The organism is Paracoccus endophyticus (genome assembly GCF_003286075.1).
In the GTDB taxonomy this organism is placed as follows: domain Bacteria; phylum Pseudomonadota; class Alphaproteobacteria; order Rhodobacterales; family Rhodobacteraceae; genus Paracoccus; species Paracoccus endophyticus.
The window spans coordinates 1-56,225 of the sequence record NZ_QLUV01000001.1; the positions used below are offsets into that span (position 1 = coordinate 1).

The window sequence follows — 56,225 nt, forward strand, 5'->3', positions numbered from 1 at the left end:
GCGCACCATAGGCCCGCGCGCCGGGCCGCGCAATCTGGTATGCCAGATTTGACTTACGCCCCCCGAGGCGCCATGTCAGGCGGACGCGCCGCCCCACCCCCTTGCACGCAGGAGTTCGCGATGACCTTCGCCCCCCACGGCAGACACCTGATCGACGGCCAGTGGATCGCGGGCGACCGCCGCTTCGCCTCGCAGCCCGCGCACGGGCGATCCCGACCCGGGGGTTTGCCGACACGGGCCTGTCGTGATCCTGTCACGAGACGGCCCTAGACGGGCCCAGACGGGCGGGGCGGGGCTTGGGCAGGGGCGAAAGGCGCGTGCAGATGGACGGGACAACACGGGCAGCCAGGCTGGCGCAAGAGCTTGCCGCCGTGCGCGGACGGGTCGCGGACACCGGCGCGCGGATCTTTCAAGGCTGGCAGCCGCTGCTGGCGGACCCCCGGTTCGCGGACTCGGCGCGCAACCTGGCAGCCTATCTGGCGCTGCGCCAGATCGACATCGCGGCCCTGCAACCGCAGCTGAGCGCGATGGGCCTGTCGTCGCTGGGCCGGGCCGAGGCGCATGTCATGGCCTCGCTGGACGCGACGCTGGCGGCGCTGCTGGCGATCTCGACCGGGACGGCGCAGCGGTTCCCGGACCCGCAGCTGTTCCGCGAGGGCGCGGCGCTGATCGCCCAGCGGCGCGACGCGCTGTTCGGTCCCGGCCAGGACGACAGCGCCACCCGCATCATGGTCACGCTGCCGTCCGAGGCCGCCGACGATCCGCAGGTCATCGCCGGGATCGTGGCGGCGGGCGCCGACTGCCTGCGGATCAACAGCGCCCATGACAGCCAGACGGTGTGGCAGCGGATGCTGGACCACGCGGCCGCGGCGGCCCGCGCCGCCGGCCGCGCCATCCCGGTCGAGATCGACCTGGGCGGCCCCAAGCAGCGCATCGCCGCCGTCTCGCCCGGCAAGGCCAAGCGGCTGGCCGTGGGCGACCAGTTCACCCTGACGCTGGCGCCCGGCGCGGGCAAGACCCCCCGCCTGGTGCTGGACGAGCCGCCGCTTTACGATGCGCTGACCGAAGGCGGCGAAATCTGGCTGGACGACGGCAAGCTGCGCGCCGTCGTCACCGCACGGGCCAGGGACCACGCCGTCTGCCAGGTGACATCGGCCCCCGCCAAGGGCTGGAAGCCCAAGCCCGAAAAGGGCATCAGCCTGATCGGGGTGGACCTGGACCTGCCCGGCCTGACCGCCGACGACCTGCAGGCGCTGCCCTTTGTCGTGGGCCATGCCGACCTGATCGCCTATTCCTTCGTCCAGACCGTCGAGGACGTGACCGCGCTTCTGGACCGGATCGAGGCGCTGTCGCCCGACCGCACCCCGCCGCTGGTCCTGAAGATCGAGACGGCGCGCGCCCTGCGCAACCTGCCCGACCTGATCGTGACCGCGGGCGGGCGGGCGCCCGTCGCGGTGATGATCGCGCGCGGCGACCTGGCCGTCGAGATCGGCTTTGAACGGCTGAGCGAGATCCAGGAAGAGATCCTGTGGATCTGCGAGGCCGCCCATGTGCCGGTGATCTGGGCCACGCAGGTGCTGGAGGGGCTGGTCAAGGAAGGCCACGCCACCCGCGCCGAGACCACCGACGCCGCGATGTCGCAGCGCGCCGAATGCGTCATGCTGAACAAGGGCCCGCATGTGACCGACGGCGTGGTGTTCCTGCGCGACATCCTGGGCCGCATGGGCCGTCACACCGCCAAGAAGGCCGAGCGCATGGGGCCGCTGAAACTGTGGTCCGCTGGGTAGCAGCGCCTGACAGGCGGGCGGGATCGGCGCCCGCATGACGGACCGCGGGGGATCAGCGCCGGTCCGACGGTCCGCCGGGCGCAAGCCGCCGCTCCAGCCAGACGAATCCCGCGTGGATCAGCAGCGCCAGCGTGCCCACGACCACGCCGCCCTGCACCACGAAGGCGGTGTTGGAGGACAGCAGGCCGGCGATGATGACCTCGCCCAGCGTGCGCGCCGCGACGGTCGAGCCGATCGTCGCGGTGGACAGCGCGATCACCGCCGACAGCCGCACGCCGGCCAGGATCACCGGCAGCGCCAGCGGCAGTTCCACCTGCACCAGCCGTTGCGCGGGCGTCATGCCCATGCCGCGCGCGGCCTCGGTCACGGCGGGCGGCAGGCCGGTCAGCCCCGCCAGCGTGTTCTCGAAGATGGGCAGCAGCCCGTAAAGGAACAGCGCCAGCAGCGTCGGCCCCGAGCCGAAGCCCATCAGCGGCACCGCCAGCGCCAGCACCGCGACCGGCGGGAACGTCTGCCCGACCGAGGTGACGGTGCGCGCCAAGGGCAGGACGTCGCGCCAGCCCGGCCGCGTGACAAGGATGCCCAGGCCCACCGCCACGACGGTCGAGGCCGCGACCGCCGCCGCGACCAGCGCCAGATGCCACAGCGTCAGCCCCAGCAGGCTGGTCTGGGTATAGATCGGCGGCGCGCCGTTCGCCGCCAGCGGCCGCAGCAGCGGCGCGAACCGTTCCGGCGCCAGCAGGAACGCCGCCAGGACCGCCGCCGCCAGCCCCAGCGCCGCGCGGCCGATCATGGGTCCGCCCCCGCGCCGCCCGGCCGCGCCGCCCGGCGCAGCGCCTCCAGCGTCACGACGCCCCCGCCCTGCACCGGCAGCGCGCCCCTGCCCGACCACAGGCACAGCGCCAGCGCGTCGCGCAGGCTGGCGTCGGGCGCGACCGGGGGGCCGTCGGCCGTGCCGGGCGTGGCCAGATCGGCCACGCGGGACAGCGACAGCAGGTGGAACGGCCGCTGGTCGGTCCCGATCAGCCGCGCGACGAAGGGCGTCGCGGGATCGGTCAGGATCGCGCGCGGGGGCGCGTATTGCAGCAGCAGGCCCTGGTCCATGACGCCGATGCGGTCGCCGAGCGCCATCGCCTCGTCGATGTCGTGGGTCACGATCACCAGCGTCGTGCCCAGCTCGCGCTGGATGCGGCGCAGGTCGGCCTGGGCGCTGGCGCGGATCACCGGGTCCAGCGCGCCGAACGGCTCGTCCATCAGCAGCAGGTCGGGGCGGGCGGCCAGCGCGCGCGAGACGCCGACGCGCTGCTGCTGGCCGCCCGACAGCTGGTGCGGCAGGCGGTCGCGGAACTCGACCGGGGGCAGCTGGAACAGGTCCAGCAGCTCGTCCACCCGCGCCCGGATGCGGGCCGCGTCCCAGCCCAGCAGGCGCGGGACGGTGGCGATGTTCTGGGCGACCGTGCGGTGCGGAAACAGCCCGTGGCCCTGGATGGCATAGCCGATGCGGCGGCGCAGCAGATGCGCGGGCACCGTCGCGGTGTCGGTGCCGTCGATCAGCACCCGCCCGGCCGTCGGCTGGACCAGCCGGTTGATCATCCGCAACAGCGTGGTCTTGCCCGACCCCGACGTGCCGACCAGCGCCGCGATCTGCCCGCGCCCGACGGTCAGGCTGACATCGCGGACCACGGTGCGATCGCCATAGCGGCGGGTCAGGTGTTCGATCTCGATCATGTGCCGCGCCCCCGCCGTCCATCCAGTTGCGCGACCAGCAGGTCCAGCGCGATCCCCGACACCAGGGCCAGCGCAATGGTCGGCAGCGTCCCCAGCAGCACAAGGTCCATCGCGGTCTGGTTCAGCCCCTGGAACACGAAGCTGCCGAACCCGCCGCCGCCGATCAGCCCGGCGATCACCGCCAGCCCGATGTTCTGGACCAGCACGATCCGCACCGCCGCCAGCACCACCGGCAGCGTCAGGGGGATCATCACCTGCGCCAGCACCTGCGCGCGGGTCATGCCCAGCCCCACGGCTGCGTCGCGCGCGCCGTGGGGCACGGCCGACAGGCCCACGACCATGTTCGACACCACCGGCAGCAGCGAATACAGAAACAGCGCGACCAGCGCGGGAAACGCGCCGATGCCCGCGACGCCCGCCGCCGCGGCGCCGGGCACGGTGGCCGCGACCCAGCCGAACAGCGGGATCATGATGCCGAACAGCGCCAGCGACGGGATCGTCTGGACGATGTTCAGCCCGCCCAGCACGCCCGCCCGCAGCCGCGGCACCTGATGGATGGCGATGCCCAGCGGCAGGCCGACCGCCAGCGCCGCCCCCAGCGATCCGAACGCCAGCAGCAGGTGGCGCCCCGCCTCGCGCGCAAAGACATCGCGGCGGGCCTGATATTCGCGCATGACCGACACGTCGTCCAGCAGCCCCGACCCAAGGACCAGCGCCACCACCGCGACCGCGCCCGCCAGCAGCGCCCAGCGCTGCCGGAAGGCCAGGCCGATCCGCGCCAGCGCGTCGGCCACCGCCAGCGCGAACGCCAGCCCCAGCAGCCAGAACCCGGCCGAGGGCGACACGCGCGCGATGCGGTCGCCCGGCGGGGTCAACGCGCCCGCGGACGCGCCCAATGCCGCGACCGTGACCAGAACGCCGCCCAGGGCCAGCGCCAGCCGCAGGCGCGCGGGGGTGCGCGCGGGCACGCCCACCAGCAGCGCCGCGGCCAGCGCCGCCGCCGCGATCCAGCCCCACCCGCCCAGCGCGCCGGGCAGGGACGCGCCCTCGCCCGCGACGATGCGGTTGGCGCGGAACTGCACCAGCGGCAGCGCCAGACCCGCAAGGCCGATGGCCGCGAACAGCACGCCGGGCCGGCTGAGCGTCACCCGCGCACGCGCCGGGGCGGCGGCCGCCATCATCCCGCCGGCCACGGGCCGCGCGTCACTTCAGGATGCCCTGCTGGGTCAGATAGTCGCGCGCCACCGCGGCCGCAGGCTCTCCGCCGACCTGGATGCGGGCATTCAGCCCCTGCAGCGTCGCAAGGTCGAACCCGGCGAAGATCGGATCGAGCACCTCGGCGATCTGCGGGTATTCGGCCAGCACCGGCGCGCGCACCACGGGCGCGGGCTGATAGAACGGCTGCACCGCCTTGTCGTCGGCCATCACCACCAGCCCCGCAGGCTCGATCCCGCCGTCGGTGCCATAGACCATCGCGGCGTTCACGCCCGATGTCTGCTGCGCGGCCGCCGCGATGGTGGCCGCGGTGTCGCCGCCCGACAGCTGTACCAGCTGCGCGGGGTCCAGCTGGAACCCATAGGTCGCCTGGAACGCCGGCAAGGCGGCGGGCGAGGTCACGAACTCGGCCGAGGCCGCCAGCTTGACCTGCCCGCCCCCCGCGACCCAGGCGCCGAAGTCGGACATCGTGGCCAGCGTGTTCTGGTCGGCCACGTCCTTGCGCACGGCGATGGCCCAGGTGTTGTTGGCGGGCGCGGGCGTCAGCCAGACGAGGTCCTGCGCGCGGTCCAGCTCGGCCGCGGTGGCATAGGCCTTGGCCGCATCCTTCCAGACCGGGTTGTCGGCCTGGTTGTGAAAGAACGCGGCGTTGCCGGTGTATTCGGGATAGACGTCGATCTGCCCCGAGGTGATGGCGTCGCGCACGATCGGCGTGCCGCCCAGTTGCAGCCGGTTCTCGACCGGCAGGCCGGCGTTTTCCAGCGCCAGCAGGATGACGTTGCCCAGCAGGCCGCCCTCGGTGTCGATCTTGGACGACACGACGATGTCCCTGGCCGCGGCCTGCGATGCCAGCCCGACCAGCAGGGCCGTCGCGATTGCGGTGATTCTTTTCATCTTCACTCTCCTGCTACCTTGTCCACAGCCGGGCCTGTTCCGGCGGCCCGCGCAACTGAAAACGACGCCGCCACCCAACGCGGCGACAGGCGGCAAGGGTGCGGCGGGGCTGGACATTTTCCGCGCGCGACCGGGGGGCGGCGTCATTTTGCAACTGGCGCGCGATGCGCGCTTTTGCCGCAGCGGTTTCTGGTCTAGCCTTTTCCAGGCCGAGCGAGGGAGCCAGGCCATGACGACGATCACGATCAACGGCACGCAACGGACGCTGGACATCGACCCCGACACGCCGCTGCTGTGGGTCCTTCGGGACGAGCTGCGCCTGACCGGCACCAAGTTCGGCTGTGGCGTGGCGCAATGCGGCGCCTGCACGGTGATGCTGAACGGCACCCCGCGACGGTCCTGCGTCACCCCCGTCGGCATGATCGAGGGCGCCGACGTCACCACGATCGAGGGCATGGCGGGGCGCGAGTTCGACGCCATCCAGGCCGCGTGGCGGGCGCTGGACGTGCCGCAGTGCGGCTGGTGCCAGTCGGGCCAGGTGATGAGCGCGACGATGCTGCTGCAACAGCTGCCCGCGCCGTCCGACCAGCAGATCGACGAGGCGATGGCCGGCAACGCCTGCCGCTGCGCCACCTATCACCGCATCCGGGCCGCGATCCACGACGCCGCCCGGACGCTGGAGGGCTGAGCCATGGGTCTTGCCACATCCCGCCGCGGGTTCCTGCGCGCCGCCTCCGGCCTGCTGGTCGCCGTGGCCCTGCCGCTGAAGACGCGCGCGCAGGACGCCGCGGCCGAGGCCGCGGTTCCCGCCGCCCCCGCCGTTCCGCCCGGCGCCTTCATCCACGTCGCGCCCGACGACACCGTGACGGTGATCGTCAAGCACATCGAATTCGGGCAAGGACCCCTGACCGGCCTTGCCACGCTGGTGGCCGAGGAGATGGACGCCGACTGGTCGCAGATGCGCGGCGCGCTGGCGCACGCCGATGACGCGCTTTATGCCAACCTGGCCTTCGGGATGCAGGGCACGGGCGGATCGACCGCGCTGGGCAACAGCTTCCTGCAGATGCGCGGGGCCGGCGCCGCCGTGCGGCAGATGCTGGTCGAGACCGCGGCCGAGGCCTGGGGCGTCCCGCCGGCCGAGATCGCGGTCGCCAGGGGGCGGATCAGCCATCCGTCGGGGCGGGACTCGGGCTTCGGCGCGTTTGCCCAGGCCGCAGCGCAGCGCCCCGTGCCCGCCGAGACCCCGCTGAAGCCGCCCGAGCACTGGGTGCTGATCGGCACCGACCTGCCCAAGCTGGACACCGCCGAAAAGTCCGACGGCCGCGCGCAGTTCACGCTGGACCTGTACCCCGAGGGCGTGCAGGTCGTCGTGATCGAACGCCCGCGCAGCTTTGGCGCGACGGTGAAATCCTGGGACGACGCGGACGCCCGGCAGGTCGCCGGCGTCCGGGCGATCCGCCAGTTGCCCCAAGGCATCGCCGTCTATGCCGACAGCACCTTTGCCGCGCTGAAGGCCCGCGCCGCGCTGAAGGTCGAATGGGACCTGTCGGCCGCCGAAACCCGCACCAGCCAGGCCCTGATGGCCGAGATGACCGCCGCCGCGCGCGAGGCCGGCCGCACGGTCGAGGAATCGGGCGACCTGTCCGGCCTTGACGCCCCCGGCGTCACGCTGTTGCAGGCCGAATACAGCTTTCCCTATCTGGCCCATGCCCCGATGGAGACGCTGGACGGCGTCATCACCCTGTCGGACGGCCGGGCCGAGGCGTGGTACGGCTGCCAGTTTCCGGGCCTTGACCGTCCGGCCATCGCCAGGACCCTCGGCCTGCCGGTCGAGGCGGTGACGGTCCACGTGATGCTGGCCGGCGGCTCGTTCGGGCGGCGCGCGCAGGGCAGCGCGCATTTCGCCATCGAACTGGCCGAGGTCGCAAAGGCCGGGGGCAACGGCAGCTACAAGCTGATGTGGACGCGCGAGGACGACATCCGCGGCGGCTATTACCGCCCGATGACCGTTCACCGCCTGCGCGGGGCCATCACCCCGGACGGCCGCATCGCCGCGTGGGAAAACGTGATCGCCAACCAGTCCATCGTGGCCGGCACGGCGATGGAGATGATGATGCAGGACGGGCTGGACCCGACCGCCTACGAAGGGTCGATCAACCTGCCCTGGACCTTTGGCGGCCACCGCGTCGCGTGGCGGCGGGTGGACGGCAAGGTGCCGGTGCTGTGGTGGCGGTCGGTGGGGTCCACGCACACCACCATGGCGACCGAGACGTTCCTGGACGAACTGCTCGAGGCGGTCGGCAAGGACCCCGTGCAGGGCCGTCTGGACCTGCTGCGCCCCGACGCCACGCGCGAACGCGCGGTGATCGAGGCCGTGCGCGACCTTGCCGGCTGGCAGGGCAGCAAGCAGGGCGACAGGGGCTACGGCGTCGCGTTTGCGAAAAGCTTCGGCACCTATGTCGCCCAGATCGTCGAGGTCGAGAGCCGCGACGGCCAGCCTCATGTCACCCGCGCGTGGTGCGCGGTGGACTGCGGCATCCCCGTCAATCCCAACATCATCCGCGCCCAGATGGAGGGCGGGATCGGCTTCGGCCTGGGCGCGATCCTGCACAGCACCATCACCCTGGGCGAGAACGGCGCCGTGCAGGAGGGCAACTTCGACGATTATCCCACATTGAGGATCAGCGAGATGCCGCAGGTCGAGGTCACGATCATCAGGTCGGACGAGGCCCCGACCGGCGTGGGCGAGCCGGGGGTGCCGCCGATCGGCCCGGCGGTCGCCAACGCCTGGCGCGCGCTGACGGGACAGCGGACGCGCGCCCTGCCGATGATCCAGGCCGGGGGGGTTGTGTGATGCGGGCGCTGGCGCTTGTCGTCGTGGCCGCGCTGGTCCAGCCCGCGATGATCCAGCCCGCGGCGGCGCAGGACTTGCGGACGCCCGACCAGATCACGGGCGCGGACGACGCGGCCCGGTCCGCGGCGCTGTTCGTCGAGATGGGCAAGGTGCTGACCCATCCCCGCTGCCTGAACTGCCACCCCGTCACCGGCGGGCCGACGCAGGGCGACGACATGCGCGCCCACAACCCGCCGGTGGTGCGCGGAGAGGCGGATTTCGGCCCCGCGGGCATGACCTGCAACACCTGCCACGGCACCCGCAACGTCAGCTTCGCCACCCAGCCCGCCTCGATTCCCGGCCACGAGGCCTGGGCGCTGGCCCCGGTGTCGATGGGCTGGCAGGGCCGGTCGCTGGCCGAGATCTGCGCCCAGATCAAGGACCCCGCCCGCAACGGCGGCAAGGACCTGGAGGCGATCCACGCCCACAACGCCGAGGACGGGCTGGTGGGCTGGGGCTGGGACCCCGGACAGGGCCGCCCGCCCGCCCCCGGCTCGCAGGAGGTTTTCGGCCAGCTGACCCGCGCCTGGATCGACACCGGCGCGGCCTGTCCGGGCTGACCCGCGCCAGCGCGGGCCACGCGCGGCGCGGGCGACTGCGCCTTGGCCGGGCGTGACCGGCGCGGGCGTGACCGGCGGGGCGGCGGCGCTTTTTCGGCGGCGGGCACCGCCCCGCTGCCCGCCCCCGTTGCGGCCGGGGCGCATATCTCGTCTTGACAGGCCCCCCTCTTCCATCCCATCCGACGCACAGCTTTGGTTCCGGCGGCACGCCGTCGGATTAAAAGGGAACTGCGGTGCGCCCCCTTGGGGCAAATCCGTGGCTGCCCCCGCAACTGTAAGCGGCGAGCGACGGTCGAAGATGTCACTGGGGGCGACCCCGGGAAGGCCGACCCAAGCCCCGACCCGCGAGCCAGGAGACCTGCCGAAGCGATCACCCATTTCCGGCGCGGGGCGTGCCAGGAAAGCGGTCCTCCGCAGTGGTGACGGTCACCGGCCTGCGGGGGCGTGCGCCCGAGCCGCAGGTTACATCTGCAATCGCAGACGTCGTCTGCGCTGGAAGGCTCTGGAATGACCCCGTCCCCCCTCTCGCGTCTCGCGCTCTGCGCGGCACTCGCCCCCCTGGCCGTGCAGGCCCAGACCGCCGGGCCCGCGTCCCCCATCATGCTCGACACGGTCGTGATCTCGGGCGGGCTGTCGCCGGTCGCGGCCGACGCCTATGGCCGCGCGTTCACCGTGCTGACCGCCGACGACATCGAGCGGCGCGGCCTCCGCACCGTCCAGGACGCGCTGCGCACCGTTCCCGGCGTCTCGGTCAGCTCGACCGGGTCCAGCATCACCCAGGTCCGCATCCGGGGGGCCGAGGCCAATCACACGCTGGTCCTGATCGACGGCGTGCAGGCCGCGGGGGGCGCGGACGAATACGTCATGTCCAGCCTGGAAACCGCCAACATCGAGCGGATCGAGGTCCTGCGCGGCCCGCAGTCGGTCTTTTTCGGATCGAACGCCTCGGCGGGGGTCATCAACATCGTCACCCGCCGCGGCCGCAGCGGCACCCATTACGGCGGCGCGGTCGAGGTCGGCAACGGCACGGCGGCGTCGGGCTGGTTCACGCAGCGCGGCCCGCGCGGGGGCCTCGCGTTCACGGCCTCGGCGCGCGACGACAAGGGCTTCGACCAGTCGGGCGACGGCGGCGAAAAGGACGGCTCGGATCGCCAGACGATCGGCCTGACGGGGGACTGGAAGCCCGCGGACGACGTGACGCTGGGCTTTACCCTGCGCCGCGCGGGCGAGGATTACGACTATGACGCGGTCAACTTCGGCGCGACCGATGCGGGCAGCTATCTGATCGACGACCCGACCCTGTATGGCGAACGGACCGAGGTTTCGGGCGCCGCCTGGGCGGAATACGCGATGCTGGACGGCCGCCTGACCCATCGGCTTGAGGTTCAGGGCACCGTCCTGAAGCTGAGCGACAACGGCGGCGACGAAACCCGCGGCGAAACGCGCGCGCTGAAATACCGGCTCAGCTATGGGCTGGACGGCCAGCCGGTCGAGTCCGCCGCGCATCTGCTGAACGTCATGGTCGAGCGGATCGACGACGAGAACAACGCCGGACCCGATTTCGACCGCAGGAACACCTCGGTCGCGCTGGAATACCGCGGTTTCCTGGACAATGGCCTTGATATCCAGGCCGGGCTGCGCCGCGACGACAACGAGGTCTTTCAGGACTTCACCAGCTGGAACCTCGGGCTGTCCTGGCGCATCCCTGACACCGCGCTGCGGCTGCACGCCTCGGCCGGGCGCGGGCTGGTCAACCCGGCGTTCTACGAGCTTTACGCCGACGACACCTTCACCGTCGGCAACCCCGACCTGCGCCCCGAACGCAACACCGGCTTCGACATCGGTATCGAGGCGGGGCTGCTGGACGGCCGCGGCCTGATCGACGTCACCTATTTCAACGAGACGATGGACGACGAGATCACCTATGTCTTCGGGGGCGCCCCCGACGGCGTGCGCGCGTCCTATGTCAACGAGGCCGGCGAAAGCCCGCGCGAGGGGATCGAGGTCGCGGCCCGCCTGGAGGCCACGGACGCCTTGGACCTGGGGCTGGCCTATACCTACCTGTCCGCCAAGGGCCCCGACGGCAGCGTCGAGATCCGCCGCCCGCGCCACGAGCTGGGCCTGACGGCCAGCCTGGCCGTCGCCGGTGGCCGGGGCCGGATCACCGCCGATCTGCGGCACGTCGCGGGCAACTACGACACCCAGTTCTGGGGCGCCTTCGCGACCGAGGAACTGCCGGACTTTACCGTCGTGAACCTGTCGGGCGGCTATGACGTGACCGACAGCCTGCGCCTGACCTCGCGGGTCGTGAACCTGTTCGACGAGGAGTATTCGGACGTCTGGGGCTATGCCTCGGCCGGGCGGACCGTCCATGTGGGGCTTGAGACCGCGTGGTGACGCGGCGGGTCGCGGCCGCGTGCCTGACGGCATGCCTGGCGGCAGGGCTGTCGCCGGGCGCGTCGGCGGCCGGGGCCGCGCCTGCTGGGCCCGCGCCCGCGGGGGCCGATGCGCCGCGTCGCGTGGTCTCGATCAACCTGTGCACCGACCAGCTGGCCATGATGCTGGCCGCGCCCGGCCAGCTCGTCTCGGTCAGCTGGCTGGCGCGCGATCCCGTCAGCTCGGCCCTGGCCGATCGGGCGGCGGACTATCCCGTCAACCACGCGCTGGCCGAGGAAATCTATCTGCTGCGGCCCGACCTGGTGCTGGCCGGGCGGTACGGCTCGGCCACCACGGTCGCGATGCTGGAGCGTCTGGGCATCCCCGTCGTCCTGTTCGACACCGAGCGCGACTTTGACGACCTGCGCGGCAACATCGGCCGGATGGGGGACGCGCTGGGCCGCGCGCCCCAGGCGGACGCCATGATTGCGCAGTTCGACCGCGACCTTGCCGCGCTGGGGGATGCCCCCGGCGCGCGGCCGTCGGCGGCGATGTATCATGCGAACGGCTATACGGCGGGCGACGCCAGCCTGTCGGGGCAGATCCTGGCGGCTGCGGGCTGGCGCAACATCGCGGCCGAGGCGGGCCTGCCCGCGGGCGGCACGCTGGCGCTGGAACAGCTGGTGCTGGCCAACCCCGACCTGATCGTGCAGGGCCAGCGTTTCGCCGGCGCCTCGCGGGCCGAGGAGGTGCTGGGCCACCCGGTGCTGTCCGGCCTTGCGCGCGAGGGGCGCGGCACGGTGCGGTCCAGCCCCGACTGGGTCTGCGGCACGCCCCGGGTCCTGCGCGCCGTGGCCGCGCTGCGGCAGCTGCGCCTGCGCGCGGACGCGGCGCCCATCCCGGCAGACGCGGCCCCCGCACCGGGCGGTGCGCCGCAGGGCGGCCACGGGGCCCTGCCATGACCGGCGGTCGGCGGCACGGGCTGTTGCTGGGCGGGCTGGCGGCGCTGGTGGGCGCGCTGTTCACGGCGTCGCTGCTGACCGGCCCGGCGCCGATCGGCGCGCGCGAGGAGCTGGCCGCGCTGCTGCGCCCGCAGGGCGACCTGCTGGCCATCGTCATGCACGAACTGCGGCTGCCGCGCGCCATCCTCGGCGCGCTGGTGGGCGCCAGCCTGGGCCTTGCCGGGGCCGCGCTGCAGGGGTTCCTGCGCAACCCGCTGGCCGAGCCGGGGCTGGTCGGCACCTCGGCCTCGGCCGCGCTGGGGGCGGTGCTGGCGATCCAGACGGGGCTTGCCGCCACGATGCCGCTGGCCACGCTGGTGGCGGCGCTGGCCGGGGCGCTGGTCTCGGTGCTGCTGATCCTGATGCTGGCGGGGCTGAACCAGGGCTCGCTGCCGCTGATCCTGGCGGGCATCGCGCTGTCCGCGCTGGCGGGGGCCGCGACCTCGCTGGTGCTGAACCTGTCGCCCAACCCCTTTGCGGCCAACGAGATCATCTTCTGGATGATGGGCTCGCTCGCCGATCGATCCATGCTGCACGTGGCGACGACGCTGCCGTTCTTTCTGGCGGGGGCGGCGCTGCTGCTGTGGACCGGCCGGGGCCTCAGGGCGCTGACGCTGGGCGAGGATGCGGCCGCGTCGATGGGCATCCCCCTGGGCCGCCTGCGCCTGGCGGTGGTCGCGGGCACGGCGGCGCTGGTCGGCTCGGCCACGGCAGTCGCGGGCGCGATCGGCTTTGTCGGGCTGGTCGTGCCGCATCTGCTGCGCCGCGCGGTCGGGGCGGACCCGGCGCGGCTGATGCCCGCCTCGGCGCTGGGGGGCGCGGCGGTGGTGCTGGCGGCCGATGTCGCCGTGCGCCTGATCGCGCCCGACCGCGATCTCAAGCTGGGGGTGCTGACGGCGCTGGTGGGCGCGCCGTTCTTCCTGCACCTGATCTATCGCACGCGGAGAGAGGGGCTGTGAGCCTGCTGTCGCTGAAGGACTTGGGCGTGGACCGCGGGGGCCGCACGGTGCTGGACGGCATCGACCTGGACCTGCGCGCGGGCGAATTCGTGGGGCTGCTTGGCCCCAACGGCGCGGGAAAGACCACGCTGCTACGGGCGGCGCTGGGGCTGCTGCCCCATCGCGGGCGGTCGTCGCTGGCCCTGCTGGCGCCGCAGGACCGCGCCCGCCGCGCGGCCTTCATGCCGCAGGGCCGCGAAATTGCCTGGCCGGTCAGTGTCGAGGATCTGGTGGCACTGGGCCGCATGCCGCACGACGGCGCCCGCCGCGACCGAGGCGCGGTGGACCGCGCGATCGAGGCGCTGGACCTTGGCCCCCTGCGCCACCGCCCCGCGACGGCGCTGTCGGGGGGCGAGCAGGCGCGCGTCCTGATCGCCCGCGCGCTGGCGCAGGACACCCCGCTGCTGGTCGCGGACGAGCCGGTCGCGGGCCTGGACCCGGCGGCGCAGATCCGGGTGATGCGCGCCTTTGCCGGCATCGCCGCGCAGGGGGGGGCGGTTCTGGCCGCCCTGCACGACCTGGGGCTTGCGGCGCGCCATTGCTCTCGGCTGGTGATGCTGCACGACGGCCGCGTCGCCGCCGACGGCCCGCCCGGCGAGGTGCTGACGCCCGACAACCTGGCGCGGGTGTTCGGCATCACCGCGCATTTCGCGACCGGCCGGAACGGGCCGATCTTCCAGACGCTGGACACCCTGCCCGACGCACGCCGCGAGCGGGCCGGCTGAGGGGAGAGGGTCCGACCGCCGTGGGCGGACAGCGGCGGGGCCATTGCGGACCCGTTCGGTCGGCGTCGGCCCCCACGCCCGGAACCCGGCTGGGACCGGGGGTCGCGGCGTCTGGCCCGTGCCACGTCGGCTGCCATCCCGGGGCGACGCCCGCTCGGGCCGCGCGTCAGGCCCCCCCGATCAGGATGCCCGCGGCAAGGACCAGCGCGCCGCCCAGCACCACCTGGAAGGTGGCGCGCAGGAACGGCGTTTCCATGTAGCGGTTCTGGATCCAGGCGATCGCCCACAACTCGACGAACACGACCAGCAGCGCGATGACGGTCGCCGTCCAGAAGCTGGGGATCAGATACGGCAACGCGTGCCCCAGACCCCCCAGCGTCGTCATGACCCCGGACGCAAGGCCCCGCTTCCACGGCGCGCCCCGGCCCGACAGCTTGCCGTCGTCGTGCGCGGCCTCGGTGAACCCCATCGAGATGCCCGCGCCGACCGATGCCGACACCCCCACGAGGAACGTGGTCCAGGTGTCCTGCGTGGCGAAGGCGGTGGCAAAGATCGGCGCCAGCGTGGACACCGACCCGTCCATCAGCCCCGCAAGGCCCGGTTGCACCCAGGTCAGGACGAACTGGCGGTGCGCCGCGCGGTCCTCGGCGCTGCGCTCGTCGTGGTCCAGGTGCTGCTCGGCCAGCAGGCCGGCCTTGCGCTCGTGCTTGCCTTCGGCGGCGGCCAGATCGCCCAGCAGCTTGCGGATCTCGACGTCGGTGGCCCGGCCCGCGGCCCGGACGTAAAAGGCCTGCGCCTCGCGCTCCATGTCGCCGGCCTCTTGCCGGATGCGGTCCAGGCTCAGTTGCTCGACCAGCCAGACCGGGCGGCGCGCGTAGAAGTCGCGCACATGCTCGCGCCGGATCGGGATCACCACGTCGCCGAAGCGGCGGTGATAATGGTCCAGCAGCGCCCGGCGATGCTGGTTTTCCTCGGCCGCCATGCCGTCGAACACCGCCGCCGACGCGGGATAGCGGTCGCGCAGCCGGGCGGCATAGGTCGCATAGATCTGGCCGTCCTCCTCCTCGGAGGAGATGGCGAGCGCAAGGATTTCCTGCTGCGTCAGGTCGTCAAAGCGGCGTTTGCCGGAAAAGCCGGGCCAGGACAGGCGGGCAAGCATGGCGTTCCTCGGGTCTAGCGGTTGCTGGCGCCGGTATAGCAGGGCCGCGCCGGCTGGCCACGGGGCATTCGGCCGCCCCCCGGCCCTGCCCGCCCCGCAAGGCAGGCCCGCGCCGATCAACTTTCGCGCCCTGCCCGGCGGTGCGATTGCCTTGCGGGCGCAAACACGCAATCCTTGCCCGGTTGCGGGACCATCGGCCGGAACGCCGCGTGCAGGGCGGCGTGCGGTCCGCGCACCGATGGACCGAGCGGGGGGACGCGCCGATGTGCCGGATGTTCGCCATGCAAGACATGCGGCGTTATCAGCCGCTGACCCGGCGGCTGCGCCTGAACGGGCAGTCCACCAGCATCCGGCTTGAGCGCGCCTTCTGGCAGATCCTGGACGAGATCGCGCGGGAAGAGGGGATGACCACGCCCGCCTTTCTGTCGCGCCTGCACAACGAGGTGCTGATGCGCAACGGCGAGGCCGAGAACTTCACCTCGCTGCTGCGCTGCGCCTGCCTGACCCGGACCGAGATGGGCGCCGAGGCGGCACTGGCCGCGCGCCCCCCCGACCTGCGCCGAATGTCGGTGTAGTAACCCCGTACTACCGCCGCCCCGTCCGGCCCGGACAGACTGAACCGGAACGGACGGAAAGGGGCATCATGGCCAAGGCCGCGCACAGCATGATTCGGGTCCTGGACGAGGATCGCGCCGTCGCCTTCTATCGCGACGCGCTGGGGCTGGACCGGATCGACATCAACCGCTTCGACGGATTCTCGCTGATCTACCTGTCGAACGCCGAAACCGGGTTCGAGGTCGAGCTGACGGTCAACGACGACCGCAGCGAACCCTATGCCCACGGCGACGGCTATGGCCACCTGGCCGTCGTGGTGGACGATCTTGACGCCGCCCACCGGCGGATGACCGACCTGGGCTATGGCCCGCGCGACATCAAGGATTTCCGGAAGGACGGCCGCCCCTTCGCCCGGTTCTTCTTTGTCGCCGACCCCGACGGCTATCAGATCGAGGTCATCCAGAAGGGCGGCCGCTTCAGTTAGGCGGGGGGACGGACGGCAACCCTTCGGGAGGAGGGCAGCAGGTGAGGACAGTCGACACACGGGGGCTGACGCGGCGCACGCTGCTGGCGCGCAGCGTCGCCCATGGCGCGACCATGGTCGTGGGGACGGGCTTCGTCGCGCAGAACGGCGGCGCCTGGGCGATGGAGGTCAAGGCGCTGAAGCCCGAGACGATAGCGACGCTGATCCAGATGGCGCGCGACATCCATCCCCACGACTGCCTCGCGGACGCGCCCGGTCGGCGCGTCAGTCCAGCCTGGACGGAACCATTCGATGTCCGATCACCTCGCGCGCGGCACGTTCCCCTCGACCACCTTCACCGGGGCCCCGGCGGTCGGCGACCGCCACAGCCTCAGCATCGGGCCCGACGGACGTGGCGGGCAGCCTGGCGGGGGGCGTGCGCGAGCCGGTGCTGAGCCGGGCGTTCGCCTGGCGGAGAAGCATCGACCCCAAGGTGGGCCGCCGGATCGAGGAGAAGGCCCGCGCCGGAGCGGCCCGCCGCCTGCCGAGGGCATGGCGAGGGCTGACGCAAACCCAAGGGCGGGGCGCGCGACGACACCGCGACCCGCCCACGGTGCCGCCTGACCCGGCTGCGGGGACCGCACGGGGCAGGCGGCCGCCGCGCCCCCCCCGTGTGCCGCCGCGGGGCTGCGGCTTGCCCCGTCGCGCGGCGGGCGCTAGTCGGTCGCGCAGCCGGGCCATCACGGCCGGGCGCAGGCAAGGACAGCGGCATGACCAACGGCATCGCCATCGTGATCGCGGCCCTGGTCGCGGGCGTCTTCGTGCTGGATGCGGCCGTGCTGCACCTGGACCTGCCCCTTCTGCTGGGCAGGCAGTTCGCGGAGCTGGTCGAGTGGGTCAGCTTCTGGCGCTAGGCCGCCGGGCGACCCGGCCCGCCGTCCGCAAGGGGCCGCGCCCCTGGCGGTGTCTCCCTCGCCCCCGGCTGATTGCATTCCGCCGCCGTTTTGGGCAAGGAGCGTCCGGGCAAACCAGCGGTTGGAGGTTTTCATGGCTGTTAAGGTAGCGATCAACGGGTTCGGTCGCATCGGGCGCAACGTCCTGCGGGCGATCGTCGAATCCGGGCGCACCGACATCGAGGTGGTGGCGATCAACGACCTGGGGCCGGTCGAAACCAACGCGCATCTGCTGCGCTATGACAGCGTGCACGGCCGCTTTCCGGCCACGGTGACGACGACCGCCGACAGCATCGACGTGGGCCGCGGCCCGATGCGCGTCACCGCCGAGCGCGACCCGGCCAAGCTGCCGTGGGGCGACGTGGACATCGCGCTGGAATGCACCGGCATCTTCACCGACGGCGCCAAGGCCGCGATTCATCTTCAGAACGGGTCCAAGCGCGTGCTGGTGTCGGCGCCGGTGTCCGGCGAATGGAGCACCGACCGGGCGCTGAAGACCATCGTCTATGGCGTCAACCACGACACGCTTGAATCGGGCGATCACGTCGTCTCGAACGCGTCCTGCACGACGAACTGCCTGTCGCCGGTGGCCAAGGTGCTGAACGACAGCATCGGCATCGCCAAGGGGTTCATGACGACGATCCACAGCTATACCGGCGACCAGCCCACGCTGGACACGATGCACAAGGACCTGTACCGCGCCCGCGCCGCGGCGCTGTCGATGATCCCGACCTCGACCGGGGCGGCCAAGGCCGTGGGCCTGGTGCTGCCGGAGCTGAAGGGCAAGCTGGACGGCGTGGCGATCCGCGTGCCCACGCCGAACGTGTCGGTCGTGGACCTGGTGTTCGAGGCCGGCCGCGACACCTCGGTCGAGGAGGTGAACGCCGCCATCCGCGCCGCCGCCGACGGGCCGCTGAAGGGGGTGCTGGGCTATACGGACGAGCCGCTGGTGTCGTCGGACTTCAACCACGATCCGCGCTCGTCGGTGTTCCACATGGACCAGACCAAGGTCATGGACGGGCGGCTGGTCCGCATCCTGTCCTGGTACGACAACGAGTGGGGCTTCTCGAACCGGATGAGCGACACCGCCGTCGTCATGGGCAAGCTGATCTGAGGCGCGCCACGGGGCCCGGCGCAGCGCCGGGTCCCGATACGCCACGCGGGTCCGGCATCATGCCGGTCCCGCCTGCCCTGGCCTAGCGAAAGCGGCTGAGCCTGCGGGCATTGACCCGCGTGCGCCGGCCATAGGGCTTGAGGGCCGCCGCCAGCACCTCGTCCGCGCGCGAGCCGAGCGCCGCCGACCGGAACGCCGCGCCGAAGGATTCGCGCGCCGCGCCCGTCTTCTCGATCACCATTCGCACGTTCTCGCCGGGGTGCTGGGGCATCACGCCCAACAGACCCGCAAAGCGCACGGTCATCACGTACTGCGCCTCGCATGCCATGCGCATCGCATCGCCCCACAGCTTCATCGAGGCTGCGGGGTTACAGATCATCGTGTTCATTCCGGTTGGTCCTTTCGCAGGAATGCTGCAATGCAGCATGATTTATGCTGCATCTGCACAGTCGCAATTGCAAGCAACGATTTCCGCCCGGGCGGAGGTTCGTTCCGGTCGGCGCTGGCCAACGCGCGGGGGCTGTTATAGATGCATCCGATGACCAGAAACCTGACGATCGGGCGCCCCGACGACTTTCACCTTCACCTGCGCGACCAGCAGATGCTGGCGGCGGTCGCGCCCTGGTCGGCGCGGCTGGGTCGCGCCATCATCATGCCGAACCTGGTGCCGCCGGTCGTCACCGGGGCGCAGGCCGCGGCCTATCGCGACCGAATCGCGGCGGCCCTGCCCGCGGATGCGACGCTGCGGCCACTGATGACGCTGTACCTGACCGAGGCGACCGATCCCGCCGACGTGGTGGCCGCGCACGCCGCGGGCATCATCGCGGCGGTCAAGCTGTATCCGGCCGGGGCCACCACCAACTCGGACAGCGGCGTGCGCGACTTTGACCGCGTGCGCCCGGTCTTCGAGGCGATGGCCCAGGCCCGCATCCCGCTGTGCGTGCATGGCGAGGTGACGGACCCGGCCGTGGACATCTTCGACCGCGAGGCGGTGTTCATCGACCGCGTGCTGGACCCGGTCCGCCGCGCGACGCCCGGGCTGCGCGTCGTGATGGAACACATCACCACGCAGGACGGTGTGGACTATGTCCGCGCCGGGGGCGACATCGGCGGCACCCTGACCGCGCACCATCTGGTCATCAACCGCAACCACATCCTGGCCGGGGGCATCCGGCCGCATTACTACTGCCTGCCCGTCGCCAAGCGCGAACGGCACCGGCTGGCGCTGGTCGAGGCCGCGACCTCGGGCGACGCGCGGTTCTTCGCGGGGACGGACAGCGCGCCCCATCCCGACCATGCCAAGGAAAGCGCCTGCGGCTGCGCGGGCTGCTTCACCGCGCCGAACTGGCTGCCGATCTGCGCCCATGTGTTCGAGCAGGCCGGCAGGCTGGACCGGCTTGAGGCGTTCGTCAGCCTGAACGGCGCGGCGTTCTATGGGCTGGCCCCGAACGCGGACCGCATCCGCCTGTCCCGCCGCGACGAGCCCGCGACCTGGCCCGCCCGCATCCCGGCGGGCGAGGATTCCGTCACCGTCTTCGATCCGGGCTTTCCCCTGTACTGGCACGTCGAGGAGGCCGCATGACCCTGAGCTTTCCCCCCCGCGACGAGATCGCCCGCCTGTCGGCCCGGATGCTGCTGGAAATCCAGGCGGTGCATTTCTCGGCCGAGCCGTTCACCTATGCCTCGGGCCTCAAGGGGCCGACCTACATCGACTGCCGCAAGCTGATCTCGTATCCGCGCATCCGCGGCACGCTGATGGACTTTCTGGCCGCGACCGTCTGCCGCGATGCAGGCTTCGAGGCGTTCGACAACATCGCAGGCGGCGAGACCGCGGGCATCCCCTTTGCCGCGATGGTGGCCGAGCGGCTGGCCCTGCCGATGACCTATGTGCGCAAGAAGCCCAAGGGCTACGGCCGCAACGCCCGCATCGAAGGGCTGATGACCGAGGGGCAGCGCGTCCTGCTGGTCGAGGACCTGACCACGGACGGCGGGTCCAAGCTGTCCTTCGTCGATGCCATCCGCGAAACCGGGGCGCGTTGCGCGCACACGGCGGTGATCTTTTCCTACGGCATCTTTCCCGGGACGACGCAACGCCTGGCCGAGCATGGTGTAACGCTGCATCACCTGTGCACCTGGTGGGACGTGCTGGCCGAGGCCCGCGCCCAAGGGGCGTTCGACCCGGCAACCCTTTCCGAAGTCGAGGCTTTCCTGAACGATCCGCGGGGCTGGCAGGCGGCCCATCCCTGACTTGGCCACAGCCTTATCCACAGGATTATCCTTTATCCACAGGCTTTCCACCGAGGCGTCCCATGCTGTTCAGGGGCGGCATCGTGGACCCCTGCCCCCTGTCGTGAGATAGTCTGCGCACCCCGAGTCGAGGACATGAGATGAACGAGCTTCGCGCGATCGAGCCCCGTCGCCCGGCGGGCGCCGAGGAGTCCGATAGTCCCGCCGTTCCCTTTTCCATCGAGGCCGAGCAGCAGTTGCTGGGTGCGCTGCTGACCAACAACGACGTGTTCGATTCCGTCACCCGGCTGGTCCGGGGCGAGCATTTCTACGATCCCGTCCACCGCCGGATCTTCGACCTGTGCGCCGAACGCATCACGCGCAACGCCCTCGCCAGCCCGGTCACGATCAAGGCGTTCATGGAACATGACGCCGGCCTCAAGGAACTGGGCGGCCCCGCCTATCTGGCGCGGCTGGCGGGGGCGGCGGTGTCGTCCTATGCCGCGCGCGACTATGCCCGGATGATCCGCGAGTTCGCCCTGCGGCGCGAGCTGATCACGCTGGGCCACGACATCGCGTCGCGCGCCGCGACCGTGGCCATCGACGACGACGCCGAGGAGCAGATCAAGACCGCCGAGCAGACGCTGTACAAGCTGGGCGAGCAGGGCGTGGCGGAGCGCGGCTTCCAGTCGTTCCTTCAGGCCGTCACCGGCGCGGTGCAGGCGGCCAACGCGGCCTATGCGCGCGACGGCGGGCTGTCGGGCATCTCGACGGGGCTGGTGGACCTGGACGCCAAGGTGGGGGGCCTGAACAAGTCTGACCTGCTGATCCTGGCCGGGCGCCCGTCGATGGGCAAGACCTCGCTGGCCACCAACATCGCCTTCAACGTCGCCAAGGCGCACCGCATGGGCGACCTGCCCGACGGCACCCGCGGCACGGTCGATGGCGGCGTCGTCGGCTTCTTCTCGCTCGAGATGTCGGCCGAACAATTGGCCGCGCGCATCCTGTCCGAGGCGTCCGAGGTTCCCAGCGAGCTGATCCGCCGCGGCGACATGAGCGAGGAGGAATTCCGCCGCTTCGTCCAGGCCGCCAACGACCTGCAGAACTGCCCGCTGTATATCGACGACACCCCGGCGCTGCCGATCAACCAGCTGGCCGCCCGCGCCCGCAAGCTGAAGCGGACGATGGGGCTGGACCTGCTGATCGTGGATTATCTGCAACTGCTGCGCGCGGCGTCGGCCAAGGACAGCCGCGTCAACGAGGTGTCCGAGATCACCCAGGGCCTCAAGGCAGTGGCCAAGGAACTGAACATTCCCGTCATCGCCCTGTCGCAGCTGTCGCGCCAGGTCGAGAACCGCGAGGACAAGCGCCCGCAGCTGTCCGACCTGCGCGAGTCCGGGTCCATCGAGCAGGACGCCGACATCGTGATGTTCGTCTATCGCGAGGAATACTACGAAGAGCGCAAGAAGCCGGGCGACCACGAGCTCGACAAGATGGCCGAGTGGCAGCAGAAGATGGAGCAGGCCCACGGCAAGGCCGAGGTCATCATCGGCAAGCAGCGCCACGGCCCCATCGGCACGGTGGAACTCAGCTTTGAGGGACGCTTCACCCGCTTTGGCAACCTGGTGCGCCATCACGTGCAGCAATGGGGCTGACCCTGCCCGCCCTGCCGGTTTGGGTCGTCACCATCGGCCTGCTGGCCTTGTCCAACCTGTTCATGACGCTGGCGTGGTACGGCCACTTGCGATTCAAGACGGCCCCGCTGGTGCTGGTCATTGCGATAAGCTGGCTGATCGCGCTGCCGGAATACATCCTTCAGGTGCCGGCCAACCGCATCGGCCACCGCCAGTTCAGCGCCGCCCAGCTGAAGACCATCCAGGAGGTCATCAGCCTGACGGTCTTTGCCGGCTTCTCGTGGCTGTACCTGGGCGAGCGGCTGGGCTGGCAGCATGGCGTGGGATTCACGCTGATCTGTGCGGGGGCATGGTTTGTCTTTCATGACTGGGGCTAGGACGGCGCCGCACATCCTGACGCTGGTGGCGCTGGGGGGTCTGGGCGCGCTGTCGATGAACGTGTTCCTGCCCTCGCTTCCGGGCATGGCGCGCGATTTCGGGGTGGATTACGGCGTCATGCAGCTGTCGGTCTCGGCCTATCTGGCCGGGGCGGCGGTGGTGCAGCTGATCGCCGGCCCGATCAGCGACCGCTATGGCCGCCGCCCCGTGATGCTGTGGGCGCTGGCGATCTTTCTGGTGTCCAGCGTGGGCACATGGGCGGCGCCGACCGCCGGCTGGTTCCTGGTCTTCCGCATGATCCAGGCGGCGGTCGCCACCGGCATGGTGCTGTCGCGGGCGGTGGTGCGCGACCTGGTCGCAGGCGACGCCGCGGCCAGCCGCATCGGCTATGTCACCATGGGCATGTCGGTGATCCCGATGCTGGCCCCGGTGCTGGGCGGCCTTCTGGACGAGGCGCTGGGCTGGCGCGCCAACTTCTCGATGCTGGCGATCGCAGGCGCGGCGGTCACCGCGCTGGTCTGGCTCGACATGGGGGAAACCCGGCGCGGCCCCGGGCTGTCGATGGCCGCCCAGATGCGCAACTATCCGGCGCTGGCCCGTTCGGCGCGGTTCTGGGGCTATGCGACGGCGGCGACGCTCGCCTCGGGGGCGTTCTTCGCCTATCTGGGGGGCGCCCCCTTCGTGGGCGAGACGGTCTTTCACCTGCGCCCGGCCGAGGTCGGATACTGGTTTGCCGCGCCGTCGATCGGCTATCTGCTGGGCAACTTCATCTCGGGCCGCTGGTCGATCAAGATCGGCATGGACCGGATGATCCTGTGGGGCGGCCTGCTGACCGGGGCCGCGCTGGCCATGGCGCTGGCTGCCGATCTGGCCGGGCTGCACCACCCGCTGATGTTCTTCGGCGCGGTTGGCGTGACGGGCCTGGGCAACGGCATGGTCCTGCCCAACGCCAACGCGGGCATGATGAGCGTGCGCCCGGACCTGGCCGGCACCGCCAGCGGCCTGGGGGGCGCCATGGCGGTTGCGGGGGGCGCGGGGCTGGCGGCGCTGGCCGGGGCGCTGCTGGTGCCGGGCGCCGGGGCCGCGCCGCTGTTGGTCATCATGCTGCTGTCGGCGCTGGGGTCGCTGGTGGGCATCCTGGCGCTGATGCAGGCGCGTTAACCGGATCTTTGCCCCTCTGCCCCAGGGTGGGGTGCATGAGCCATCGATTCGTCCCGCCCCGGCCTGTCGCCTGCACCGTTTGCAGGCTTGCTATCAGGGCTTTGCAAACGCTATCCCCGGCGCTGGCAAAGCAAGGGACCCGCGATGGCCACCCAGAAGATCTATGCCGGCGCCGCGCTGCGCGAAACACGCAGCCGCCACGGCCTGACCCAGCGGCTGTTCGCCGACCGGCTGGGCGTGTCGCTGCCCTATCTCAGCCAGATGGAGAACAACCACCGGCCCGTCTCGGCCGGGGTGCTGCTGCGGCTGGCGTCGGAATTCGCGGTGGACGTGGGGGCGATGGCGGCGGGCGACGCCGACCGAATGGTGCTGGACATGGCCGAGGCCCTGGCCGACCCGCTGTTCGACGCGCCAACGCCGCTGGCCGACCTGCGGCTGGCCGCGTCCAACACGCCGTCGCTGGCGCGCGCCTTTCTGGACCTGTACCGCGCCCACCGCGAAGGGCAGGACCGGCTGGCCGCCCTGGACGAGGCGTTGGGCGCCACGGGACAGAACGCGCTGTCCTCCCCGTGGGAGGAGGTGCGCGACTTCTTCCACTACTGCGACAACTACATCGATGCGGTGGACCGCGCGGCGGAACGCTTCGCCTGCCCCGACGGCCGGCGGGCCGACCCGATGGCACGCGCGATGGCGGCGCTGTCGGACCGGGGCATCACCGTCGATCATGCGGAACTGCCGCCGGGGGCGGTGTTTCGCCGCGACGGCAACCGCATTACCCTGAACGCCACGGCCGAGCCTGCAACGCGCGTGTTCCAGCTGCTCAACCTGGTCGCCCGCGAGACGCGGGGCGACCTGCTGGACGCGACGCTGGACCTCGGGCGGTTCCGCAGCCAGACCGCCCGCGACATCGCGCGGGTGGGGCTGGCGAACTCGTTTGCCGGCGCGGCGCTGCTGCCCTATCGCCCGTTCCTGGCCGCGGCGCGGGCCGAACGCCACGACCTGGAACGGCTGGCCCATCTGTTCGGCGCCTCGCTGGAACAGGTGGCGCACCGGCTGTCCACGTTGCAGCGCCCCGGCGACAAGGGTGTGCCGTTCTTTTTCGTGCGCGTGGATCAGGCCGGCACGATCACCAAGCGCCACTCCGCCACCCGGCTGCAATTCGCGCGTTTTGGCGGCGCCTGCCCCCTGTGGAACGTCCATCAGGCGTTCGAGACGCCCGGCCGCTTCCTGCGCCAGCTGGCCCAGACGCCGGACGGGGTGCGCTATCTGTGCCTCTCGCGCGAGGTGGCGAAGGCCCCCGGCCAGTTCCGCGCCCCCATCCGCCGCTTTGCGATCTGCCTGGGGTGCGAGATCACGCATGCGCGCGACATGGTCTATGCCGACGGGCTGGACCTGGGAAATCCGCACTCCTACGAACAGATCGGCGTGTCCTGCCGCATCTGCCCGCGCAGCGACTGCCACCAGCGGTCGGTGCCCCCGATCGACCGCCCCATCGTGGTGCCGCCCGACCGGTCGGGACCGTTGCCCTATGCCATCGGCTGACCGGCAGGACCAATCGACGATTGCCTGCCGGCGAGAAGGGGCGAAGAACAGGCGGGTTTTCGCCTCGGCAGCAAGGTTCCGCCGATCAGGCGGCATCGGGGGAACTGCAGCGTTGCAAGACTGCCACGGTTTCCCCTAACCAGCCCGGAACCCGGCCGGGCCTGACCGGCACCTCATGAATGGATTGACCCCGTGCCGCGCCGCCTAGCGAACCACCTGTATTCCGTTCTCGAACGCGCCCTGCCCGAACAGCAGCTGTCTCTGAAATCCCGCGGGCGGACCCGCCTGGTGCGGCTGGGCTCGGGCACGCAGGCCCTGGCGCTGGGCGGCGGCGCGCTGGTGGTGGGCTGGACGATGCTCGCCAGTTCGATCCTGGCGATCGACGCGGTCAGCGCGGGTTCCTCGCGCGAGCAGGTGCACAAGACGCAGGCGGCGTTCGAGCAGCGGCTGGCCGAACTGTCGGCCGAACGCGACGCCCGCGCCGCCGAGGCGGTGGCGGCCCAGAACCGCTTTTCCACGGCCTTGGCGCAGGTGTCGCAGATGCAGTCGCAACTGCTGACGTCCGAGGAGCGGCGGCGCGAACTGGAATCGGGCATCGGCGCGATCCAGGCCTCGCTGCACGACGCGCTGATCGACCGCGACGCCGCGCAGCGCAAGCTGGCCCTGACCGAGGAAACCGTCGCCACCGAAACCCTGCCCCAGGCCGAACGCGCGCAGGAGTTTTCCGTCGCACTGGACATCCTGTCGGGCGAATTGCAATCGGCCGCCGCCGGGCGCGCCAGCGCCGAGGCCAAGGCCGCCGCGGCCGAACGCACCGCCGTGGCGCTGAGCGCCGAGCGCGACGCCATGGTGGCGCGCAACGAGGAGATCTTCGCCCAGATCGAGGATGCGGTCGAGATGTCGGTCAAGCCGCTGGACGACATGTTCCGCAAGGTGGGCGTGGACAGCGACAAGCTGCTGGCCGCCGTGCGCGAGGGCTATTCCGGCCAGGGCGGCCCGCTGACGCCGATGGGCTATTCCTCGCGCGGCAACGCCGCCATCTCGGAATCCGAGGCGCGGGCGAACGAGATCATGGTGTCGTTGGGCGACGTCAACAAGTACCGCATCGCGGTCAGCAAGCTGCCGCTGGCGATGCCGGTGAAGTCGGCCTTCCGGTACTCGTCGGGCTTCGGCCCGCGCTGGGGCCGCGCGCATCAGGGGATCGACATGGCCGGCCCGGTCGGCACGCCGATCTATTCGACGGGCGACGGGGTCGTGACCTTTGCCGGATGGCAGCGCGGATATGGCAACCTGATCAAGGTCCAGCACGCCCTGGGGACCGAAACCCGCTATGGCCACCTGTCGAAAATCGGGGTCAAGGTCGGGCAAAAGGTGTCGCGCAACAGCCTGATCGGTGCTATGGGCAACACCGGTCGGTCCACCGGCCCGCATCTGCATTACGAAGTGCGGGTCAAGGGTCGCGCCGTCGATCCCATGAGCTTCATCAAGGCCGCACAGAATGTTTTCTAAGACCCGAGTCACCGAACCTGGCCCGCGCAGCCCCAGCCCAGAGACCGATCTGAACCGCCCTGCCATGGATCACCACTTCGACCTGCCCGCCCAGCAGCCGGCGCGCACCCGCTCGGGTCCCTCGGTGCTGTCGTCGGACCTGACCGTCAAGGGCAACATCACGACCCAGGGCGACGTCCAGATCGAGGGCACGGTCGAGGGCGACATCCGCGCCCATCAGCTGACCGTCGGCGAAACCGCCACCATCCGCGGCGAGATCGTGGCCGACGAGATCATCGTGAACGGCCGCGTCGTGGGCCGTGTGCGCGGGCTGAAGGTCCGCCTGTCCGCCACCGCGCGGGTCGAGGGCGACATCGTCCACAAGACCATCGCCATCGAGTCGGGCGCGCATTTCGAAGGCTCGGTCCAGCGCCAGGAAGACCCGCTGGGCAACGGCGTGACCCCCAAGCTGGCCCCGCCCGCCGCCGCACGGATCGACGCCAAGGCCGAGTGAGCCCCCCTGCCCCGGCAGCCCGCGCGGCGTCCTGCGGGGCGCCGTCTTGCTTTACGGCCGGGCCGATGCGGCGCCCCGTGACGGCGCGGCCCCTGCCCAGGCAGCCCCATCACCCTTGCTGTCCGGCACGCTGCGCTTGGCCCGTCACTCCCAGTCGGGGATCAGGCGGCGGTACATGTGCCAGCTGGCATGCCCCAGCACCGGCAGGGCGACGAACAGGCCCAGAAACAGCGGCACGATGCCGGCGAACAGCAGCACCGCCACGACCACGGCCCAGGCCAGCATCACGCCGGGGTTGGCCGCGACCGCGCCGAAGCTTGCGATGATGGCGCTGATGAAATCGACCTCTCGGTCCAGGATCAGCGGCAGGCCCGCCACCGTGATGGCGAACAGGACGGCGGCGAATCCCGCGCCGATGGCGGTGCCGACCGTCAGCATCACCAGCCCGCGGCCCTGAAGCATCAGGTCCGGCGAGGACATGATGTTGGTCAGCGCCTGCAATCCCATGAACAGCGCAAAGATCGTGTGGGCGACGAACACCCAGAACATGAACATCAGCAGGATGACCATCGCCATGGATGGCACCTGCCGGTCCTTCTGCGCGAAGACGACGCCCATCACCGACAGCCAGTCCAGCGCCTCGCCGGCCTCGATCCGGCGGCTGACCTCGTAGAGCCCGACCGCGGCGAAGGGGGCGATCAGCGGAAAGCCCACGACAAAGGGGATCAGCCACCACTCTTGCCCCGCAGCCAGGGCCACCGCCGACAGCACCAGCCCCCCGGCGACGTAAAAGGCCGCGAAGAACAGCCCGAACCCCGGCGCCCGGCGGAAATCGCGCCAGCCGTCGCGCAGCGCGCCGCCGATCGCGTCGAAGCCGATCACCGCGGGTGGCGGAATCTCGTCGGCCTCGCCGCTGGCGCGCCCCTCGGCGGGGTCGGGGTCAGGCATCGGGTCGGGCATCGGCGGGCGTGTCGGGTCGGGCAGCGGGTTCGGACGCGGCACCGGATCGGCGGGGTGGCTCATCGCTGTCTCTCCTGTTGGGGCCGCGCGAGCGTGTGTCCGCCACGCGCCCGCCCGCGCCCCTGGGCCGGCATCTCAGCCAGGGGCGGCGGGCTGGGCATAGCGGTCGCGCAGGGCGGTGTTGACGGGGGGCGTCACGAATTTCGACACGTCGCCGCCAAGGCGCGCGATTTCCTTGACCAGCTTGGACGCGATGGCCTGTCGGCGCGCGTCGGCCATCAGGAACACCGTCTCGACGCTGGCGTCCAGCGCGCGGTTCATGCCGACCATCTGGAATTCGTATTCGAAATCCGCGACCGCGCGCAGGCCGCGGATGATGATGCCGGCGTTGACATCGCGCGCGGCGTCGATCAGCAGGTTCTCGAACGGGTGGACGACGATCTCGCCGCCGGTCTTCTGCACGATGGCCTGGCATTCCGCCTGGACCATGGCCACGCGCTGTTCCAGCGTGAAGGCCGGGCCCTTGTCGCGGTTTATCGCCACGCCGATCACCAGCCGGTCCACCAGCGCCATGGCGCGCTGGATGATGTCCACATGGCCCAGCGTGACCGGGTCGAAGGTACCTGGGTAAAGGCCGATGCGCATCTGCGGCTCCGTTCACGGGGACGTCATACGGAAAGCCGGAAACGCCGCGCTTGGCAAGCGCCGCGCGGCGGCAAATCCGCTCAGTTCCCCATGATCATGCCGGTCAGCGCCTCTTTTTCGGCCGAAAGCTCCTTGAGGCGGGCGGACACGGCGTCGCCGATCGAGACGACGCCCAGCATCTTTCCGTGGTCGTCCACCACCGGAAGGTGGCGGAAGCGGCCGTCGGTCATGCGCTGCAACACGGTCAGCGCGTCCTCGGCGCAGACGCAGGTGGACACATTGCGGGTCATCAGGTCGCCGACCTTGCGCTCCATGAGCTCGGCCCCCGACCGGCCCAGTTCCCGCACGATGTCGCGTTCCGACAGGATGCCGTCGGGCGACGTGCCGTCGGCCGACACCACGACGGCGCCGATCCGGCGTTCGGCCAGCAGCCGGACGGCATCCGAGACCAGACTGTCGGGCGTCACCGTGACCAGCGTGTCGGGCCCGGTCTTCATCGCGAGAATCTGTTTGACGATCATCTGCTTTCCCCCATTGCGTGCGTTGCCGTCAGCGTTGCCGCGGCGCGGCCCTGCGTCAAGTGCGACCATGCTCGGGCGGGGGATCGGCGGCGCCGGCCAGCAGCTCCAGCCGGGCGACCTCGCGGCGGATGCCGGTCGCCACCGCCTCGGCCAGCCGGGTCAGACGGTCGGACCGGCGGTCGTCGGCATGACGGATCAGCCAGAACGACCGGGTCAGCGCGATGTCGCGGGTCAGCAGGCGGCGCACGCCGGGGGCGAAGGGAATCGCGAAGTCGTGGACGATGCCCAGCCCCGCCCCTGCCCGGATCGCCTGCATCTGCACGCTGACCGAGTTCGAGGACAGCACCGCCCGGTCGGCCCCCGTTTCGGGCATGTAGTCCAGCTCTCGATCAAAGATCATGTCGGCGATATAGCCGATCATGCGGTGCCCGCGCAGGTCCGCCTGCGACCGGATCGGCGGATGCCCGGCCAGATAGTCGGCGTGCCCGGCCAGGTGCAGGTGATAGTCGGTGATCTTCTGGACCGACGCGCGGCCGGTTTCCGGGCGGCTGACGGCGACCGCCATGTCGGCCTCGCGCCGCGACAGGTTGAACACGCGCGGCAGCGCGACGATCTGGATGTCCAGCCCGGGATGCTCGGCCACCATCCGCGCGCAGATCTGCGGCAGGACATAGTTCGCGCAGCCGTCGGGCGCCCCGATCCGCAGCTGTCCGGTCAGCCCGCCCGTGCCCGCGCTTTCCGCGGCGGCGCCGGCCGCGGCCTCGACCGCCTCGGCGTGGGGCAGCAGCGCGACCCCTTCGGCCGTGGCGGCATAGCCCTGGGGGGTCTTGGCAAACAGCACCCGTCCCAGCGCGGTTTCCAGCCGCGCGATCCGCCGCCCCACGGTCGAGGCGTCCATCCCCAGCCGCCGCCCGGCGGCCGACAGCGATTCCTCGCGCGCGACGGCCAGGAACACGCGCAGATCGTCCCAGTCCACCGCCCGCCCCTTTGCATTCCTGCAAAACCCTTTGGCGGCATCGTCGCTTTATTCCGCGAAATCGCAAGGCTAAGGTGCGGGCAACCATCAGGCCGGCCTTAGCGGAGGAATGCGATGCGTCAGGTGAATCACTGGATAGACGGCAAGGACACGGCGGGCACGTCCGGCCGCACCGCCGATGTCTTCAACCCTGCCACGGGCGAGGTTCAGGCCAAGGTCGCGCTGGCCAGCAAGGCCGAGATGGACGACGCCATCGACCGCGCCGCGCAGGCGCAGGTGAAATGGGGTGCGACCAACCCCCAGCGCCGCGCCCGCGTGATGATGAAGATGGTGGACCTCATCAACCGCGACATGGACAAGATGGCCGAGATGCTGTCGTCCGAGCATGGCAAGACATTCCCCGACGCCAAGGGCGACATCCAGCGCGGGCTCGAGGTGATCGAGTTCGCGATCGGCGCCCCCCACCAGCTGAAGGGCGAGTTCATCGACTCGGCCGGTCCGGGCATCGACATGTATTCCATGCGCCAGCCGCTGGGCGTCGTGGCCGCGATCACGCCGTTCAACTTTCCGGCCATGATCCCGCTGTGGAAGCTGGGCCCGGCCCTCGCCTCGGGCAACGCGGTCATCCTGAAGCCCAGCGAGCGCGATCCGACCGTTCCCAACATGCTGGCGCAGCTGTTCCAGGAGGCGGGGCTGCCCGACGGCGTCTTGCAGGTCGTCCACGGCGACAAGGAGGCGGTGGACGCCATCCTCGACAGCGAGGTCATCCAGGCCGTGGGCTTCGTCGGCTCGACCCCCATCGCGCAGTACATCTATGAACGCGCGGCCCAGACCGGCAAGCGGGCGCAGTGCTTTGGCGGCGCCAAGAACCACATGATCATCATGCCCGACGCCGACCTGGACCAGGCGGCCGACGCGCTGGTGGGCGCGGGCTTCGGGGCCGCGGGCGAACGCTGCATGGCGATTTCCGTCGCCGTCCCGGTAGGCGAAAAGACCGCCGACGCGCTGATCGAAAAGCTGGTGCCGCGGATCGAAAAGCTGAAGGTCGGTCCCTGGACCGCGGGCAACGACGTGGACTACGGCCCGGTCGTGACCAGGGCGGCCAAGGAGAACATCCTGCGGCTGGTCAACCGCGGCGTCGAGCAGGGGGCCGAGCTGGTCGTGGACAGCCGCGATTTCAGCCTGCAGGGCTATGAGGACGGGTTCTTCGTCGGCCCCCACCTGTTCGACCGCGTGACGCCGGACATGGACATCTACAAGACCGAGATCTTCGGCCCGGTCCTGTCCACCGTCCGCGCCGGGTCCTACGAAGAGGCGCTGAAGCTGACCATGGACCACGAATACGGCAACGGCACCGCGATCTTTACCCGCGACGGCGACACCGCCCGCGATTTCGCCAGCCGCGTCAATGTGGGCATGATCGGGATCAACGTCCCGATCCCGGTGCCGCTGGCCTATTTCACCTTTGGCGGGTGGAAGCGGTCGGGCTTTGGCGACCTGAACCAGCACGGGCCCGATGCCTTCCGGTTCTATACGCGCACCAAGACCGTGACCTCGCGCTGGCCCTCGGGCATCAAGGAAGGCTCGGCCTTCAACTTCAAGGCCATGGACTGACACACCGGGGGCGCCGCGGGACAGCCCGCCGCGCCCCCGAACCCCTGCATCCGCAGGACGGGGCGCGCCGCGGCGCCCCGGTCACGCCACGGGGCCGGTCCGGATCGCTGCAACAGTCGTGCAACACTGGACCGCTAGCCCGCCGATCGACAGCCACGCGAAGGGAGAGCGCATGGATTTCGCCTTGTCCGAGGAACAGCAGGCCATCTTCGACATGGCCCGCGATTTCGGCCGGTCCGAGATCGCGCCCCATTCCCATGAATGGGAAGCCGCCGGCACCATCCCCAGGGACCTGTGGCCCAAGGCCGCAGCACTCGGCCTGGGCGGGCTTTACGTGTCCGAGGACTACGGCGGCTCGGGCCTGACCCGGCTGGACGCGACGCTGGTGTTCGAGGCGCTGGCCATGGCCGACCCGGCGGTGGGGTCGTTCCTGTCGATCCACAACATGTGCGGCGGCATGATCGACAAGTTCGGCAAGCCCGAGGACAAGGAACGCTGGCTGCCCGACCTGTGTTCGATGCGCAAGGTGTTTTCCTATTGCCTGACCGAGCCGGGCAGCGGATCGGACGCCGCCGCCCTGCGGACCCGGGCCGAGCGCACCAACACCGGCTGGACCCTGAACGGGACCAAGGCCTTCATTTCGGGCGGCAGCTATTCCGACGCCTATGTGTGCATGGTCCGCACCGGCGAGGACGGGCCGAAGGGCATCTCGACCGTCGTGGTCGAGGACGGCACGCCCGGCCTGTCCTTTGGCGCGCTCGAGCGCAAGATGGGCTGGCAGGCGCAGCCTACGACGCAGGTCCAGTTCGACGATTGCGCGATCCCGGCCGACAACCTGCTGGGCGAGGAAGGGCGCGGATTCACCTATGCGATGGCGGGGCTGGACGGCGGGCGGCTGAACATCGCGGCCAGCGCGCTGGGGGGCGCGCAGCAGGCGCTGGACCAGACGCTGAGCTACATGGGCGAGCGCCGGGCCTTTGGAAGGACGCTGGACCAGTTCCAGGCGTTGCAGTTCAAGCTGGCCGAGATGGAGGTCGCGTTGCAGTCCGCCCGCGTCTTCCTGCGGCAGGCCGCGTGGAAGCTGGACAACCAGACGCCCGACGCGACAAAGTTCTGCGCGATGGCCAAGGTCTATGTGACCGACAGCGCCTTTGAGGTCGCCAACACCTGCCTGCAACTGCACGGCGGCTATGGCTATCTGGCCGACTATGGCGTCGAGAAGATCGTCCGCGACCTGCGGGTCCATCAGATCCTTGAAGGCACGAACGAGATCATGCGGATGATCGTCAGCCGCGCCCTGCTGGCGGAGCGTGCGTGATGGCCGATCTGACGATCCGCACCGACCGGCGCGCCGGCCGCATCACCCTGAATCGTCCCGCCGCGCTGAACGCGCTGAGCCACGAGATGGCCAACGACATCAAGACCGCGCTGGACCGCTGGCGCGACGATCCGGCTGTGGCGCTGGTCATCATCGACGCCGAGGGCGACCGCGCCTTTTGCGCCGGCGGCGACATCGCGGCGGTCTATCACGGCGGGCGGGCGGGCGACCACGCCATCGGGCAACGGTTCTTCGCCGACGAATACCGCATGAACGCAACCATCGCCGATTACCCCAAGCCGATCGTCGCCTTCATGCAGGGCTTTGTCATGGGCGGGGGCGTGGGCATCGGCGGCCACGCCAGCCACCGGGTCGTGGGCGACACCACCCAGATGGCGATGCCGGAAACGGGCATCGGCCTGATCCCGGACGTGGGGGGCACGTGGCTGCTGTCGCGCGCGCCGGGGCGGATCGGGGAATATCTGGGCCTGACGGGCGCGCGCATGGGCGCGGGCGACGCGATCCATTCCGGGTTCGCCAACCTCTATCTGCCCGAGGCCGACTGGCCCGCGGCCAAGGACCGGCTGGCCGAGACGGGCGACGCGGCCAGCCTGAAGGGGAAGACCCCGCCGCAGGCCGCCCTGGCCGACCGGGACCTGTCGGCCTTTGGCGGGCGCAGCGTGGCCGAGATCATCGGCGCGCTCGAGGCGGCCGGCAATGACGAGGCGCTGAAGCCGATCCGGCGCAACTCGCCCCTGTCCATGGCCGCGACGCTGGCGATGGTGCGCGCGGCGCGCGGCGACCGGCGGATGCAGGACAGCCTGGCACGCGAATACCGATTCACCCACCGCGCGACCGAACATTCCGATTTTATCGAGGGCGTCCGCGCGCAGATCATCGACAAGGACCGCACTCCGGTCTGGTCGCGCCCCGCGGACCCCGCGGCGGTCGATGCGATGCTGGCGCCCCTGGGCGACGCCGAACTGAACTGGGAGGACTGAGATGCGGATCGGGTTCATCGGACTGGGCAACATGGGCGCGCCGATGGCGCTGAACCTCTTGCGCGCGGGCCACGATGTCAGGGGCTTTGACGTGTCGGGCACCGTGCCCGAGGGCATCGCCGCCGGGGCCAGCGCCGCCGATGTCGCGCGGGGCGCGGACGTGGTCATCACCATGCTGCCCAACGGCCAGATCCTGCGCACCGTCGCGGCCGAGGTGATCCCCGCGATGCGGCCCGGCGCGGTGCTGTGCGACTGTTCGACCGTGGACGTGGACAGTGCCCGCGCGGTGGCCGCCGACGCCGCGGCCGCACGGCTGGGGGCGCTGGATGCGCCCGTCTCGGGCGGCATCGGGGGCGCGGCCGCCGGAACGCTGACCTTCATGGTGGGCGGGCCGGACGACGCCTTCGAGACGGTCCGCCCGCTGTTCGAGCTGATGGGCCAGAAGGCCGTGCACTGCGGCGCGGCCGGCGCGGGCCAGGCCGCCAAGATCTGCAACAACATGATCTTGGGCGCCACGATGATCGCCACCTGCGAGGCGTTTGCGCTGGCCGACAAGCTGGGGCTGGACCGCGCGAGGATGTTCGACGTGGTGTCGACCTCGTCGGGCTACAGCTGGTCGATGAACGCCTATTGCCCGGCGCCGGGCGTGGGGCCGACCTCGCCCGCCGACAACGGCTACAAGCCCGGTTTCGCGGCCGAGCTGATGCTGAAGGACCTTCGCCTGTCGCAGCAGGCGGCCGAGGCCGTCGATGCCGACACCCCGATGGGCCAGCTTGCCACGCAGCTTTACACCCAGTTCGTCGAATCCGAGGACGGGCGCGGGCGCGATTTCTCGGCGATGCTGCCGCGGCTGGCGGCACGCGGCAGGCACGGTTGATGCAGCGGCGGTGGGCCGCGCGCGACTTATCGTCGTCGCGCTGCAACGTCTTGGCCCGGCGCGGCGTTGATCCGGGTTAACAAAGGATGATCGCCATGAACCGAACTGCGCTGCTCGCCGGCCTGTTGGCCGCGACCCTGCCCCTGGCTGCGCTGGCCGACAAGCCCGGCCACGCGGGCGGCAAGGGGAATGGCCACGGCAAGGACAAGCACGCGGCCAGGGTGCAGTCGGACCGCCGCGCCCCCGAGGGGCGGCGCGACCCTGTGGTGGTCGTCCGCGCCCGCGGGCGGGACAGCGTCGTGGTGGTGGACCGCGGCGATCATCCGGTCCGGGTCATGGCGCAACGGGCCTGCCCGCCCGGACTGGCGAAAAAGGACCCGGCCTGCGTTCCGCCCGGCCAGGCCGGAAAGGGCCGCGTCGTGGTCGGGGACCGCATCGACTGGGACAGGGCCCATGTCGTGACGCGGCCTGGGCTTTATGGGCTGGCGGTGCCGCCGCCGGGCCAACGCTATGCCGTGGTGGATGGGCGCCTGGTGCGCATCGACGATGATTCGGCCCGAATCCTGTCGATCGTGCGGCTGGTGGACGCGCTGCTCGACTGACCGGCGTCCTCGCCGATCGACGTTGATCCCGGGGCCAGTCCGCGATACATTCCCTTTATTGCATTCGTTCAAAGGGGGGGCATGATGCCGCGCAACATGGGTTCGCTTGACCGGGTCATCCGGGTGGTCGTCGGTCTGGCGCTGCTGGCGGGGTTCTTTCTGAACACCACGGCGGAATGGCGGTGGCTGTATCTGCTGGGGATCGTGCCCCTGATGACGGGCCTGGCCGGCACCTGCCCGATGTATTCGATCCTGGGCGTGAATACCTGCGCGCGTCGCTAGGGCCCTAGCCGTCCAGCAACGCCTCGGCCGCGGCGCGGGCGGCCGGGGTGATCGCCTCGCCCGCCAGCATCCGCGCCAGTTCCTCGACGCGCTCGGCCTGCGCGAGCGGGCTCACGGTCGAGGTGGTCATGCCCCCCGACACCGCCTTGGCCACCAGGAAATGCCGGTCCCCGCGCGCCGCTACCTGGGGCGAATGGGTGACGACCAGCACCTGCGCGTCCTGGGCCAGCCGCGCCAGGCGGCGGCCCACCGCATCGGCGGTCGCCCCGCCCACGCCGCGGTCGATCTCGTCGAAGATCATCACCAGGCTGTCGCCGCCGCGCGCCAGGCAGACCTTCAGCGCCAGCAGGAACCGCGACAGCTCGCCCCCCGAGGCGATGCGATCCAGCGGGCCTGACGGCGCGCCGGGGTTGGTGGCGACGGTAAAGGCGACGCTGTCGCGCCCCTCGGGGCCAGGGTCGCCCGGGGCAATGCGCGTGTCGAACACCGCGCGTTCCATCTTCAGGGGCGCAAGCTCGGCTGCCATCGCGGCGTCCAGCCGGCCGGCGGCCTCGGTCCGCTGCGCGGTCACGGCGGCGGCGGCGGCGTCATAGGCGGCGTCGGCGGCGCGCACGGCGGCGGCCAGATCGCCCAGCCGCGCCTCTCCCGCGTCCAGCGCCTCCAGCCGGGCCGACAGGGTCGCGGCCAGCCCGGCCAGGTCGTCAGCCAGCACGTCGTGCTTGCGGGCCAGCGCGCGCAGGGCGAACAGCCGCTCCTCGGTCGCCTCAAGCGTGGCGGGATCGTGGTCCATCGCGGCCACCGCATCCTCGATCCCGCGGGTGGCCTCGCCCAGTTCGATCAGCGCGCGCCCCAGCGCCGCGATGGGCGCATCCAGCGGGGCAGACGCCGCGTCGTGGGCCTTGGCCGCCGCGCCCTCGAGCCAGCGCACCGCCTCGACCATCGCGCCCTCGGCGCCCTTGCCCGACACAAGCTCCAGCGCGCGGGCGACATCGCCGCGGATCCGCTCGGCCGCCTGCATGTCGCGGCGGGCGATGTCCAGCGTCTCCTCCTCGCCGGGCTGGGGGTCCAGCTTGACCAACTCGGCGACGGCGTGGCGCAGGAAATCCTCCTCGCGGCGCGCGGCCTCCAGCGCCGCCTCGGCGTCCGACAGTGCGGCCGCGGCCTGCCGCCGGGCGCCCCAAGCCGCACGCAGGGGCGCAAGGTCGATGCCCGCGAACGCATCCAGCAGCATCCGGTGCCCGCGCGGGTTCAGCAGCCCGCGGTCGTCATGCTGGCCGTGCAGTTCGACCAGCGCGTCCGACAGCGCGCGCAGAACCTCGCCCGAGACGCGGCGGTCGTTGACCCAGCCGGTCTTGCGCCCGTCGGCGGCGTTGACGCGGCGCAGGATCAGCTCGTCCTCGGCGGTGATTCCGGCCTCGTCCAGCACGCCGCGGGCGGGGTGGCCCGCCGGCAGGTCGAACACCGCCGTGACCTCGCCCTGGCTCGCCCCCGCGCGCACCAGTTCGGCCCGGCCGCGCCAGCCCAGAACGAAGCCGAGGCAGTCCAGCAGGATCGACTTGCCCGCGCCGGTTTCGCCGGTCAGCACGTTCAGGCCGGGCGCGAACTCCAGCGCCAGCCGGTCGATCAGCAGCATGTCCCGGATGTCCAGCGACCGCAGCATCGGTTTACACCCTTGCGGCCGCGGTCAGAGCCACTTGCCCTGGATGACCTGCCGATAGACCCTGGTCAGCCACGAGTTGCCTTGCGGTGTCGCGGTCAGACCGCGCCCGCGCAGCTGGGCATAGGCATCCTGATAGAACGGCGAGGACTGGAAGTTGTGGCCCAGGATCGCGCCCGCGGTCTGCGCCTCGTCGGTCAGGCCCAGCGCAAGATACGCCTCGACCAGCCGCATCAGCGCCTCGGGCGTGTGGGTCGTGGTCTGGTAATCCTCGACCACGACGCGGAAGCGGTTGATCGCGGCGGTGTGGTGCCCGCGCTTGAGGTAGTAGCGCCCGATCTCCATCTCCTTGCCGGCCAGATGGTCGAAGGCGAGGTCGAACTTGAGCACGGCGGAACGCGCGTATTCGGTGTCGGGATACTGCTCGATCACCTCGCGCAGCGCCTGCAGCGCCTGGAAGGTCAGGCCCTGGTCGCGCCCGACCTCGTCGATCTGGTCATAGTAGGACAGCGCCAGCAGGTACTTGGCATAGGCCGCGTCCTCGTCGCCCGGATAGGCGTCGATGAACCGCTGCGCGGCGCCCCGCGCCTCGTCGTACTGGCGCGCCTTGTGGTGGGAATAGGCCTGCATGATCAGGGCGCGCTTGGCCCAGTCGGAATAGGGGTAAAGCCGCTCGATCTCGGAAAAATAATGCACCGCGTCGCGCGGCTTGCCGTTGTTTTCCAGCTCGTATTCGCCGCGCTTGTAGATTTGCTCGGCGGTGAAATTGTCCAGCGGCTGCTTGGTGCCGCCGCCCCCGCCACCGCAGCCGGCCAGCAACGATACCGAGACGACGACCGCCATCAGCACCGGTCCCGCTTTTCTGACTGCCATGTCCGTCCTGTCCGTTCGCGTCCCGCGGCTGCCTAGCACAGAACATCAGGCCACGCAAAAGGGCAAGGTCGGCCACCGCGCCCGCCGGTCGGCTGCCCGTCGATTTGCGCCTGCCCTCAGGCGACGGCGCGCGTGGCGGCCCTGTCCGTCAGGATCGCCGGGTCATAGCGGTCGACGCCCGCGCCGGGCAGGCGGGATTGCAGATCGTCCGAGCAGGTCGCCCATTCCCAGGCGTCCGGCCTGTCGAACAGCGCCCGCAGCAGGCGGTTGGTCAGGGCATGGCCGGCGCGATGGCCGGTATAGTGGGCCAGCAGCGGGGCGCCCGCCAGCGCAAGGTCGCCCATCGCGTCCAGCATCTTGTGGCGCACGGCCTCGTCGGCATGGCGCAGCCCGCCCGGCGACAGCACCCGGTCGCCGTCCACGACGACGGCGTTGAAGTACGTGCCGCCCAGCGCCAGGCCATTGGCCTTCATCGCATCCACGTCCGCCTGCCGGCAGAAGGTCCGGCTGTCCATCAGCTCGCGCAGGAAGGCCCCGTTCGCCATGTCCAGCCGCTTTTCCTGATGGCCGATCGCGGCATCGGCAAAGTCGATGGCGAAGTCGATGCCCAGGTGGTCGGCAGGCGTCAGGCGGGCAAAGGCCTCGCCCTCGCGCACCTCGACCGGCTTCAGCACGCGGATCGCGCGCAGCGTCTTGCGCTGCATCCGCAGGCCCGCGCGCAGGATTCCCGCCACGAAGGGCGCCGCCGAGCCGTCGAGGATCGGCACCTCGGGCCCGTCGATGTCGATCAGCGCGTTGTGAACGCCGGTGCCGGCCAAGGCCGCCATGACGTGTTCGACGGTCGACACGGTCGCCCCGTTCGTGCCCTGCAACAGCGTGCACAGGCGCGAGGGCTGGACATGGTCCCAGCGGGCCGGGACCAGCGCGCCGTCCAGGTCGGTGCGGCGGAACACGATGCCGTGCCCGGCCGGCGCGGGACGGATGGTCAGGCGGGCAGCGGCCCCGGAATGAAGGCCGGCGCCTTTGAACTCTGCGGCGGTGGCAAGGGTGGCCTGCATGGTCGTCGTCCGATTCTCGTGGGGGGCAAGGCGCCCCTGTCGATCATCAGGTAGGCGGCCTGCCCCCGACGCTCAATTAACGTTTTGTGACCCCCTGAAACATCCGGGCGGCCGCGCGCCGGATTCCCGGTCTATCCGCCAAGGACCTGTTCACATGAAAAAAAGGGCCGCCCGAGGGCAGCCCCTTTGCCATTCGTCCGGCCCCGTGACCGGCTCAGTTCGCCTGACGGCGCAGGAAGGCCGGGATCTCGACATTGTCCTGCGCGCCGTCCGGCGAGGCGAGGTCGTCGAACGCGCTGTCGGCCGGGCGGCTGCGGGCCATCCGCTCGCTGACGCGCTCGGCGATGGTCGCCGCCTGCGGGCGCTCGGCCGGCGTCTCGGTCGCGCCGGACAGCCGTTCCATGATGCGGCCCAGCCCGGCCATGCGCTGCGTGCCCTGCGGCGCGGGGGCCGGGGTGGCGGCCGGCGCGGCGCGGCGCTGGTTGGCCTCGGCCGCGGCGGCTTTGACGCGGTCCAGACGCTCGCGCATCGTGTCGCCCTGACCCGCGCGCGGCCGTGCCGGCGCCGTAAAGCTTTCCGCCGAGTCGTTCAGCCGGCTGGAAGTGGTGCGCAGGTCGGCGGGACGGGCGGGCTCGGGGCGCACATCGGGGCGCGGCTCGACGCGCGGCTCGGGCCGGACCTCGGCCCGCGGCTCGGGGCGTTCGGCGGGCTGATAGGCGGGCGCGGGCAGATCGTCCTCGGCCACGACGGGACGGGCAAGATCCGCCACGACCCGGCGCTGCGGCACGGCCGGCTCCTCATGCGCGGCCGCGGCGGCCTGGGCCACGGGCGGATGCTGGGTCAGCGGCTCGCGCATGCCGCGGCGCGCCACGGGCGTCTCGTGGACGGCCGCCGCCGCGTCGATGCCGGTCGCCACGACCGACACGCGGACCGCGCCCTCCATCGAGGGGTCCAGCGTCGAGCCGACGATGATGTTGGCATCGCCGTCCACCTTCTCACGGATCTTCTCGGCCGCCTCGTCCATCTCGAACAGGGTCAGGTCATAGCCGCCGGTGATGTTGATCAGCACGCCCTTGGCGCCCTGCAGGCTGATCTCGTCCAGCAGCGGGTTGGCGATGGCCTTCTCGGCGGCTTCGACGGCGCGGTTGTCGCCGGTCGCCTCGCCGGTGCCCATCATGGCCTTGCCCATCTCGTCCATGACCGCGCGCACGTCGGCGAAGTCGAGGTTGATCAGGCCCGGGCGCACCATCAGGTCGGTCACGCCCTTGACGCCCTGGTACAGCACGTCATCGGCCATCGCGAAGGCCTCGGTGAAGGTGGTCTTCTCGTTGGCGATGCGGAACAGGTTCTGGTTGGGGATGATGATGAGGGTATCGACGACCTTCTGCAGCGCCTCGACGCCCTCGTCGGCCTGGCGCATCCGCTTCGACCCCTCGAACTGGAAGGGCTTGGTCACGACGCCGACGGTCAGGATGCCCATCTCGCGCGCGGCCTGCGCGATGATCGGCGCCGCGCCGGTGCCGGTGCCGCCGCCCATGCCGGCGGTGATGAAGCACATGTGCGCGCCCATCAGGTGATCGACGATGTCCTCGATCGTCTCCTCGGCGGCCTTGGCCCCGATCGAGGGCTTGGCGCCCGCGCCCAGACCTTCGGTGACCTTGGGGCCAAGCTGCACGCGCTGTTCGGCCCGGCTTTGCGCCAGCGCCTGCGCATCGGTGTTGGCCACGACGAAATCGACCCCGTCGAGTTTCTTCTCGATCATGTTGTTGACGGCGTTGCCCCCTGCCCCGCCAACACCGAACACGGTGATGCGCGGGCGCAGTTCCTCGTCGTCATTCATCATCAGGTTCAGATTCATCGCCGCCTGCCCTCTCATGTGGTTAGCCGGGTCGTGGCGCCCGGTCGAATCCGTTTTGCTGGGGCAGACCTATCAGATTCGCCCCAGTCGTCACATCGTAAACAGGCCATCTCCACAGGGTCTGGCGTGCCCACGCCCGGCCATAGGCGGTATGTTGCTCATCTGTCTAGAGGTTGTGGGCCAGCCCATTGACGACCTTACCAGTTGTTCCGGAACCATCGATACGCCCGCTTCAGTCCGATGACGCCGGACCGCTCGACCGGCATCTCGAAATCCCACCACTCGTCCTGCGGATTCGCCGCGTGCAGCGCCAGGCCAACGGTCGCGGCATGGCAGGGCGCGGTGTGCTGCTGAGCCAGCCCCTGGATCCGCAGCGGCCGGCCGATGCGGACGTTCTGGCCCAGGATGCGGGCGGCCAGGACGTCAAGGCCGGGGATCTGGCTTGCGCCCCCGGTCAGCACGATCTGGCGCGACGGCATGTGGTCGAAGCCGGCGGCGTCCAGCACCGCGCGCACGCCGTCCAGGATCTCCTCGACGCGCGGGCGCATGATGCCGATCAGGTCGGCGCGGCTGATGCTGCGCCGGTCGGTTTCCCAGTCCCCGGTCTCGGCGCCCGACGCCGCGCCCACGGCGATCATCTCGACATCGTCGCGGCCCGTCGCCTCCAGCCCGCCATGGCGGGTCTTCAGCCATTCGGCCGTCTGCGTGGGCACGCGCAGGCCCTGGCTGATGTCGCGCGTCACCAGATCGCCCCCCATCCGCACCGCATCGGCAAAGATCATGTGCTTTTTCAGGAAGATGGACACGCCGGTCACGCCGCCGCCCATGTCGATGCAGGCCGCGCCCAGCTCCTGCTCGTCCTCGACCAGCGCCGCGCGACCGGCGGCATAGGCGGCCGATCCGACGCCCGCCAGTTCCAGATCGCAGCGGCGGATGCACTGGACAAGGTTGCTGGCGGCGGTGCCGTCGATGGTCAGCACGTGCATGTCCACGGCCAGCCGGTTGCCCACGTGGTCGCGGGGATCCGACAGGCCCGAGCGCGCATCGACCGCAAAGTTCACCGGCTGCGCGTGCAGCACCTCGCGCCCGCGGCCGAAATCGGGGGCGTCGCAGGCGGCCAGCACGGCGGCCACGTCCTGTTCGGTGACCTTGCCCGCGGTCAGGGTGATTTCCCCAGCCAGCCCGTACGAGGCGGGCCGCGCCCCGGCGATGGTGGCGATGACGTGATCGACGCGCACCCCCGCCTGTTTCTGGGCGCCCTGCACGACATGGCGCACCGCGCGCTCGGTCTCGCCCATGGTGTCGATCTCGCCATAGCGGACGCCGCGGGACTGCGTGGTGAACTGGCCGATCACGCGAAAGCTGGACTGTCCCGCCATCGGGCCCACGCCGTCGGTGTCGCGGAACTGCCCCGGCCCGTCGAACTGCAGGATGATGCAGGTGATCTTCGAGGTGCCGACGTCCAGCACGGCCAGCACGCCGCGCGCCATCGCCTGGCGGCGCATCTGCCGCATCGTCCGCTGTGCCTGATACAGATCCCGCATCGTCCCCCCGCTTGCCCGCCCGTGTCCTCAGCCCCGGTCCGCGGGCCGCTTGCCCGCCGCCGCCCCGGCCTTGCCGCCCGCAGCCCCGTCCTTGTCCTCGTCCGGCTCGATCACCGATCCGTCGGGCGCAAGCTCGGGCATTCCCAGCGCGCGGCGCAGGGTGTTCTGCGCGGTCAGGCCCAGCCGCAGGATCGGCCGGCCCGGATCGCGCAGGTCCACCGCCACCACGTCGCGCGCCAGCAGGCCGCCCTCGCGGTCCATCGCCAGCGCCTGTTCCAGCGCCGCGACCGGGCGCTCGGCCGGCAGCATGATGCGCTGGCCGCGGTCCAGCACCAGGTCCCAGCGCCGCTCGCCCATCCGTTCCAGCCCGCGCAGGCGGGGCAGCACAGGGCCCGCGGCGTCGATCAGCGCCATCGCCTCGGCCGCGCGCGCGCCCGCGCCCTCGCCCGCGATCATCGGCAGGTCGCGGCGCACGTCGCGCGACGTGACCGAGGCGACGCGGTACCCGCCCTTGTCCAGCAGGTCGATGCCGCGCGCGTGCCGCCACAGCACGGCCGGGCGGCGTTCGGTCACATGCGCCGACAGGATGCCGCCGGGCATGATCCGCAGCTCGACCTTCTCGACCGCGTCCAGCCGCTCGACCTGCGTCCGCAGGCTGTCCAGGTCGATGTCGAAGCTGGACGCCGGCAGCGTCACCGGCAGCATCGCCAGCAGCCCCTTCTCCACGGCCGCCGAGGCGCCCGAGATCTGCATCCGGTGGACCATGAAGGCCTCGCGCGTCTGCACCTTCTCGATCATCGCCGTCACCCCGCCCTGAAGCGAGGCGCGGCGGGTCTCGTCCGACAGCCACAGGCCCGCGATCATGCAGGCCAGGAACGCCGGCAGGCCGATCCGAATGACGCGGCGGTAAAGCGGCGTCAGCCACATCCGCGTCAGCCGATAGGACAGCCGCGAGGGCGCGGGGTCGCGCCGCTGCGGGCGGGTGGCCGCAACCGCGGCCCCAGCGGGCTGCGGGCGGCCCGCCGGCGGGCGCACCGGCGCGGGCCGGGCGCCCCAGCCCAGCGAAGGGGTCAGGCGGTTCAGTCCCGGCATAGCGCGTCCTCTACCATCCAGCGCACCAGCGCGGGGAAATCGATGCCGGCGTGGGCGGCCTGCTCGGGCGCCAGCGACGTCGGCGTCATGCCGGGCTGGGTGTTGGTTTCCAGCAGCACCAGCCCGTCCAGCCCGCGCGAGTCGTCCCAGCGGAAATCCGTCCGGCTGAGGCCGCGGCATCCCAGCGCCCGGTGGGCGCGCAGGGCATAGTCGTGGCATGCGGCCGCGATGGCGGCGGGGATGGCGGCGGGCACGACGTGACGCGACCCGCCGGCGGTGTATTTCGCGTCGTAGTCGTACCAGCCCTCGGTCAGGATCTCGGTCACGCCCAGCGCGCGGTCGCCCAGCACGGTCGTCGTCAGCTCGCGCCCCGGCGCATAGCGTTCCACCATCACATGCGCGGGCATCGTGTCGGACAGCCGGGGCGGACCGTCGGCGGCATCATGGACGATGTAGACGCCCACCGACGAGCCCTCGTCGTTGGGCTTGACCACATAGGGCGGCGGCAGGACATGGCGCGCGCGCACCTCGTCGGCGCAGGCGATCACGCTGTCCACCACCGGCAGGTCCGCATCGCGGAACGCCTGCTTTGCGCGCGTCTTGTCCATCGCCAGGGCCGAGGCCAGAACGCCCGAATGGGTATAGGGCAGGCCCAGCCATTCCAGCAGGCCCTGGACGCAGCCGTCCTCGCCCCAGCGGCCATGCAGCGCGTTGAAGACGACATCGGGCGCGGCCTCGGCCAGCCGGGCCGGCAGCGACGCGCCGTCCTGCGGCCCGAGAGCGATCTCGACCACCGCGTATCCCGCCACCCGCAGCGCATCCGCGCATCCGCGACCCGAGGACAAGGACACCTCGCGCTCTGCCGAGGGGCCGCCCATCAGGACTGCTACGGTGTGGGCTGTCCTGCTCGACCTGCCCGCCACATCTGCCTTTTCCGCCCCGGTTTGCCGGAGACCGTTGCGGGGTGGTTGCACCCCGATTCCGCGCGCCGTTTGCGGCGCTGCGTCGCGGGCATGATAGTCACAAGCCCGGCATCTGGGAAAGGGGGTATCGACCGACCGCGTCGGGTTTGCCTGCGGCGGAAGGGCACGTCGGGGCAAGCGGGCGGGCGCGCCCGCGCAGACGGGAATGCCCTGGCCCGCCCGGCGGACACGGCGGCCCTGCGCAGCCCGTCCGCGGGCTGTCAGCCTGCCGCGGGGGGCGCTGGCTCGCCGATGCGGACGACCTCCCAGGTCAGGTCCAGCCCGGTCAGGGCGCGCACCCGGTCGCGGACCATCTCGCCCAGCGATTCCAGCTCGGCGGCGGTCGCGCCGCCGGTGTTGAGCAGAAAGTTCGGGTGTTTCTCGCTCATCTGCGCGCCGCCCAGGCGACGGCCGCGCAGCCCCGCCTCGTCGATCAGCGACCAGGCCTTCAGCGCCTGGCTGTCGTCGGCGCGCCCGGTCGAGCTGTGGCCGGCGGGGTTGCGGAAGGTCGATCCGGCGCTGCGCTCGCGCGTGGGCTGGCTGGCGTCCCGGCGCGCGATCTGGTCGTCCATCCGCGCGGCCAGCGCGTCCGGGTCGCCCCGTTCGGCGCGAAAGGTCGCGCCCGTCAGGACCCAGCCGGGCGGGATCTCGCTGTGGCGATAGGCGAAGCCCAGCTCGCGCCCGTCCAGCGTCACCGCCGCGCCGTCGCGCGCGACCAGGTCGGCCGTCACCAGGTGATCGGCCACATAGGCGCCATAGCAGCCCGCGTTCATGCACACGGCCCCGCCGATGCTGCCGGGGATCGTCCGCAGGAAGGTCAGGTCCAGTCCCGCCTCGGCCGCGCGCCGGGCGACATGGGCATCCAGCGCGGCGGCGCCCGCGCGGACGGTGTCGCCCTCGATCTCGATCCCGTTGAAGCCGCGGCCAAGGCGGATCACGACGCCCCGGATGCCGCCGTCGCGCACGATCAGGTTCGAGCCGACGCCCATCGGAAAGACGGGAACGGCCGGGTCCAGGTCGCGCAGAAAGGCCGCAAGGTCGTCGGCGTCGGCGGGCTGAAACAGCCAGTCGGCCGGGCCGCCCACGCGCAGCCAGGTCAGGTCGGCCAAGGGCCGGTTCGCAGTCAGGGTGCCGCGCGGGCGGGGCAGGTCGGTCATCGGCGTCTCCGCTGTTGGCGCGGTTCTTAGGGGCGCGCGCGGACTGCGGCAAGCAGGCAGAGGGGGCGGCAGGCGAGGGGGCCAGACGGGAGCCAGACCGGGGCCAGACGGGGCGGCGGGTTGCAATCTGCCCAAGGCAGCGGCACGATCCGCGCCGCAGACCGCCCGCATCCCGCGGCGGCATCCCCCCGAAGGCGAGGCTTGCCCATGACGACGCGCCGTCTGATCCCCCTGACCCTTGTGGCCGCCCTGTCGGCCGGTCCCGCGCTGGCCGACGATGCCGCCGCCTGTGGCACCATCCGGCTGTCGGACCCGGGTTGGACCGACATCACCGCCACCAACGGCGTGGCGGCCACCGTGCTCGAGGCGCTGGGCTACGAGGCCGACGTGCAGACCCTGTCCGTGCCCATCGGCTACGAAGCGATGAAGGGGGGCACCATCGACGTGTTCCTGGGCAACTGGATGCCCGCGCAAAAGGCGTTCCGCGAAGACCTGGAGAAGTCCGGCGCGGCGGTCGAGCTGGTGCAGAACCTGATCGGGGCCAAGTTCACGCTGGGCGTCAACAAGGCCGGTGCCGACCTGGGGGTCACGGATTTCTCGCAGCTTGACGCGCAGCGCGACAGGTTCGACGGCAAGATCTACGGGATCGAGCCCGGCGCGCCCGCCAACCAGTCCATCGCGAAGATGATCGCCGACGACAAGCACGGACTGGGCGACTGGGAACTGGTCGAATCGGGCGAGCAGGCGATGCTGGCGCAGGTCGCGCGCAACGATCAGGCCGGAACGCCCACGGTGTTCCTGGCCTGGGCGCCGCATCCGATGAACGTCGCGCACCAGATCACCTATCTGTCCGGCGGCGACGCCGAGTTCGGCCCCGATTTCGGCGGCGCGACCGTTCACACGCTGGCGCGCACGGGCTGGCCCGAACAGTGCCCCAATGCCGCCCGGCTGCTGGGCCAGATGATCTTCGACGTCGAGATGGAAAACGCCCTGATGGGCAGCATCCTCAACGACGGGATGGACGGCCCGGCGGCGGCCAGGGCGTGGCTTGCGGCTAATCCCGCGCCCCTGGCGGCCTGGCTGGACGGCGTGACCACGCTGGACGGCCAGCCCGGCCTGGCAGCGGTCGAGGCCGCGCTGAAGTGACGCATCGTGGCCGGGCGCGCCTGTCGCCCGGCCCTGCGCGCTTGCCGCGGGCGCCTGCCACGGGCGCCCGCCCGTCCCTTTCGTTTTTTCACAGGCGACCATGTCCCGCCCCAATATCCTGATCCTGATGGCCGACCAGCTGTCGGGGGTGCTGTTCCCGGATGGCCCGGCGGCCTTCCTGCACGCGCCCCATCTGCGCGCGCTGGCCGCCCGCTCGGCCCGGTTCGCGACCTGCTACACCGCCAGCCCGCTGTGCGCGCCCGCCCGGGCGTCGCTGATGTCGGGACAGTTGCCGCGCCGCACCCGCGTCTATGACAACGCGGCCGAGTTCGCGTCCGACATCCCCACCTATGCCCATCACCTGCGCCGCGCGGGCTATGCCACCTGCCTGTCGGGCAAGATGCACTTCGTCGGCCCCGACCAGATGCACGGGTTCGAGGAGCGGCTGACCACCGACATCTATCCCGCCGACTTTGGCTGGACCCCCGATTACCGCAGGCCGGGCGAGCGGATCGACTGGTGGTATCACAACATGGGATCGATCACCGGCGCGGGCGTGGCGGAAATCACCAACCAGTACGAATATGACGACGAGGTCGCGTATCACGCCTGCCGCAAGCTTTACGACCTGTCGCGGGGCGCGGACGAGCGCCCCTGGTGCCTGACGGTCAGCTTTACCCATCCGCACGACCCGTTCGTCGCGCGCCGGCGTTACTGGGACCTGTACGAGAACGCCCCCGAACTGGAACCGCCCCCGCCGATCCCCTATGCGGCGCAGGACCCCCATTCGCAGCGCATCCTGGACGCCTGCGACTGGCGCAACTATGCCATCACGCCCGATCAGGTCCGCCGCGCGCGGCAGGGGTATTTCGCCAACATCAGCTATGTCGACGACAAGATCGGCGAGATCCTGGGCGTGCTGCGCGATACCCGCCAGCAGGCGATCGTCGTCGTGCTGTCGGACCACGGCGAGATGCTGGGCGACCGCGGCCTGTGGTTCAAGATGACCTTCTTCGACCCCTCGGCCCGGGTGCCGCTGATGATCGCGCCGGTCGAGGGCATGGGGCCGGCGCTTGCGACCGGCAGGGTGGACACGCCGGTCAGCACCATCGATCTGCTGCCGACGCTGTGCGATCTGGTCGGGCTATCGATGGACGAGGTGATGCCCTGGACCGATGGCGTCTCGCTGTGCCCGGTGGCGGCGGGCGCGCCGCGCGGTCCCGTGCCGATGGAATACGCCGCCGAAGGAACGGTGTCGCCGATGGTGGCGATCCGCGACGGGCGCTGGAAATACACCCGCTGCCTGGCCGATCCCGAACAGCTGTTCGACCTGGACGCGGACCCGTCCGAACGCACCGACCTGGCCCCCGACCCCGCGCAGGCGGGCACGCTGGCCCGCCTGCGGGCGATGGCCGAGGCGCGCTGGGACCTTTCCGCCTATGACGCCGAGGTGCGCGAAAGCCAGGCACGGCGCTGGGTGGTGTACGAGGCGCTGCGCAACGGCGCGTATTTCCCCTGGGACTACCAGCCGCTGATGCAGGCATCCGAACGCTACATGCGCAACCACATGAACCTGGACACGCTGGAGGAGAGCAAACGCTTTCCCCGCGGCGAGTGACCGCCGGCCGCCTGGGGCGGGGCGCGGCCCCGGGCCGGAACACAGCCGGCGATCCGGGGGGCCACGAGGCGCGCCGTGATCGACACGGCGGCCTGGCGGCGGCTGCCTGTCGCTGCGGCGGCCAGCCCCGGGCGAAGGGCCAGCCTCCCCGAAAGCCCGTTGTCTCAGGCGGAACGCGGCACCCCCTCGCACCCGGCAGGCCGGGCTGCCGGCCCCTGCCCTAACGCTCGCGGTGGGCGGCCCAGAACCCGGCCACCGCCCCCAGGATCAGCGACACCAGGGCGGGTGTCACGACAAAGAAGATGATCCCCGCCTGCTGCGCCATCTGGTCCAGCGGCAGGGTGCGCTGCGTGAGGATCCAGCCGCCCAGCGCCACCACCGCACAGAACCCCAGCGCCATCGCCAGACCCAGCGGGCCATTGCGCCGGGTCAGCCACCAGGCGGCCAGGCCGGGCACGATGCCTGCGATCAGTCCCGGCACCAGCCAGTCTCCCAGTTCGATCATGTCAGTCGCTTTCCGCCGAGGGCAAGGCGCGGCCCGTTCGCGCGCCGCTGGTGCGCTGTGGCCGCAGCAGCAGCGCCAGGCCGACCAGAAAGGCCGCCAGCCCCAGCAGCGGCCCGCATTTCCACGTCACCAGCCCCAGGATGGGCACCCCGGCCACGACCGCCACGACCAGCGCGCGCATCCGGTGGCGGTACGGCAGGCGGCCGATCAGCGACACGCCCAGCACCCACAGGACGCTGGCGGCAAGGCACAGGATGGCGTGCCAGGCAACCATCTCAGGCCGCCCGCGCCATCAGCCGGTCGGGCAGCGCATTCGCCCAGGTCGAGATCGTGCCCGCCCCCAGGCAGACCACCATGTCGCCCGGCCGCGCCTGCTCGCGCACCAGCCGCACCAGGTCGGTTTCGTCCATGACCGCGCGGGCATGGCGGTGGCCGTGGGCGATCAGCCCGGCCACCAGATCGTCGCGCGATGCGCCGGGGATCGGGTCCTCGCCCGCGGAATAGACCTCAGCGATGGCGACGACGTCGGCCTCGTTGAAGCAGGTGCAGAAATCGTCGAACAGGCTCGACAGGCGCGAATAGCGGTGCGGCTGGTGCACGGCGATCACGCGTCCCTGGGTGGACTGGCGCGCCGCCTTCAGCACGGCGGCGATCTCGACCGGGTGGTGGCCATAGTCGTCGATGATGGTCACGCCCCCCACCTCGGCCACCTTGGTAAAGCGGCGACCCACGCCGGCAAAGCGCGACAGCGCCTCGCGGATCTGGGCGCGCTTCATCCCCAGGTGACGGGCCACGGCGATGGCCGACAGCGCATTCGACACGTTGTGGTCGCCCGGCATGGGCAGGGTGCAGCCCTCGATCACCGGCACCGCGCCGTCGTCGCCCCGTTCCCCTTGCAGGGCCACGTCGAAATGGGCGACGCCGCTGTCATAGCGCAGGTTGATCGCCCGCACGTCGGCCTGGGCGTTGAAGCCGAAGGTGACGATGCGCCGGTCGGTGACGCGGCCGACCAGGCTTTGCACCTCGGGGTGGTCGGTGCAGCAGACGGCCAGCCCATAGAACGGGATGTTCGACACGAAGTCGGTGAAGCCCTTGCGCAGCGCGTCGAAGCTGCCCCAGTGCTCCATGTGCTCGGGGTCGATGTTGGTCACGATGGCGATGGTCGCGGGCAGGCGGTTGAAGCTGCCGTCCGATTCGTCGGCCTCGACCACCATCCATTCGCCCGCACCCGCGCGCGCGTTCGAGCCATAGGCATGGATCACGCCGCCGTTGATGACGGTGGGATCGAACCCCCCCGCATCCAGCAGCGTCGCCACCATCGTCGTCGTCGTGGTCTTGCCGTGGGTGCCCGCGATGGCGATGTTCGATTTCAGGCGCATCAGCTCGGCCAGCATCTCGGCCCGGCGCACCACGGGCAGGCCGCGGCGGCGCGCCTCCTCAAGCTCGGGGTTGCCCTTCTTGATGGCGGTCGAGATCACGACCACGCCCGCGTCGCCGATGTTGTCGGCGCGCTGACCCTCGAACACGGTGGCGCCCAGGGTTTCCAGCCGGTCGGTGATCTTGGACCGCTTGGCGTCGGACCCCTGGACCGCATAGCCAAGCGTCATCAGCACCTCGGCGATGCCGGACATGCCGATGCCGCCGATGCCGACAAAATGGATGGGGCCCAGCTCGCCGGGCAGTTTGGTGGCAGCGTTCATGCGGCAAGCTCCGTCACGAGGTCATGCAGGCGGGCCGCCGCGTCGGGGCGGCCCAGCGACAGGGCGGCGGCGGCCATCTGGGCCGCGCGGGTTCCGTCCGAAAGGATGGCGTGCAGGTCGCGCGTCAGGCTAGCCGCGTCAAGCACGGATTCGGGCAGCACGATCGCCGCGCCTGCGTCGGCCAGGGCGCGGGCGTTGGCCGACTGGTGGTCGCCCGCCGCCGCCGCATAGGGGATCAGGATCGACGGGCGCCCAATCGCGGCGATGTCGGCCAGCGACGACGCGCCGGCGCGGCTGACGACCAGATGCGCCGCCGCGACCCGTTCGGGCACGTCGGTGAAGAACGGCTGCACCTCGGCGGGAACCCCTGCGCGATCATAGGCGGCGGCGACGCGGTCGGCGTCCTCGGCCCGCGCCTGATGGCTGACGGACAGCCGCGCGCGCATCGTGTCCGGCAGGGCCGCGACCGCGGCGGGCACGATGTCCGACAGCACCCGCGCGCCTTGGCTGCCGCCGATGACCAGCAGGCGCAGCGGCCCCTCGGCCGGGGGGTCATAGGGCGCGCCTGCGCGGTCCAGCACCGCCTGCCGCACCGGGTTGCCGGTATGGACGGCGGTGACGCCGCCCGGCAGCTCGGTGGGCCAGGTTCCGCAGGCGACGGTCTGCACGCGGGGGGCAAAGGCGCGGTTGACGCGGCCCATGACCCCGTTCTGTTCATGGATCATCCGCGGGATCCGCAGGGCCAGTGCCGCGCTCATGGCGGGGATGGTGGGATAGCCGCCAAAGCCCACGACCACCGCCGGGCGGTCGGCGCGCGCTGCGGCGATGGCGCGCGCGATGCCCGCCCCGATCCGCGCGGGCGAGGTCAGACGGCCCAGCAGCCCGCCCCGCGCCGTCGTGGCCGAGGGCACGACCTTGCGGACCACGGCCGGCGGGAACCCCCCGGCATAGCGCGCGCCGCGGTCGTCGGTGGACAGCGTGACGCGCCAGCCTGCCGCCAGCAGGCGTTCGGCCAGCGCCTGCGCGGGGAACATGTGCCCGCCTGTGCCGCCGGCCGCGATCAGCGCCAGCCGTCCCTGTCCCGCCCGCCCGGTCATCGCGCCGCGCGCCCCAGCACGTCGGCGATCAGGGTCTGCGGCCGGGTGCGGGTCAGCGCCAGCAGCATGCCCATCGCGATCCCCGAGGCGATCACCGACGAGCCGCCATAGCTGACGAAGGGCAGCGTCATCCCCTTGGCCGGCAGCAGCCGCACCGCCACGCCCATGTTGATCAGCGCCTGCACGCCAAAGGCGCAGGCCAGCCCTGTGCCCGCGATGCGCGCGAACGGGTCGCGTTCGCGCAGCAGGCGCCACAGCGAGCGGGTGACGATCACGCCGTACAGCGCGATGATGATCATCACCAGGGCAAAGCCGTATTCCTCGGCGGCGACGGCGATGATGAAGTCGGTGTGCGCGTCGGGCAGCGACCACTTGACCGACCCCTCGCCCACGCCCACGCCGAAAAACCCGCCCTCCTGGATGGCGTTGGTGGCATAGCCGATCTGCGTGCGCGGATCGACCTCGGCCGACAGGAAGCCGTTGATGCGGCGGGCGAAGTGCTCCGAGCTGTTGTAGGCCAGAACGCCCCCCGCCCCGGCCAGCCCGATCGACCCCGCGATCAGCGACACCGGCGCGCCGGCGACGAAATACATCACCAGCCAGGAAAACAGCACCAGCGACGCCTGCCCGAAGTCGGGCTGGAACGCCAGCAGGACGATGACGACCAGCGCCACGAAAAAGGAATACAGCCGCCCCGGCGGTCCGCCCACCGCCTGCGAGGCGGCCATGAACCAGGCGCACAGCGCCACGAAGCCGGGCTTGAGGAACTCGGACGGCTGGACCGAGGCAAAGCCCAGCGACAGCCAGCGTGTGGCCCCCTTGCCAAAGTCGGTGCCGATCACCGGCAGCGCGATCACGGTCGCCAGCGCCCCCAGGAACAGCACCACCCCCAGCCGGCGCACCTGCACCGGCGACAGCATCGAGATGACCAGCATCACGCCCAGCGCCGCGCCCCCGAAGATCAGCTGCCGGGTGACATAGTAGAACTGCGGCAGGTTGTTGCGCTCGGCCAGCGGAACCGATGCGGCCAGTCCCAGCAGCAGCCCGATGGCGAACAGCAGCAGCACGCAGGCCATCGACCAGCGATCGACCGTGCGCCACCAGCGTGGAAGAATCGGATCGCCCGCCCGCACGGGCGTGGCGCCAAAGACCATCTCGGTCATGGGAATACCGCCGTCACTGCCTCTGCCCTGCCCGGTTGGTCCGGGTCTGGGGACAAGGATAGCGCGATTGCGGGCCCCGCGCTACTGCGGATTGGGCGCGGCGGGATCACGGGGCCGCGCGCCGCGCAGCGCCTCGCGCCGGGCCAGGGCTGCGGGGGACCAGTGGTCGGCGGCGCGGTAATAGCCTTGGGCCGCGGGCACGCCGTCGGGCAGGACGACCCACGGGCGGCGGGTGCCGACAAAGATGTGGATGTCGGGCGACAGCGTGGTCGCGTCGTCCAGCGTGCCGGTGCGGACGAAGGCCATCGCGCGCCCCGCGCCGGCATAGTGGCTGAGGATGGTGCCGCCGCAGTCCGCGCACTGCACCAGCACCTGCCCCTTGCCCGAGGCGGTGGGGATCGTGCGTTCACGCACCGGCCCCGTGACGGCCACGCGGTCGGTCTCGATCAGCGCGTTGACGGCGAATGCGCTGCCCGTCTCGCGCTGGCACCAGCTGCAATGGCAGCACTGCACGAACAGCGGCGCGTCGGCCAGCCGATAGGTGACAGACCCGCAGATGCACCGTCCGTTCATCGTGTTCCCCCTGCTGGACTGGGGCGAGGGTGGCGCGCGGCGTGCGGTGGGGCAAGCCCCGTCAGCGCGGCAGCGCGGCGACCAGCGCGGCAAAATGCTCGCCGCGCTTCTCGAAGTTGGGATACTGGTCAAAGCTGGCCGCGGCGGGGGCCAGCAGGACGGTGTCGCCGGGCTGCGCCTCGGCGCTCGCGCGGGCCACCGCCGCCTCCATCGTCTCGACGACCTCGTGCGGGGTCGCGCCAAGCTGCAGGGCAAAGTCGCGGGCCGAATGGCCGATCAGATAGGCCTTGGCCACGCGGCCCAGATGCGGGGCGAGCGCGGCGATGCCGCCGTCCTTGCCGAGCCCCCCCGCGATCCAGCGGATGCGGTCGAAGGCCAGCAGCGCCTTGGCCGCGGCGTCGACATTGGTGGCCTTGCTGTCGTTGACCCATCGCACGTCCCCGATCACGGCCAGCGTCTGGCTGCGGTGCGGCAAGCCGGCAAAGGTCACGAACGCGGCCTCGATCTCGCGCGGGGACAGCCCGACGCTGCGGCAGGCGGCATAGGCAGCGCAGGCGTTCTGGTGGTTGTGCGCGCCGGGCAGGCCCCTGATCTCGCGCAGGTCGATGGACGCCACCTGCCGGCCCTTGCGCCATTCGGCCAAGAACCCCTTGCGGGCCGACACCGCCCAGCCGAACCCGTCCAGCCTGCCCTCGACCGAGACACGGATCACGCGGTCGTCCTGCGGCCCCTGCGCGAGCTGGTTGGCAAGATAGCGCCCCTCGGCCTCGTCCACGCCGACGACCGCGCGGTCCGGGCCGCCCTCGGCAAACAGCCGCCGCTTGGCCGCGAAATAGCCCCCCATGCCCCCGTGCCGGTCCATGTGATCGGGCGACAGGTTCGTGAACACGGCGACATCGGGCGTCAGCGCGCGGGCGAGGTCGGTCTGATAGGACGACAGCTCCAGCACCACGACCTCGCCGTCCTCGGGCGGGTCAAGCGACAGCACGCCCGTCCCGATGTTGCCCCCCATCTGCGTGGGCCGCCCCGCTTCGGTCAGGATGTGGTGGATCAGCGCCGTGGTGGTCGATTTCCCGTTCGACCCGGTGACGCAGATCACGCGCGGCGGCTTGTCCATCTGGTCCCAGTCGCCCGTCGCAAAGCTGCGGAAGAACAGGCCGATGTCGTTGTCCACGGGCACCCCCCGCGCCAGGGCCTGTGCAATGGCCGGATGGGGCGCGGGGTAAAGATGCGGGATGCCGGGCGAGGTGATGAGCGCCGCGACCGGCTCCGCCCAGCCCGTGTCGCGGGTCAGGTCGAGAAGCGTCAGCCCGTCCGACTGCGCCTGCGCGCGCGTCTCGGCGCTGTCATCCCAGGCGACGACGCGCGCGCCCCCTGCGGCCAGCGCCGCGGCGCTGGCCCGGCCCGATCGCCCGAGGCCGAGGACGGCGATGGTCTGGTTCTCGACGCCCTGGACGGGGATCATGGTCGGCTCCTGTGGCGCGGGTGCCGGGGGCCAGCCCCCGGACCCCCGGGATATTTGGACAAGGAAGAATCCCTCACCTCAGCTTCAGCGTGCTCAGCCCGATCAGCGCCAGGATGATGGCGATGATCCAGAAGCGGATAACGATGGTCGGCTCGGCCCAGCCCTTTTTCTCGAAGTGGTGGTGGATCGGGGCCATCAGGAACACGCGCTTGCCGGTGCGCTTGAAGTACAGCACCTGGATGATGACGCTCAGCGCCTCGACCACGAACAGGCCGCCGACGATGGCCAGCACGATCTCGTGCTTGATGCAGACGGCGATGGCCCCCAGCGCGCCGCCCAGCGCAAGGCTGCCGGTGTCGCCCATGAACACCGCGGCGGGCGGCGCGTTGTACCACAGAAACCCCAAGCCCCCCCCGATCAGCGCGGCGGTGAAGACCACGATCTCGCCCGTGCCGGGGACGAAGTGGACGCCGAGGTAGTTGGCGAAATTGGCGTTGCCGACCAGGTACGAGATCACGCCGAACGTGCCGGCGGCGATCATCACCGGGCCGATGGCCAGCCCGTCCAGCCCGTCCGTCAGGTTCACCGCGTTGGCCG

The 56,225-nt window shown here is 71.2% G+C and carries 54 protein-coding genes and 1 riboswitch (1 of these 55 running past the window's edge); of the genes, 28 read left to right on the plus strand and 26 right to left on the minus strand.

Features of this window, described 5'->3' with window-relative positions:
* The first annotated feature begins 323 nt into the window (after positions 1-323).
* The gene (locus DPQ23_RS00005; RefSeq protein WP_162630586.1) at positions 324-1,787 is read left to right on the plus strand and encodes a pyruvate kinase; all 1,464 of its coding nucleotides are present in this window, start codon (positions 324-326) and stop codon (positions 1,785-1,787) included.
* Positions 1,788-1,839: 52 nt separating this feature from the next.
* On the opposite strand, the gene DPQ23_RS15675 is transcribed toward DPQ23_RS00005, so the two are convergent.
* From DPQ23_RS15675 to osmF, 4 genes are read right to left on the minus strand one after another with little or no spacing between them, the layout of a single operon-like run.
* Positions 1,840-2,580: an ABC transporter permease gene (locus tag DPQ23_RS15675; protein ID WP_112872645.1), complete on the minus strand. Its 741-nt coding sequence runs from the start codon at positions 2,578-2,580 to the stop codon at positions 1,840-1,842.
* The gene (locus tag DPQ23_RS15680) at positions 2,577-3,515 is read right to left on the minus strand and encodes an ABC transporter ATP-binding protein (protein ID WP_112872646.1); all 939 of its coding nucleotides are present in this window, start codon (positions 3,513-3,515) and stop codon (positions 2,577-2,579) included. Before DPQ23_RS15680 ends, DPQ23_RS15675 begins: the two co-directional genes overlap by 4 nt.
* Positions 3,512-4,708, minus strand: coding sequence for an ABC transporter permease (locus tag DPQ23_RS00020; protein WP_240602279.1), 1,197 nt, complete (start codon positions 4,706-4,708; stop codon positions 3,512-3,514). The genes DPQ23_RS15680 and DPQ23_RS00020 overlap by 4 nt, the downstream gene beginning before the upstream one ends.
* Positions 4,709-4,718: 10 nt before the next feature.
* A complete protein-coding gene (osmF, locus tag DPQ23_RS00025; protein ID WP_112872647.1) occupies positions 4,719-5,624 on the minus strand; it encodes a glycine betaine ABC transporter substrate-binding protein OsmF in 906 nt (301 codons plus the stop codon).
* 229 nt (positions 5,625-5,853) lie between these two features.
* Here osmF and DPQ23_RS00030 point away from each other — a divergent pair, with 229 nt between their 5' ends.
* From DPQ23_RS00030 to DPQ23_RS00060, 7 genes are all read left to right on the plus strand, one after another.
* A complete protein-coding gene (locus tag DPQ23_RS00030; RefSeq protein WP_112872648.1) occupies positions 5,854-6,312 on the plus strand; it encodes a (2Fe-2S)-binding protein in 459 nt (152 codons plus the stop codon).
* Between the two features lie 3 nt (positions 6,313-6,315).
* On the plus strand, positions 6,316-8,478 hold the full coding sequence (locus DPQ23_RS00035; protein WP_112872649.1) for a xanthine dehydrogenase family protein molybdopterin-binding subunit: 2,163 nt from the start codon (positions 6,316-6,318) through the stop codon (positions 8,476-8,478).
* On the plus strand, positions 8,478-9,077 hold the full coding sequence (locus DPQ23_RS00040; protein WP_170310740.1) for an Isoquinoline 1-oxidoreductase subunit: 600 nt from the start codon (positions 8,478-8,480) through the stop codon (positions 9,075-9,077). Before DPQ23_RS00035 ends, DPQ23_RS00040 begins: the two co-directional genes overlap by 1 nt.
* A 176-nt stretch (positions 9,078-9,253) precedes the next feature.
* Positions 9,254-9,457, plus strand: a riboswitch (cobalamin riboswitch).
* A gap of 127 nt (positions 9,458-9,584) precedes the next feature.
* On the plus strand, positions 9,585-11,474 hold the full coding sequence (locus tag DPQ23_RS00045; RefSeq protein ID WP_112872650.1) for a TonB-dependent receptor plug domain-containing protein: 1,890 nt from the start codon (positions 9,585-9,587) through the stop codon (positions 11,472-11,474).
* Entirely contained in the window at positions 11,471-12,415 is a 945-nt protein-coding gene (locus DPQ23_RS00050) for an ABC transporter substrate-binding protein (protein ID WP_240602280.1), read from the plus strand. The genes DPQ23_RS00045 and DPQ23_RS00050 overlap by 4 nt, the downstream gene beginning before the upstream one ends.
* Entirely contained in the window at positions 12,412-13,413 is a 1,002-nt protein-coding gene (locus DPQ23_RS00055) for a FecCD family ABC transporter permease (protein WP_112872651.1), read from the plus strand. Before DPQ23_RS00050 ends, DPQ23_RS00055 begins: the two co-directional genes overlap by 4 nt.
* Positions 13,410-14,177, plus strand: a complete 768-nt coding sequence (locus DPQ23_RS00060; protein ID WP_112872652.1) for an ABC transporter ATP-binding protein — start codon at positions 13,410-13,412, stop codon at positions 14,175-14,177. The genes DPQ23_RS00055 and DPQ23_RS00060 overlap by 4 nt, the downstream gene beginning before the upstream one ends.
* 166 nt (positions 14,178-14,343) lie before the next feature.
* Here the strand turns inward: DPQ23_RS00060 and mbfA are convergent, their stop codons facing one another.
* On the minus strand, positions 14,344-15,336 hold the full coding sequence (gene mbfA, locus DPQ23_RS00065; protein WP_112872653.1) for an iron exporter MbfA: 993 nt from the start codon (positions 15,334-15,336) through the stop codon (positions 14,344-14,346).
* Between the two features lie 263 nt (positions 15,337-15,599).
* Here mbfA and DPQ23_RS00070 point away from each other — a divergent pair, with 263 nt between their 5' ends.
* The 4 genes from DPQ23_RS00070 (at position 15,600) to gap (ending at position 18,421) form a co-directional block, all read left to right on the plus strand.
* Entirely contained in the window at positions 15,600-15,911 is a 312-nt protein-coding gene (locus tag DPQ23_RS00070; RefSeq protein WP_112873272.1) for a ribbon-helix-helix domain-containing protein, read from the plus strand.
* A gap of 68 nt (positions 15,912-15,979) precedes the next feature.
* Positions 15,980-16,375 carry a VOC family protein gene (locus tag DPQ23_RS00075; protein WP_112872654.1) on the plus strand — a complete coding sequence of 132 codons (396 nt, stop codon included), beginning with the start codon at positions 15,980-15,982 and terminating at the stop codon, positions 16,373-16,375.
* Between the two features lie 749 nt (positions 16,376-17,124).
* On the plus strand, positions 17,125-17,268 hold the full coding sequence (locus tag DPQ23_RS15610; RefSeq protein WP_170310741.1) for a hypothetical protein: 144 nt from the start codon (positions 17,125-17,127) through the stop codon (positions 17,266-17,268).
* Positions 17,269-17,401: 133 nt separating this feature from the next.
* Positions 17,402-18,421, plus strand: coding sequence for a type I glyceraldehyde-3-phosphate dehydrogenase (gene gap / locus DPQ23_RS00085; protein WP_112872655.1), 1,020 nt, complete (start codon positions 17,402-17,404; stop codon positions 18,419-18,421).
* A gap of 82 nt (positions 18,422-18,503) precedes the next feature.
* Here the strand turns inward: gap and DPQ23_RS00090 are convergent, their stop codons facing one another.
* Positions 18,504-18,809 carry an antibiotic ABC transporter gene (locus DPQ23_RS00090; protein WP_240602281.1) on the minus strand — a complete coding sequence of 102 codons (306 nt, stop codon included), beginning with the start codon at positions 18,807-18,809 and terminating at the stop codon, positions 18,504-18,506.
* Positions 18,810-18,959: 150 nt separating this feature from the next.
* Between DPQ23_RS00090 and pyrC the strand changes: the two genes are divergently transcribed.
* The 8 genes from pyrC (at position 18,960) to DPQ23_RS00130 (ending at position 27,364) form a co-directional block, all read left to right on the plus strand.
* On the plus strand, positions 18,960-20,003 hold the full coding sequence (pyrC, locus tag DPQ23_RS00095; protein WP_112872656.1) for a dihydroorotase: 1,044 nt from the start codon (positions 18,960-18,962) through the stop codon (positions 20,001-20,003).
* Positions 20,000-20,668 carry an orotate phosphoribosyltransferase gene (locus DPQ23_RS00100; RefSeq protein WP_112872657.1) on the plus strand — a complete coding sequence of 223 codons (669 nt, stop codon included), beginning with the start codon at positions 20,000-20,002 and terminating at the stop codon, positions 20,666-20,668. Before pyrC ends, DPQ23_RS00100 begins: the two co-directional genes overlap by 4 nt.
* Before the next feature lie 140 nt (positions 20,669-20,808).
* Positions 20,809-22,302: a replicative DNA helicase gene (locus DPQ23_RS00105; RefSeq protein ID WP_112872658.1), complete on the plus strand. Its 1,494-nt coding sequence runs from the start codon at positions 20,809-20,811 to the stop codon at positions 22,300-22,302.
* Positions 22,303-22,304: 2 nt separating this feature from the next.
* A complete protein-coding gene (locus tag DPQ23_RS00110; protein WP_112873274.1) occupies positions 22,305-22,658 on the plus strand; it encodes a DMT family protein in 354 nt (117 codons plus the stop codon).
* Positions 22,645-23,820: a multidrug effflux MFS transporter gene (locus DPQ23_RS00115; protein ID WP_112872659.1), complete on the plus strand. Its 1,176-nt coding sequence runs from the start codon at positions 22,645-22,647 to the stop codon at positions 23,818-23,820. The genes DPQ23_RS00110 and DPQ23_RS00115 overlap by 14 nt, the downstream gene beginning before the upstream one ends.
* A 144-nt stretch (positions 23,821-23,964) precedes the next feature.
* Entirely contained in the window at positions 23,965-25,362 is a 1,398-nt protein-coding gene (locus DPQ23_RS00120) for a helix-turn-helix domain-containing protein (RefSeq protein WP_112872660.1), read from the plus strand.
* 192 nt (positions 25,363-25,554) lie between these two features.
* On the plus strand, positions 25,555-26,871 hold the full coding sequence (locus DPQ23_RS00125) for a DUF5930 domain-containing protein (protein WP_112872661.1): 1,317 nt from the start codon (positions 25,555-25,557) through the stop codon (positions 26,869-26,871).
* Entirely contained in the window at positions 26,861-27,364 is a 504-nt protein-coding gene (locus DPQ23_RS00130; RefSeq protein ID WP_112872662.1) for a bactofilin family protein, read from the plus strand. The genes DPQ23_RS00125 and DPQ23_RS00130 overlap by 11 nt, the downstream gene beginning before the upstream one ends.
* Positions 27,365-27,508: 144 nt before the next feature.
* Here the strand turns inward: DPQ23_RS00130 and DPQ23_RS00135 are convergent, their stop codons facing one another.
* The 4 genes from DPQ23_RS00135 to DPQ23_RS00150 form a co-directional block, all read right to left on the minus strand.
* Entirely contained in the window at positions 27,509-28,387 is an 879-nt protein-coding gene (locus tag DPQ23_RS00135; RefSeq protein WP_112872663.1) for a DUF2189 domain-containing protein, read from the minus strand.
* A 72-nt stretch (positions 28,388-28,459) separates the two neighbouring features.
* On the minus strand, positions 28,460-28,969 hold the full coding sequence (gene coaD, locus DPQ23_RS00140; protein ID WP_112872664.1) for a pantetheine-phosphate adenylyltransferase: 510 nt from the start codon (positions 28,967-28,969) through the stop codon (positions 28,460-28,462).
* 80 nt (positions 28,970-29,049) lie between these two features.
* The gene (locus DPQ23_RS00145) at positions 29,050-29,490 is read right to left on the minus strand and encodes a CBS domain-containing protein (RefSeq protein ID WP_112872665.1); all 441 of its coding nucleotides are present in this window, start codon (positions 29,488-29,490) and stop codon (positions 29,050-29,052) included.
* A gap of 55 nt (positions 29,491-29,545) precedes the next feature.
* Entirely contained in the window at positions 29,546-30,466 is a 921-nt protein-coding gene (locus DPQ23_RS00150; protein ID WP_112872666.1) for a LysR family transcriptional regulator, read from the minus strand.
* A 114-nt stretch (positions 30,467-30,580) separates the two neighbouring features.
* Here DPQ23_RS00150 and DPQ23_RS00155 point away from each other — a divergent pair, with 114 nt between their 5' ends.
* The 6 genes from DPQ23_RS00155 (at position 30,581) to DPQ23_RS00180 (ending at position 36,160) form a co-directional block, all read left to right on the plus strand.
* The gene (locus tag DPQ23_RS00155) at positions 30,581-32,080 is read left to right on the plus strand and encodes a CoA-acylating methylmalonate-semialdehyde dehydrogenase (RefSeq protein WP_112872667.1); all 1,500 of its coding nucleotides are present in this window, start codon (positions 30,581-30,583) and stop codon (positions 32,078-32,080) included.
* 172 nt (positions 32,081-32,252) lie between these two features.
* A complete protein-coding gene (locus DPQ23_RS00160; protein WP_112872668.1) occupies positions 32,253-33,398 on the plus strand; it encodes an acyl-CoA dehydrogenase family protein in 1,146 nt (381 codons plus the stop codon).
* Complete coding sequence (locus DPQ23_RS00165) at positions 33,398-34,399, plus strand: enoyl-CoA hydratase/isomerase family protein (RefSeq protein WP_112872669.1); 1,002 nt, start codon at positions 33,398-33,400, stop codon at positions 34,397-34,399. The genes DPQ23_RS00160 and DPQ23_RS00165 overlap by 1 nt, the downstream gene beginning before the upstream one ends.
* Position 34,400: 1 nt before the next feature.
* Positions 34,401-35,276, plus strand: a complete 876-nt coding sequence (gene mmsB, locus DPQ23_RS00170) for a 3-hydroxyisobutyrate dehydrogenase (protein ID WP_112872670.1) — start codon at positions 34,401-34,403, stop codon at positions 35,274-35,276.
* 95 nt (positions 35,277-35,371) lie between these two features.
* Entirely contained in the window at positions 35,372-35,878 is a 507-nt protein-coding gene (locus DPQ23_RS00175) for a hypothetical protein (protein ID WP_112872671.1), read from the plus strand.
* Between the two features lie 81 nt (positions 35,879-35,959).
* Positions 35,960-36,160, plus strand: coding sequence for a YgaP family membrane protein (locus tag DPQ23_RS00180; RefSeq protein WP_162630587.1), 201 nt, complete (start codon positions 35,960-35,962; stop codon positions 36,158-36,160).
* A gap of 4 nt (positions 36,161-36,164) precedes the next feature.
* Here the strand turns inward: DPQ23_RS00180 and recN are convergent, their stop codons facing one another.
* The 8 genes from recN to murB form a co-directional block, all read right to left on the minus strand.
* Positions 36,165-37,820 (minus strand): DNA repair protein RecN, encoded by a 1,656-nt coding sequence (gene recN, locus DPQ23_RS00185; RefSeq protein ID WP_112872672.1) that lies wholly within the window; start codon positions 37,818-37,820, stop codon positions 36,165-36,167.
* A 24-nt stretch (positions 37,821-37,844) separates the two neighbouring features.
* Positions 37,845-38,690: an outer membrane protein assembly factor BamD gene (locus DPQ23_RS00190; RefSeq protein WP_112872673.1), complete on the minus strand. Its 846-nt coding sequence runs from the start codon at positions 38,688-38,690 to the stop codon at positions 37,845-37,847.
* A 116-nt stretch (positions 38,691-38,806) separates the two neighbouring features.
* Positions 38,807-39,748, minus strand: a complete 942-nt coding sequence (lpxC, locus tag DPQ23_RS00195; protein WP_112872674.1) for a UDP-3-O-acyl-N-acetylglucosamine deacetylase — start codon at positions 39,746-39,748, stop codon at positions 38,807-38,809.
* Positions 39,749-39,962: 214 nt separating this feature from the next.
* Positions 39,963-41,606, minus strand: coding sequence for a cell division protein FtsZ (gene ftsZ, locus DPQ23_RS00200; protein ID WP_112872675.1), 1,644 nt, complete (start codon positions 41,604-41,606; stop codon positions 39,963-39,965).
* A gap of 197 nt (positions 41,607-41,803) precedes the next feature.
* Positions 41,804-43,150, minus strand: coding sequence for a cell division protein FtsA (gene ftsA / locus DPQ23_RS00205; protein WP_112872676.1), 1,347 nt, complete (start codon positions 43,148-43,150; stop codon positions 41,804-41,806).
* Positions 43,151-43,177: 27 nt separating this feature from the next.
* A complete protein-coding gene (locus DPQ23_RS00210) occupies positions 43,178-44,242 on the minus strand; it encodes a cell division protein FtsQ/DivIB (RefSeq protein ID WP_112872677.1) in 1,065 nt (354 codons plus the stop codon).
* Positions 44,230-45,165 carry a D-alanine--D-alanine ligase gene (locus tag DPQ23_RS00215; protein ID WP_112872678.1) on the minus strand — a complete coding sequence of 312 codons (936 nt, stop codon included), beginning with the start codon at positions 45,163-45,165 and terminating at the stop codon, positions 44,230-44,232. The genes DPQ23_RS00210 and DPQ23_RS00215 overlap by 13 nt, the downstream gene beginning before the upstream one ends.
* 260 nt (positions 45,166-45,425) lie before the next feature.
* Positions 45,426-46,361, minus strand: coding sequence for a UDP-N-acetylmuramate dehydrogenase (gene murB, locus DPQ23_RS00220; protein ID WP_112872679.1), 936 nt, complete (start codon positions 46,359-46,361; stop codon positions 45,426-45,428).
* Between the two features lie 207 nt (positions 46,362-46,568).
* Between murB and choX the strand changes: the two genes are divergently transcribed.
* Together choX and betC are read left to right on the plus strand one after the other, a co-directional pair.
* Complete coding sequence (gene choX / locus DPQ23_RS00225) at positions 46,569-47,507, plus strand: choline ABC transporter substrate-binding protein (protein ID WP_112872680.1); 939 nt, start codon at positions 46,569-46,571, stop codon at positions 47,505-47,507.
* A 100-nt stretch (positions 47,508-47,607) separates the two neighbouring features.
* Positions 47,608-49,125 carry a choline-sulfatase gene (gene betC, locus DPQ23_RS00230; protein ID WP_112872681.1) on the plus strand — a complete coding sequence of 506 codons (1,518 nt, stop codon included), beginning with the start codon at positions 47,608-47,610 and terminating at the stop codon, positions 49,123-49,125.
* Between the two features lie 220 nt (positions 49,126-49,345).
* On the opposite strand, the gene DPQ23_RS00235 is transcribed toward betC, so the two are convergent.
* From DPQ23_RS00235 to mraY, 8 genes are all read right to left on the minus strand, one after another.
* On the minus strand, positions 49,346-49,630 hold the full coding sequence (locus tag DPQ23_RS00235; protein ID WP_112872682.1) for a hypothetical protein: 285 nt from the start codon (positions 49,628-49,630) through the stop codon (positions 49,346-49,348).
* A 1-nt stretch (position 49,631) separates the two neighbouring features.
* Positions 49,632-49,904 carry a DUF2484 family protein gene (locus DPQ23_RS00240; RefSeq protein ID WP_112872683.1) on the minus strand — a complete coding sequence of 91 codons (273 nt, stop codon included), beginning with the start codon at positions 49,902-49,904 and terminating at the stop codon, positions 49,632-49,634.
* 1 nt (position 49,905) lies between these two features.
* A complete protein-coding gene (gene murC / locus DPQ23_RS00245) occupies positions 49,906-51,330 on the minus strand; it encodes a UDP-N-acetylmuramate--L-alanine ligase (protein WP_112872684.1) in 1,425 nt (474 codons plus the stop codon).
* Positions 51,327-52,427 carry a UDP-N-acetylglucosamine--N-acetylmuramyl-(pentapeptide) pyrophosphoryl-undecaprenol N-acetylglucosamine transferase gene (locus DPQ23_RS00250; protein ID WP_112872685.1) on the minus strand — a complete coding sequence of 367 codons (1,101 nt, stop codon included), beginning with the start codon at positions 52,425-52,427 and terminating at the stop codon, positions 51,327-51,329. The genes murC and DPQ23_RS00250 overlap by 4 nt, the downstream gene beginning before the upstream one ends.
* Positions 52,424-53,590, minus strand: a complete 1,167-nt coding sequence (locus DPQ23_RS00255) for a peptidoglycan glycosyltransferase FtsW (protein ID WP_112872686.1) — start codon at positions 53,588-53,590, stop codon at positions 52,424-52,426. The genes DPQ23_RS00250 and DPQ23_RS00255 overlap by 4 nt, the downstream gene beginning before the upstream one ends.
* A gap of 81 nt (positions 53,591-53,671) precedes the next feature.
* Complete coding sequence (locus DPQ23_RS00260) at positions 53,672-54,163, minus strand: GFA family protein (protein ID WP_112872687.1); 492 nt, start codon at positions 54,161-54,163, stop codon at positions 53,672-53,674.
* Between the two features lie 61 nt (positions 54,164-54,224).
* Positions 54,225-55,628 (minus strand): UDP-N-acetylmuramoyl-L-alanine--D-glutamate ligase, encoded by a 1,404-nt coding sequence (gene murD / locus DPQ23_RS00265; protein WP_112872688.1) that lies wholly within the window; start codon positions 55,626-55,628, stop codon positions 54,225-54,227.
* A 73-nt stretch (positions 55,629-55,701) separates the two neighbouring features.
* Positions 55,702-56,225 carry the final stretch of a phospho-N-acetylmuramoyl-pentapeptide-transferase gene (gene mraY, locus DPQ23_RS00270; protein WP_112872689.1) on the minus strand. It continues 559 nt past the right edge of the window, so only the last 524 of its 1,083 coding nucleotides appear in the window; the start codon falls outside the window, past its right edge — the gene reads right to left on this strand; its stop codon occupies positions 55,702-55,704.

Bases quoted from the DNA above. Each gene is read 5' to 3' on its own strand.
- DPQ23_RS00005 (WP_162630586.1), top strand. From the start codon at position 324: ATGGACGGGACAACACGGGCAGCCAGGCTGGCGCAAGAGCTTGCCGCC.
- DPQ23_RS15675 (WP_112872645.1), bottom strand. From the start codon at position 2,580: ATGATCGGCCGCGCGGCGCTGGGGCTGGCGGCGGCGGTCCTGGCGGCG.
- DPQ23_RS15680 (WP_112872646.1), bottom strand. From the start codon at position 3,515: ATGATCGAGATCGAACACCTGACCCGCCGCTATGGCGATCGCACCGTG.
- osmF (WP_112872647.1), bottom strand. From the start codon at position 5,624: ATGAAAAGAATCACCGCAATCGCGACGGCCCTGCTGGTCGGGCTGGCA.
- DPQ23_RS00030 (WP_112872648.1), top strand. From the start codon at position 5,854: ATGACGACGATCACGATCAACGGCACGCAACGGACGCTGGACATCGAC.
- DPQ23_RS00035 (WP_112872649.1), top strand. From the start codon at position 6,316: ATGGGTCTTGCCACATCCCGCCGCGGGTTCCTGCGCGCCGCCTCCGGC.
- DPQ23_RS00040 (WP_170310740.1), top strand. From the start codon at position 8,478: ATGCGGGCGCTGGCGCTTGTCGTCGTGGCCGCGCTGGTCCAGCCCGCG.
- DPQ23_RS00045 (WP_112872650.1), top strand. From the start codon at position 9,585: ATGACCCCGTCCCCCCTCTCGCGTCTCGCGCTCTGCGCGGCACTCGCC.
- DPQ23_RS00055 (WP_112872651.1), top strand. From the start codon at position 12,412: ATGACCGGCGGTCGGCGGCACGGGCTGTTGCTGGGCGGGCTGGCGGCG.
- mbfA (WP_112872653.1), bottom strand. From the start codon at position 15,336: ATGCTTGCCCGCCTGTCCTGGCCCGGCTTTTCCGGCAAACGCCGCTTT.
- DPQ23_RS00070 (WP_112873272.1), top strand. From the start codon at position 15,600: ATGTGCCGGATGTTCGCCATGCAAGACATGCGGCGTTATCAGCCGCTG.
- DPQ23_RS00075 (WP_112872654.1), top strand. From the start codon at position 15,980: ATGGCCAAGGCCGCGCACAGCATGATTCGGGTCCTGGACGAGGATCGC.
- DPQ23_RS15610 (WP_170310741.1), top strand. From the start codon at position 17,125: ATGACCAACGGCATCGCCATCGTGATCGCGGCCCTGGTCGCGGGCGTC.
- gap (WP_112872655.1), top strand. From the start codon at position 17,402: ATGGCTGTTAAGGTAGCGATCAACGGGTTCGGTCGCATCGGGCGCAAC.
- DPQ23_RS00090 (WP_240602281.1), bottom strand. From the start codon at position 18,809: ATGAACACGATGATCTGTAACCCCGCAGCCTCGATGAAGCTGTGGGGC.
- pyrC (WP_112872656.1), top strand. From the start codon at position 18,960: ATGACCAGAAACCTGACGATCGGGCGCCCCGACGACTTTCACCTTCAC.
- DPQ23_RS00100 (WP_112872657.1), top strand. From the start codon at position 20,000: ATGACCCTGAGCTTTCCCCCCCGCGACGAGATCGCCCGCCTGTCGGCC.
- DPQ23_RS00105 (WP_112872658.1), top strand. From the start codon at position 20,809: ATGAACGAGCTTCGCGCGATCGAGCCCCGTCGCCCGGCGGGCGCCGAG.
- DPQ23_RS00115 (WP_112872659.1), top strand. From the start codon at position 22,645: ATGACTGGGGCTAGGACGGCGCCGCACATCCTGACGCTGGTGGCGCTG.
- DPQ23_RS00120 (WP_112872660.1), top strand. From the start codon at position 23,965: ATGGCCACCCAGAAGATCTATGCCGGCGCCGCGCTGCGCGAAACACGC.
- DPQ23_RS00130 (WP_112872662.1), top strand. From the start codon at position 26,861: ATGTTTTCTAAGACCCGAGTCACCGAACCTGGCCCGCGCAGCCCCAGC.
- DPQ23_RS00135 (WP_112872663.1), bottom strand. From the start codon at position 28,387: ATGAGCCACCCCGCCGATCCGGTGCCGCGTCCGAACCCGCTGCCCGAC.
- coaD (WP_112872664.1), bottom strand. From the start codon at position 28,969: ATGCGCATCGGCCTTTACCCAGGTACCTTCGACCCGGTCACGCTGGGC.
- DPQ23_RS00145 (WP_112872665.1), bottom strand. From the start codon at position 29,490: ATGATCGTCAAACAGATTCTCGCGATGAAGACCGGGCCCGACACGCTG.
- DPQ23_RS00155 (WP_112872667.1), top strand. From the start codon at position 30,581: ATGCGTCAGGTGAATCACTGGATAGACGGCAAGGACACGGCGGGCACG.
- DPQ23_RS00160 (WP_112872668.1), top strand. From the start codon at position 32,253: ATGGATTTCGCCTTGTCCGAGGAACAGCAGGCCATCTTCGACATGGCC.
- DPQ23_RS00165 (WP_112872669.1), top strand. From the start codon at position 33,398: ATGGCCGATCTGACGATCCGCACCGACCGGCGCGCCGGCCGCATCACC.
- mmsB (WP_112872670.1), top strand. From the start codon at position 34,401: ATGCGGATCGGGTTCATCGGACTGGGCAACATGGGCGCGCCGATGGCG.
- DPQ23_RS00175 (WP_112872671.1), top strand. From the start codon at position 35,372: ATGAACCGAACTGCGCTGCTCGCCGGCCTGTTGGCCGCGACCCTGCCC.
- DPQ23_RS00180 (WP_162630587.1), top strand. From the start codon at position 35,960: ATGATGCCGCGCAACATGGGTTCGCTTGACCGGGTCATCCGGGTGGTC.
- recN (WP_112872672.1), bottom strand. From the start codon at position 37,820: ATGCTGCGGTCGCTGGACATCCGGGACATGCTGCTGATCGACCGGCTG.
- DPQ23_RS00190 (WP_112872673.1), bottom strand. From the start codon at position 38,690: ATGGCAGTCAGAAAAGCGGGACCGGTGCTGATGGCGGTCGTCGTCTCG.
- lpxC (WP_112872674.1), bottom strand. From the start codon at position 39,748: ATGCAGGCCACCCTTGCCACCGCCGCAGAGTTCAAAGGCGCCGGCCTT.
- ftsZ (WP_112872675.1), bottom strand. From the start codon at position 41,606: ATGAATCTGAACCTGATGATGAATGACGACGAGGAACTGCGCCCGCGC.
- ftsA (WP_112872676.1), bottom strand. From the start codon at position 43,150: ATGCGGGATCTGTATCAGGCACAGCGGACGATGCGGCAGATGCGCCGC.
- DPQ23_RS00210 (WP_112872677.1), bottom strand. From the start codon at position 44,242: ATGCCGGGACTGAACCGCCTGACCCCTTCGCTGGGCTGGGGCGCCCGG.
- murB (WP_112872679.1), bottom strand. From the start codon at position 46,361: ATGACCGACCTGCCCCGCCCGCGCGGCACCCTGACTGCGAACCGGCCC.
- choX (WP_112872680.1), top strand. From the start codon at position 46,569: ATGACGACGCGCCGTCTGATCCCCCTGACCCTTGTGGCCGCCCTGTCG.
- betC (WP_112872681.1), top strand. From the start codon at position 47,608: ATGTCCCGCCCCAATATCCTGATCCTGATGGCCGACCAGCTGTCGGGG.
- DPQ23_RS00235 (WP_112872682.1), bottom strand. From the start codon at position 49,630: ATGATCGAACTGGGAGACTGGCTGGTGCCGGGACTGATCGCAGGCATC.
- DPQ23_RS00240 (WP_112872683.1), bottom strand. From the start codon at position 49,904: ATGGTTGCCTGGCACGCCATCCTGTGCCTTGCCGCCAGCGTCCTGTGG.
- murC (WP_112872684.1), bottom strand. From the start codon at position 51,330: ATGAACGCTGCCACCAAACTGCCCGGCGAGCTGGGCCCCATCCATTTT.
- DPQ23_RS00250 (WP_112872685.1), bottom strand. From the start codon at position 52,427: ATGACCGGGCGGGCGGGACAGGGACGGCTGGCGCTGATCGCGGCCGGC.
- DPQ23_RS00255 (WP_112872686.1), bottom strand. From the start codon at position 53,590: ATGACCGAGATGGTCTTTGGCGCCACGCCCGTGCGGGCGGGCGATCCG.
- DPQ23_RS00260 (WP_112872687.1), bottom strand. From the start codon at position 54,163: ATGAACGGACGGTGCATCTGCGGGTCTGTCACCTATCGGCTGGCCGAC.
- murD (WP_112872688.1), bottom strand. From the start codon at position 55,628: ATGATCCCCGTCCAGGGCGTCGAGAACCAGACCATCGCCGTCCTCGGC.